The 55,434-nt window shown below is 67.1% G+C and carries 54 protein-coding genes and 1 tRNA gene (1 of these 55 only partly in view); 32 read left to right on the top strand and 23 right to left on the bottom strand.

Annotated features, from left to right (window positions below; translation table 11 throughout):
• Positions 1-733, top strand: the 3' portion of a protein-coding gene (locus tag RT97_RS11495) for a hemolysin family protein (RefSeq protein WP_042578908.1). The gene continues 551 nt to the left of window position 1, outside the view; the window shows 733 of its 1,284 coding nt (coding positions 552-1,284); its start codon lies beyond the left edge, outside the window; its stop codon occupies positions 731-733.
• Between the two features lie 107 nt (positions 734-840).
• Here the strand turns inward: RT97_RS11495 and RT97_RS11490 are convergent, their stop codons facing one another.
• Together RT97_RS11490 and RT97_RS11485 are read right to left on the bottom strand one after the other, a co-directional pair.
• Complete coding sequence (locus RT97_RS11490; protein WP_042578929.1) at positions 841-1,521, bottom strand: lytic transglycosylase domain-containing protein; 681 nt, start codon at positions 1,519-1,521, stop codon at positions 841-843.
• A gap of 53 nt (positions 1,522-1,574) precedes the next feature.
• Entirely contained in the window at positions 1,575-3,320 is a 1,746-nt protein-coding gene (locus tag RT97_RS11485) for a proline--tRNA ligase (RefSeq protein WP_042578907.1), read from the bottom strand.
• A gap of 145 nt (positions 3,321-3,465) precedes the next feature.
• Here RT97_RS11485 and RT97_RS11480 point away from each other — a divergent pair, with 145 nt between their 5' ends.
• A complete protein-coding gene (locus RT97_RS11480) occupies positions 3,466-4,134 on the top strand; it encodes an RNA pyrophosphohydrolase (RefSeq protein ID WP_042578906.1) in 669 nt (222 codons plus the stop codon).
• Positions 4,082-4,675: a CNP1-like family protein gene (locus RT97_RS11475; protein WP_172672191.1), complete on the top strand. Its 594-nt coding sequence runs from the start codon at positions 4,082-4,084 to the stop codon at positions 4,673-4,675. The genes RT97_RS11480 and RT97_RS11475 overlap by 53 nt, the downstream gene beginning before the upstream one ends.
• Before the next feature lie 65 nt (positions 4,676-4,740).
• On the opposite strand, the gene proB is transcribed toward RT97_RS11475, so the two are convergent.
• The 4 genes from proB to rplU all read right to left on the bottom strand — a co-directional run bounded on the left by proB (position 4,741) and on the right by rplU (position 7,691).
• Positions 4,741-5,880 carry a glutamate 5-kinase gene (proB, locus tag RT97_RS11470; RefSeq protein ID WP_042578905.1) on the bottom strand — a complete coding sequence of 380 codons (1,140 nt, stop codon included), beginning with the start codon at positions 5,878-5,880 and terminating at the stop codon, positions 4,741-4,743.
• Positions 5,881-5,958: 78 nt separating this feature from the next.
• Positions 5,959-7,035, bottom strand: a complete 1,077-nt coding sequence (gene cgtA, locus RT97_RS11465; protein ID WP_042578904.1) for an Obg family GTPase CgtA — start codon at positions 7,033-7,035, stop codon at positions 5,959-5,961.
• Between the two features lie 71 nt (positions 7,036-7,106).
• Positions 7,107-7,367, bottom strand: coding sequence for a 50S ribosomal protein L27 (gene rpmA, locus RT97_RS11460; protein WP_013543198.1), 261 nt, complete (start codon positions 7,365-7,367; stop codon positions 7,107-7,109).
• A gap of 12 nt (positions 7,368-7,379) precedes the next feature.
• Positions 7,380-7,691, bottom strand: a complete 312-nt coding sequence (gene rplU, locus RT97_RS11455) for a 50S ribosomal protein L21 (RefSeq protein ID WP_042578903.1) — start codon at positions 7,689-7,691, stop codon at positions 7,380-7,382.
• A 183-nt stretch (positions 7,692-7,874) separates the two neighbouring features.
• Between rplU and RT97_RS11450 the strand changes: the two genes are divergently transcribed.
• From RT97_RS11450 to RT97_RS11405, 10 genes are all read left to right on the top strand, one after another.
• Positions 7,875-8,867: a polyprenyl synthetase family protein gene (locus RT97_RS11450; RefSeq protein WP_042578902.1), complete on the top strand. Its 993-nt coding sequence runs from the start codon at positions 7,875-7,877 to the stop codon at positions 8,865-8,867.
• A gap of 53 nt (positions 8,868-8,920) precedes the next feature.
• Positions 8,921-8,997 (top strand) — tRNA-Pro (locus tag RT97_RS11445).
• 112 nt (positions 8,998-9,109) lie between these two features.
• A complete protein-coding gene (gene pilB, locus RT97_RS11440) occupies positions 9,110-10,843 on the top strand; it encodes a type IV-A pilus assembly ATPase PilB (RefSeq protein WP_042578901.1) in 1,734 nt (577 codons plus the stop codon).
• A 24-nt stretch (positions 10,844-10,867) separates the two neighbouring features.
• The gene (locus RT97_RS11435; protein ID WP_042578900.1) at positions 10,868-12,100 is read left to right on the top strand and encodes a type II secretion system F family protein; all 1,233 of its coding nucleotides are present in this window, start codon (positions 10,868-10,870) and stop codon (positions 12,098-12,100) included.
• Positions 12,100-13,065, top strand: coding sequence for a prepilin peptidase (locus tag RT97_RS11430; RefSeq protein WP_042578899.1), 966 nt, complete (start codon positions 12,100-12,102; stop codon positions 13,063-13,065). The genes RT97_RS11435 and RT97_RS11430 overlap by 1 nt, the downstream gene beginning before the upstream one ends.
• Positions 13,066-13,075: 10 nt before the next feature.
• Positions 13,076-13,684 carry a dephospho-CoA kinase gene (gene coaE, locus RT97_RS11425; RefSeq protein WP_042578898.1) on the top strand — a complete coding sequence of 203 codons (609 nt, stop codon included), beginning with the start codon at positions 13,076-13,078 and terminating at the stop codon, positions 13,682-13,684.
• 73 nt (positions 13,685-13,757) lie between these two features.
• Complete coding sequence (locus RT97_RS11420) at positions 13,758-15,251, top strand: MBOAT family O-acyltransferase (protein ID WP_042578897.1); 1,494 nt, start codon at positions 13,758-13,760, stop codon at positions 15,249-15,251.
• A 12-nt stretch (positions 15,252-15,263) separates the two neighbouring features.
• A complete protein-coding gene (locus tag RT97_RS11415; RefSeq protein ID WP_253278210.1) occupies positions 15,264-16,277 on the top strand; it encodes a hypothetical protein in 1,014 nt (337 codons plus the stop codon).
• A gap of 36 nt (positions 16,278-16,313) precedes the next feature.
• Positions 16,314-17,069 (top strand): cell division protein ZapD, encoded by a 756-nt coding sequence (gene zapD, locus RT97_RS11410; protein ID WP_042578895.1) that lies wholly within the window; start codon positions 16,314-16,316, stop codon positions 17,067-17,069.
• Entirely contained in the window at positions 17,066-17,278 is a 213-nt protein-coding gene (locus RT97_RS11405) for a DNA gyrase inhibitor YacG (RefSeq protein WP_042578894.1), read from the top strand. The genes zapD and RT97_RS11405 overlap by 4 nt, the downstream gene beginning before the upstream one ends.
• A gap of 13 nt (positions 17,279-17,291) precedes the next feature.
• Here the strand turns inward: RT97_RS11405 and RT97_RS11400 are convergent, their stop codons facing one another.
• The 5 genes from RT97_RS11400 to secA form a co-directional block, all read right to left on the bottom strand.
• A complete protein-coding gene (locus tag RT97_RS11400; RefSeq protein ID WP_042578893.1) occupies positions 17,292-19,238 on the bottom strand; it encodes an acyltransferase family protein in 1,947 nt (648 codons plus the stop codon).
• 55 nt (positions 19,239-19,293) lie between these two features.
• Entirely contained in the window at positions 19,294-19,752 is a 459-nt protein-coding gene (locus RT97_RS11395; protein WP_042578892.1) for a (deoxy)nucleoside triphosphate pyrophosphohydrolase, read from the bottom strand.
• The gene (locus tag RT97_RS11390) at positions 19,749-20,624 is read right to left on the bottom strand and encodes an ATP-binding protein (protein ID WP_042578891.1); all 876 of its coding nucleotides are present in this window, start codon (positions 20,622-20,624) and stop codon (positions 19,749-19,751) included. Before RT97_RS11390 ends, RT97_RS11395 begins: the two co-directional genes overlap by 4 nt.
• 82 nt (positions 20,625-20,706) lie before the next feature.
• The gene (argJ, locus tag RT97_RS11385; RefSeq protein ID WP_042578890.1) at positions 20,707-21,936 is read right to left on the bottom strand and encodes a bifunctional glutamate N-acetyltransferase/amino-acid acetyltransferase ArgJ; all 1,230 of its coding nucleotides are present in this window, start codon (positions 21,934-21,936) and stop codon (positions 20,707-20,709) included.
• A 29-nt stretch (positions 21,937-21,965) separates the two neighbouring features.
• Entirely contained in the window at positions 21,966-24,752 is a 2,787-nt protein-coding gene (secA, locus tag RT97_RS11380; protein ID WP_042578889.1) for a preprotein translocase subunit SecA, read from the bottom strand.
• A gap of 182 nt (positions 24,753-24,934) precedes the next feature.
• Between secA and RT97_RS11375 the strand changes: the two genes are divergently transcribed.
• Together RT97_RS11375 and RT97_RS11370 are read left to right on the top strand one after the other, a co-directional pair.
• Positions 24,935-25,243 carry a hypothetical protein gene (locus tag RT97_RS11375; RefSeq protein ID WP_013543214.1) on the top strand — a complete coding sequence of 103 codons (309 nt, stop codon included), beginning with the start codon at positions 24,935-24,937 and terminating at the stop codon, positions 25,241-25,243.
• 57 nt (positions 25,244-25,300) lie between these two features.
• Positions 25,301-26,287 carry an ornithine cyclodeaminase family protein gene (locus tag RT97_RS11370; RefSeq protein ID WP_042578888.1) on the top strand — a complete coding sequence of 329 codons (987 nt, stop codon included), beginning with the start codon at positions 25,301-25,303 and terminating at the stop codon, positions 26,285-26,287.
• Between the two features lie 9 nt (positions 26,288-26,296).
• On the opposite strand, the gene RT97_RS11365 is transcribed toward RT97_RS11370, so the two are convergent.
• Positions 26,297-27,445: a threonine synthase gene (locus tag RT97_RS11365; RefSeq protein ID WP_042578887.1), complete on the bottom strand. Its 1,149-nt coding sequence runs from the start codon at positions 27,443-27,445 to the stop codon at positions 26,297-26,299.
• A gap of 104 nt (positions 27,446-27,549) precedes the next feature.
• On the opposite strand from RT97_RS11365, the gene RT97_RS11360 reads away from it, so the two are divergent.
• Entirely contained in the window at positions 27,550-28,176 is a 627-nt protein-coding gene (locus RT97_RS11360; protein WP_042578886.1) for a helix-turn-helix transcriptional regulator, read from the top strand.
• Between the two features lie 13 nt (positions 28,177-28,189).
• On the opposite strand, the gene RT97_RS11355 is transcribed toward RT97_RS11360, so the two are convergent.
• Positions 28,190-29,170, bottom strand: a complete 981-nt coding sequence (locus RT97_RS11355; protein WP_042578885.1) for a Bug family tripartite tricarboxylate transporter substrate binding protein — start codon at positions 29,168-29,170, stop codon at positions 28,190-28,192.
• 18 nt (positions 29,171-29,188) lie between these two features.
• On the bottom strand, positions 29,189-30,427 hold the full coding sequence (locus tag RT97_RS11350; protein WP_253278209.1) for a threonine synthase: 1,239 nt from the start codon (positions 30,425-30,427) through the stop codon (positions 29,189-29,191).
• A gap of 102 nt (positions 30,428-30,529) precedes the next feature.
• On the opposite strand from RT97_RS11350, the gene RT97_RS11345 reads away from it, so the two are divergent.
• Positions 30,530-31,450, top strand: coding sequence for a LysR substrate-binding domain-containing protein (locus RT97_RS11345; protein WP_042578884.1), 921 nt, complete (start codon positions 30,530-30,532; stop codon positions 31,448-31,450).
• 12 nt (positions 31,451-31,462) lie between these two features.
• Here RT97_RS11345 and RT97_RS11340 read toward each other — a convergent pair whose 3' ends face one another.
• From RT97_RS11340 to RT97_RS11330, 3 genes are all read right to left on the bottom strand, one after another.
• Positions 31,463-32,122: a hypothetical protein gene (locus tag RT97_RS11340; protein WP_172672190.1), complete on the bottom strand. Its 660-nt coding sequence runs from the start codon at positions 32,120-32,122 to the stop codon at positions 31,463-31,465.
• A 138-nt stretch (positions 32,123-32,260) separates the two neighbouring features.
• Entirely contained in the window at positions 32,261-33,265 is a 1,005-nt protein-coding gene (locus RT97_RS11335; RefSeq protein WP_042578883.1) for a response regulator transcription factor, read from the bottom strand.
• Between the two features lie 29 nt (positions 33,266-33,294).
• Positions 33,295-36,888 carry a hybrid sensor histidine kinase/response regulator gene (locus RT97_RS11330; protein ID WP_042578882.1) on the bottom strand — a complete coding sequence of 1,198 codons (3,594 nt, stop codon included), beginning with the start codon at positions 36,886-36,888 and terminating at the stop codon, positions 33,295-33,297.
• A gap of 196 nt (positions 36,889-37,084) precedes the next feature.
• Between RT97_RS11330 and RT97_RS11325 the strand changes: the two genes are divergently transcribed.
• The 7 genes from RT97_RS11325 (at position 37,085) to ureG (ending at position 42,212) form a co-directional block, all read left to right on the top strand.
• A complete protein-coding gene (locus tag RT97_RS11325; protein ID WP_042578881.1) occupies positions 37,085-37,387 on the top strand; it encodes an urease subunit gamma in 303 nt (100 codons plus the stop codon).
• A gap of 23 nt (positions 37,388-37,410) precedes the next feature.
• Positions 37,411-38,010: a HupE/UreJ family protein gene (locus RT97_RS11320; protein WP_042578880.1), complete on the top strand. Its 600-nt coding sequence runs from the start codon at positions 37,411-37,413 to the stop codon at positions 38,008-38,010.
• 5 nt (positions 38,011-38,015) lie between these two features.
• Positions 38,016-38,324, top strand: coding sequence for an urease subunit beta (locus RT97_RS33615; RefSeq protein ID WP_042578879.1), 309 nt, complete (start codon positions 38,016-38,018; stop codon positions 38,322-38,324).
• A 111-nt stretch (positions 38,325-38,435) separates the two neighbouring features.
• Positions 38,436-40,154 carry an urease subunit alpha gene (gene ureC / locus RT97_RS11310; RefSeq protein ID WP_042578878.1) on the top strand — a complete coding sequence of 573 codons (1,719 nt, stop codon included), beginning with the start codon at positions 38,436-38,438 and terminating at the stop codon, positions 40,152-40,154.
• 91 nt (positions 40,155-40,245) lie between these two features.
• Entirely contained in the window at positions 40,246-40,836 is a 591-nt protein-coding gene (gene ureE / locus RT97_RS11305; RefSeq protein WP_042578877.1) for an urease accessory protein UreE, read from the top strand.
• Between the two features lie 26 nt (positions 40,837-40,862).
• Positions 40,863-41,543 carry an urease accessory protein UreF gene (locus RT97_RS11300; RefSeq protein WP_042578876.1) on the top strand — a complete coding sequence of 227 codons (681 nt, stop codon included), beginning with the start codon at positions 40,863-40,865 and terminating at the stop codon, positions 41,541-41,543.
• Positions 41,544-41,561: 18 nt separating this feature from the next.
• A complete protein-coding gene (ureG, locus tag RT97_RS11295) occupies positions 41,562-42,212 on the top strand; it encodes an urease accessory protein UreG (RefSeq protein WP_042578875.1) in 651 nt (216 codons plus the stop codon).
• 13 nt (positions 42,213-42,225) lie between these two features.
• Here the strand turns inward: ureG and RT97_RS11290 are convergent, their stop codons facing one another.
• The 4 genes from RT97_RS11290 to RT97_RS11275 all read right to left on the bottom strand — a co-directional run bounded on the left by RT97_RS11290 (position 42,226) and on the right by RT97_RS11275 (position 44,981).
• Positions 42,226-42,753 (bottom strand): hypothetical protein, encoded by a 528-nt coding sequence (locus RT97_RS11290; protein WP_042578925.1) that lies wholly within the window; start codon positions 42,751-42,753, stop codon positions 42,226-42,228.
• A gap of 73 nt (positions 42,754-42,826) precedes the next feature.
• The gene (locus RT97_RS11285; RefSeq protein WP_042578874.1) at positions 42,827-43,420 is read right to left on the bottom strand and encodes a hypothetical protein; all 594 of its coding nucleotides are present in this window, start codon (positions 43,418-43,420) and stop codon (positions 42,827-42,829) included.
• A 16-nt stretch (positions 43,421-43,436) separates the two neighbouring features.
• The gene (locus RT97_RS11280) at positions 43,437-43,730 is read right to left on the bottom strand and encodes a hypothetical protein (protein WP_042578873.1); all 294 of its coding nucleotides are present in this window, start codon (positions 43,728-43,730) and stop codon (positions 43,437-43,439) included.
• A 93-nt stretch (positions 43,731-43,823) separates the two neighbouring features.
• Positions 43,824-44,981 (bottom strand): porin, encoded by a 1,158-nt coding sequence (locus RT97_RS11275; protein ID WP_042578872.1) that lies wholly within the window; start codon positions 44,979-44,981, stop codon positions 43,824-43,826.
• 425 nt (positions 44,982-45,406) lie between these two features.
• Here RT97_RS11275 and RT97_RS11270 point away from each other — a divergent pair, with 425 nt between their 5' ends.
• The 3 genes from RT97_RS11270 to RT97_RS11260 all read left to right on the top strand — a co-directional run bounded on the left by RT97_RS11270 (position 45,407) and on the right by RT97_RS11260 (position 49,231).
• Positions 45,407-46,063, top strand: a complete 657-nt coding sequence (locus RT97_RS11270) for a nuclease-related domain-containing protein (RefSeq protein ID WP_042578871.1) — start codon at positions 45,407-45,409, stop codon at positions 46,061-46,063.
• A 65-nt stretch (positions 46,064-46,128) separates the two neighbouring features.
• A complete protein-coding gene (gene bamA, locus RT97_RS11265; protein WP_042578870.1) occupies positions 46,129-48,531 on the top strand; it encodes an outer membrane protein assembly factor BamA in 2,403 nt (800 codons plus the stop codon).
• A 16-nt stretch (positions 48,532-48,547) separates the two neighbouring features.
• A complete protein-coding gene (locus tag RT97_RS11260) occupies positions 48,548-49,231 on the top strand; it encodes a response regulator (RefSeq protein WP_042578869.1) in 684 nt (227 codons plus the stop codon).
• On the opposite strand, the gene RT97_RS11255 is transcribed toward RT97_RS11260, so the two are convergent.
• Together RT97_RS11255 and RT97_RS11250 are read right to left on the bottom strand one after the other, a co-directional pair.
• Complete coding sequence (locus RT97_RS11255) at positions 49,192-49,467, bottom strand: hypothetical protein (protein WP_052810623.1); 276 nt, start codon at positions 49,465-49,467, stop codon at positions 49,192-49,194. The two genes, RT97_RS11260 and RT97_RS11255, sit on opposite strands and share 40 nt — an antisense overlap.
• A gap of 44 nt (positions 49,468-49,511) precedes the next feature.
• A complete protein-coding gene (locus RT97_RS11250) occupies positions 49,512-49,787 on the bottom strand; it encodes a hypothetical protein (RefSeq protein ID WP_042578868.1) in 276 nt (91 codons plus the stop codon).
• Between the two features lie 164 nt (positions 49,788-49,951).
• Between RT97_RS11250 and RT97_RS11245 the strand changes: the two genes are divergently transcribed.
• The 5 genes from RT97_RS11245 to RT97_RS11225 all read left to right on the top strand — a co-directional run.
• Entirely contained in the window at positions 49,952-51,547 is a 1,596-nt protein-coding gene (locus tag RT97_RS11245) for an ATP-binding protein (protein ID WP_042578923.1), read from the top strand.
• Complete coding sequence (locus tag RT97_RS11240) at positions 51,544-52,248, top strand: response regulator (protein ID WP_080898260.1); 705 nt, start codon at positions 51,544-51,546, stop codon at positions 52,246-52,248. Before RT97_RS11245 ends, RT97_RS11240 begins: the two co-directional genes overlap by 4 nt.
• A gap of 42 nt (positions 52,249-52,290) precedes the next feature.
• Positions 52,291-54,507: a YccS family putative transporter gene (gene yccS, locus RT97_RS11235; protein WP_042578867.1), complete on the top strand. Its 2,217-nt coding sequence runs from the start codon at positions 52,291-52,293 to the stop codon at positions 54,505-54,507.
• 86 nt (positions 54,508-54,593) lie between these two features.
• On the top strand, positions 54,594-54,959 hold the full coding sequence (locus tag RT97_RS11230) for a hypothetical protein (protein WP_052810622.1): 366 nt from the start codon (positions 54,594-54,596) through the stop codon (positions 54,957-54,959).
• A gap of 154 nt (positions 54,960-55,113) precedes the next feature.
• Positions 55,114-55,434: Bax inhibitor-1 family protein (locus tag RT97_RS11225; RefSeq protein WP_042578866.1), on the top strand; the 321-nt coding region annotated here is incomplete at its 3' end.

Here is a 55,434-nt window from a genome sequence, read left to right as displayed (position 1 = left end):
CATGACCGAGGCCGGCGCGCGGGCCGGCGTGCTCGCCGTGCGCGAGCAGCAGGTGATCGCCAACGTGTTCGAGCTCGACACGCGGCTCGTGAGCAGCGTGATGACGGCGCGCGACAGCATCGCCTGGTTCCTGCACGACGACCCCGAGTCGGTGCTGCGCGCGCGCATCGTGGCCGAGCCCTTCTCGGCCTACCCGGTGTGCGATGGCGACATCGACCACGTGCTCGGCTATGTCGATGCCAAGGAGATGTTCCAGCGCGTGCTCAGCGGGCAGCCGCTGGCCTTCGACCAGGGCCTCACGCTGCACAAGGCGCTGGTGATTCCCGACAGGCTCTCGCTGACCGAGGTGCTCGAGCAGTTCCAGCAGGCGCACGAGGACTTCGCGATCATCGTCAACGAGTACAGCCTGGTGGTGGGCGTGATCACGCTCAACGACGTGATGAGCACGGTGATGGGCGACCTGGTGACGATGCCCGACGAGGAGCAGATCGTGAAGCGGGACGAGAACTCATGGCTGATCGATGGCGTGACGCCGATCCAGGACGTGCAGCGCGCGCTGCAGATCGACGAGCTGCCGCATTCGGACGAGTACGAAACGCTGGCGGGTTTCCTGATGGTGATGCTGCGCCGTGTGCCCAAGCGAACCGACAGCGTGACCTGGGGCGGCTACACCTTCGAGGTGATGGACGTGGACAGCTACCGCATCGACCAGGTGATGGTCACAAAAACCTAGTCTCGCCCCCAAGGCTGCGCGCACGTCGTGTCGCTCGGCCGTCCCCTGCCACGGGTAATACCTGCGGCCCGGGGGAGCCGGCCCCACGGTATTCCTGAAAGCGAGATTCAGGCTGCCGAGCGGTCCTTTTCGTGTTCGCGATCCCTGTCGCGTTCGCGCGCCTTGTCGTCGTAGGCCCAGAGCCGCTGGTTCGCGAACACGGCGTTCGGGTATGGCGACTTGCCGCGGCTGCCGTTGTAGCGGCCGAGGGTCATGTACAGGTCGCCGTTCTCGCGGTCCAGGTAGTGACGCAGGATCACGCAGCCGAAGCGCAGGTTGGTCTGCATGTGAAAGAGCTTGGCCGAATCGCTGTCGCCGATCACGCGGGTCCAGAACGGCATGACCTGCATGTAGCCCCGGGCGCCGGCGCTGGACACCGCGAACTTGCGGAAGTTGCTCTCGACCTGGACCAGCCCGAGCACCAGGCTCACGTCGAGCCCCGAGCGCTTGGCTTCGTACCAGACGGTCTGCAGGAATTCCTTGCGCGTCGGCCAGTCGGCGATCTTCTTCTTGAGCCGCTCGCTCATTTCGCCGAGCCAGCGCAGGTAGACCAGGCGCGCCTCGGTGGTCGAGAACTCCGGCACCGGCGGCGCCTTGTTGTGGATGGCCGAACTCAGCGCGGTGCGCACCGAGTCGATCAGCGGCTCTTCGATCTGTGCACCGGCAAACGCGGACTGCGGCAACGCAGCCAGCGACAGCGCGCCCGAAGCCGCGGCGAACCCGATGCACTTGCGCCGCGAGATGGCCATGCCATCCGCCGCGGCGGTTGCCCCTGGGTCGTCGGTGCAACGGCCGGTGAAGCTCATGCGGCGAGCTTGCCGGCGATGAAGTCGGCGATGCCGGCCGACGGCACCTTCGTGGCGGCCGTGTCGCGGCGGTGCTGGTACTCGAGCTGGCCTTCCTTCAGGCCGCGGTCGGAGATGACCACGCGGTGCGGCACGCCGATCAGCTCCCAGTCGGCGAACATCGCGCCGGGGCGCTCGCCGCGGTCGTCCAGCAGCACATCGACGCCCTTGGCGAGCAGCGATTCATAGAGCGCCTCGGCGGCCGCCTTGACCTCGGGGCTGCGGTCCATGCCGATGGGACAGACCACCACGGTGAACGGTGCCAGCGCGTCGGGCCAGATGATCCCGCGCTCGTCGTGGTTCTGCTCGATGGCGGCGGCCGGCAGGCGGGTGATGCCGATGCCGTAGCAGCCCATCTCGAGGAACTGCGGCTTGCCGCCTTCGTCCAGGTAGGTGGCGTTCATGTCCTTGCTGTACTTGGTGCCCAGCACGAAGACGTGGCCGACTTCGATGCCCCGTTCGATGGCCAGCACGCCCTTGCCGTCGGGCGAGGCATCGCCCGCCACCACGTTGCGCAGGTCGGCCACGATTTCAGGCTCGGGCAGGTCGCGGCCCCAGTTGACGCCGGTCATGTGGAAATCGACCTCGTTGGCGCCGGTGATCCAGTCGGCCAGCACGGCGGCCTCGCGGTCGGCGATGAGCTTGACGGGCTTCTTCAGGTTCAGCGGGCCGAGGTAGCCGGGCTTGCAGCCGAAGTGATCGTCGATTTCGGCGAGCGTGGCGAAGCGGAAGCCCTGGTCCAGGCCCGACACCTTGCTGACCTTGATCTCGTTCATGTCGTGGTCGCCGCGCAGGAGCAGCAGCCAGACCTGCGAACCCTTCGGGTTGCCGGCCTCATCGAGGATGTCGGTGGCCAGCACCAGCGACTTGATGGTGGTTGCAAGCGGCACGCCGAGCAGCTCGGCCACGTCGGCGCATGTGCTCTTGCCGGGGGTCGGCGTTTTCTCGAGCGCCTTGGCGGCTGCGGGGCGCGGGCCGGCCGGGGCCAGCGCCTCGGCCTTTTCCATGTTGGCGGCGTAATTGCTGTCGGGGCAGTAGACGATGGCGTCCTCGCCGGTGGCGGCGATCACCTGGAACTCTTCGCTCAGGTCGCCACCGATGGCACCGCTGTCGGCCGCCACGGCGCGGTAGCGCAGGCCGAAGCGGTCGAAGATGTTGCGGTACGCCTGCGCCATCACTTGGTAGCTGGCCTTGGCCGCATCGAGGTCGCGGTCGAAGCTGTAGGCGTCCTTCATGATGAATTCGCGCCCGCGCATCAGGCCGAAGCGGGGACGCCGCTCGTCGCGGAACTTGGTCTGGATCTGGTAGAAATTCTTCGGCAGCTGCTTGTAGCTGCGGATTTCCTGGCGGGCGATGTCGGTCACCACCTCCTCGCTGGTCGGCTGGATCACGAAGTCGCGGTCATGCCGGTCCTTGATGCGAAGGAGCTCCGGGCCCATCTTCTCGAAGCGCCCGGTCTCCTGCCAGAACTCGGCCGGCTGGACCACCGGCATCGTGAGCTCGATGGCCCCAGCGCGGTTCATCTCTTCCCGCACGATCGCCTCGACCTTGCGGATCACGCGCAGCCCCATCGGCATGTAGGTGTAGATGCCCGTGCCGAGCTTCTTGATCATGCCGGCCCGCATCATCAGACGGTGGCTCGCGACCTCTGCATCGGCGGGCGCTTCCTTGAGGGTGGAGACAAAAAATCGGGAAGCTTTCATCGGGATCGTGGTGATGGAATCGCTGGATTCGACGTACGGAAGTGGGGAACTGCTCCCCCGGAGAGACCCTGAGAGACTGGCATCGCGCTTGCCGAGGGCAACCCGGCATGCATAATCGACTCAGTTCAAAAATTGGGGTTTGATTATGCTCGACCGGGACGGCTTCAGGCCCAACGTCGGCATCATCCTGCTCAACCAGAGAAACCAGGTTTTCTGGGGCAAACGCATACGCACGCATTCCTGGCAGTTTCCGCAAGGCGGCATAGACCGCGGCGAAAGTCCCGAGCAAGCCATGTTCCGGGAACTGCACGAGGAAGTGGGGCTCCACCCGGAGCATGTGCGCATCGTGGCCCGTACCCGCGACTGGTTGCGCTACGAGGTGCCGGATCGGTTCATCCGCCGTGACGCACGGGGCCACTACAAGGGCCAGAAACAAATCTGGTATTTGCTGCAACTCGTCGGCCACGACTGGGATCTGAACCTGCGTGCAACCGACCATCCCGAATTCGACGCCTGGCGCTGGCATGACTACTGGGTGCCGCTCGACGTCGTCGTCGAGTTCAAGCGCGGCGTCTACGAGATGGCGCTCACCGAGCTTGCTCGCTACCTGCCCCGGCAGGATTTCCGCAACCGCTTCCTGCGCAGCAATGTGCGCGCCCGAGAATTCGAGCGCCATCCGCTGGACGCCGGAGCGCCCGCGGGTCTGGACCTGCCGCCCGGCGGCAGCTTCGATCCGCATCCCGACATTCCTTCTGCGAGCGATGAACCTCCTCTTCCCAACAACAACGCGCCCTTCTTTCCGACGCAACGCTGAGCGCGTTCTTCTCCTGGCCTGCTTCGGCATCCTCGCCGGATGCGCATCGGGCAAGTACGACACCGACAACCCCGACTGGGCGCAAGCGGGCTCGCCGCCGCCGCCCAAGCGGTCCGAGACGGACAAGGAATGGGAAGAAACGGCAGCACCGCCGCCGCCGGCCTTCAGCGAAAGCCGCCTGCTGCCGATCGAAATGCCTCCGTACATGAGCCTGAAGTTCGGCATCGATCCGGGAACGATCACGATCACGCCCGACGGCATCGTGCGCTACGTGGTGGTGGCCAGCAACCGCAGCGGCGGGGCCGTCAATGCCTTCTACGAAGGCGTGCGTTGCTCGACCGCCGAGATGAAGAGCTATGCGCGCTACAACAGCGGCGCATGGCAGGAAGTGACGAAGCAAGAATGGAAGCGCATCACCGACCTGAATTCGCGCTACACGCGGGCACTGTCGAGCCAGGGCATCTGCCGCGGCAACGCGCCGCGCAGTTCGGTCGGGGAGATGGTGCAGAACATCCGCAATCCGGTGCGCGAAGTGCAATAGGCGAAGCGACGCCGAGATGAAGAAACGGGGCCTTGGGCCCCGTTTTTCTTTCGCCGATCTGCCGATCAGCTGGGCATCAGCACCATGTTGTCGCGGTGGACCATCTCCGGCTCCGCGACATAGCCCAGCAGGCGCTCGAACTCGCCGGAGGGCTTCCGGCACAGCAGGCGCGCCTCCACGCTCGAATAGTTGGCCAGGCCCCGCGCCAGCTCGACGCCCTCGGCGTCGCGTACCGCGATCACGTCGCCGCGCGAGAACTCACCCGACACGCCCGTCATGCCGATCGGCAGCAGGCTCTTGCCTTCGGCGCGCACCTTGGCCGCGGCCCCCGCATCGACGATGACGGCGCCGCGCAGCTGCAGGTGGTCGGCCATCCAGCGCTTGCGCGCCTGGTGCTTGGCCGTCTGCGCCACCAGCAGCGTGCCGATGGATTCGCCGCGCGTGAGACGCAGCAGGGCATCGGCCTCGCGGCCCCAGGCGATCACGGTCGATGCGCCCGAGCCGGCGGCGCGCTTGGCGGCCAGGATCTTGGTGATCATCCCGCCGCGGCCGAGGCTGGAGCCCGCCCCGCCAGCCATGGCCTCGAGCGCCGGGTCGCCGGCCGCTGCTTCGTGCACGAACTTGGCGTCCGGGTCCTTGCGCGGATCGGCCGTGTAGAGGCCCTTCTGGTCCGTCAGGATGATCAGCGCATCGGCTTCGACCAGGTTGGCCACGAGCGCGCCGAGCGTATCGTTGTCGCCGAACTTGATCTCGTCGTTGACGACGGTGTCGTTCTCGTTGATGACCGGCACCACGCCCAGGCGCAGCAGCGTGACGAGGGTCGAGCGAGCGTTGAGATAGCGCTCGCGGTCGGCCAGGTCGGCGTGGGTCAGGAGCACCTGCGCGCTGCCGATCTCGTTCTCGCGCAGCTTGGTCTCGTACATCTGGGCCAGGCCCATCTGGCCGACAGCCGCAGCCGCCTGGAGCTCGTGGATTTCATGAGGCCGGGTGCGCCAGCCGAGGCGCTTCATGCCTTCGGCGATGGCGCCGCTGGACACCATCACGACCTCGCGCCCTTCGCGCACCAGTGCCGCAAGCTGCCGGCACCACTCGCCGATGGCGGCTTCATCGAGACCACGCCCCTCGTTGGTCACGAGGCTCGAGCCCACCTTGACGACGATACGGCGGGCATCCCGCAAGGCAGTGGATCCGGAATTCGATGTCATGGGGGGGCGTGTCGCGGTCGTGAAGGCTGCTGATTTTGCTATCTGTCGAGTCGCATCGATTTCGATGCCATGCCGCACTCAGGCCGGATCGGGCGGCAGCTGGACAAAGCGCGGATCGACCTCGACCGGCTCGTGTTCAGCCACCTGCTGGGCCTTGACCTGCTGGTAGACGGCCTGCACCAGATGCTCGCAACCCTCGCGCGTGAGCGCCGAGATCTCGAACACCGGCCCCTTGAAGCGCAGCCGCTTGACGAAGTCCTTGACCAGCGCCGCGCGCTCGTCGGCGGGCACCATGTCGAGCTTGTTCAGCACCAGCCAGCGCGGCTTGTCGTAGAGCGCCGCATCGTATTTCTTCAGCTCGCCCACGATGGCCTTGGCTTGCGCCACCGGGTCGACAGCGTCGTCGAACGGGGCCATGTCGATCACATGCAGCAGCAGCCGCGTGCGCTGCAGGTGGCGCAGGAAGAGATGGCCGAGGCCGGCGCCTTCCGATGCGCCTTCGATCAGGCCGGGCAGGTCGGCCACGACGAAGCTCTGCTCCGGACCGACGCGCACGACACCCAGATTCGGATGCAAGGTAGTGAAGGGATAGTCCGCAATGCGCGGACGTGCGTTCGAGATGGCGCTGATCAGCGTCGACTTGCCCGCATTCGGCATGCCCAGCAAGCCGACGTCGGCGAGCACCTTCAATTCGAGCTTCAGGCTCTTCTTTTCACCGGGCCAGCCCGGCGTCTTCTGCCGCGGAGCGCGGTTGATGGCGCTCTTGAAGCGCATGTTGCCGAAGCCGCCGTCGCCGCCCTTGGCGATGGTGATGACCTCGCCTTCGGTCAGCAGCTCGTACAGCACTTCACCCGTTTCGGCGTCGCTGATGATCGTACCGACCGGCACCTTGAGCGTGATGTCGTCGCCTGCGGCGCCGAACATGTCAGAGCCCATGCCGTGCTCACCACGCTTGGCTTCGTGCCGGCGCGAATAGCGGAAATCGACCAGTGTGTTGAGGTTCGAGTCGGCCACCGCGAACACATGGCCGCCGCGGCCGCCGTCGCCGCCGTTGGGGCCGCCGAATTCCTTGTACTTCTCATGACGGAACGACACGCAGCCGTTGCCGCCATCGCCGGCGGCGATGTCGATGAAGGCTTCGTCTACGAACTTCATGGGATGTCCAGTCTACAAATGAAGAAGCCCCGGCAAAGCGGGGCCTCGGGCTGATCGAAGTGACGCGAGGCTTACGCCGCGGGGGTCACGTTGACCATGTGCTTGTTGAGCGCACCCTTGTGACCGAACGACACGTGGCCGTCGACCAGGGCGAAGAGCGTGTGGTCCTTGCCCACGCCGACATTCACGCCGGGGTGGAACTGGGTGCCGCGCTGACGCACGATGATCGAGCCTGCGCTGATCAGTTCGCCGCCGAACGCCTTCACGCCGAGCATCTTGGGCTTGGAATCGCGCCCGTTTCGCGTTGAGCCGCCGCCTTTTTTCTGTGCCATGGAATGTGCTCCTTAGCCGGCGATCGCGCCGATTTGCAGTTCGGTGAACTGCTGGCGATGGCCTTGACGTTTCTGATAATGCTTGCGACGGCGCATCTTGAAGATGCCGACCTTGTCGTGCTTGCCGTGCGACAGTACCGTGACTGTCACCGTTGCGCCGGACACCAGGGGCGTGCCAACCTTGATTTCAGCGCCGTTTCCGACTGCCAGAACCTGGTCGATCACGATTTCCTGGCCTACGTCCGCAGCAATCTGTTCTACTTTAATTTTTTCGCCGGAAGCAACGCGATACTGCTTGCCGCCGGTTTTTATGACCGCGTACATGTAAGACCTCTTAGAAATGAGTCTCCGCAGCGAATTCCGCAGAGCCCAAGATTATAGCGCGGTTCGTACCCGCTAACCCCCTTCGCCTCGTCCGACCCCTGGCAGGCAGGCGGCCCTCCCTATAATTTGCGCCTTCCGGCCCCTGGGCCGCCCTCATCTTCAGCAGCGCCCCGCGCCTCCGCTTTGCCAGTCCCCGCCGCCGACACCTCCCCTACCGCCACCGTGCTGGACCTGATTGCCGGCGACATGGTCGAAGTCGACCGCGTGATCGCACGCCGCCTCGACACAGGCGTGCCGTTGGTCAGCCAAGTCTCCAAGTACATCATCTCCGCGGGCGGCAAGCGCCTGCGGCCCGCGCTCCTGCTGCTGATGTCGGGCGCATTGGGATACACGAGCGAACAGCGCTTCAACTTGGCGGCCGTGGTGGAGTTCATCCACACCGCCACACTGCTGCACGACGACGTTGTCGACGAGTCGACACTGCGACGTGGTCGCGCAACCGCCAACGAATCGTTCGGCAACCCGGCCAGCGTGTTGGTCGGGGACTTCCTGTACTCGCGAGCATTCCAGATGATGTTGGATGCAAACAACACTCGCGTGATGGAAATCCTGGCCGAAGCGACCAACGTGATCGCGGAAGGCGAAGTGCTTCAGTTGATGAACATGCATGACGCTTCGCTGGACGAAGCTGCGTACCTGCGCGTCATCCGTTCGAAGACCGCCAAGCTTTTCGAGGCCAGCACACGCCTTGCCGCCGTGCTCGCTGGGGTCGCGCCGGAAGTGGAGGAAGCCTGCGCCACCTACGGGCAGGCGCTTGGCACCGCATTCCAAGTGATCGACGACGTGCTGGACTACGCTGGCGACGCCCAAGAGACAGGAAAGAACGTCGGCGACGACCTGCGCGAAGGTAAAACCACCCTCCCCCTGATTTTTGCCATGCAGCGCGGCACGCCAGTCCAGAGCGGATTAGTGCGCGCGGCCATCGAAGCAGGTGACACGGCTCAGCTGAGCAAGGTCGTGGAGATCGTGCGCGAAACCGGCGCACTGGATGCATCCCGCGCTGCGGCCGCCGCCGAGGCAAAACGCGCAATCGATGCTTTGCGCGACTTTCCATCGAATTCGCACGCCGCCGGTTTGCTACAATTGGCGGCTCAGTTGCTTGAGCGACGTGCCTGAAACACCTCACCAGAGTTGGCATTTAGGACGACTTCTTTTTTCTTGCAACCAATCGGGGTGTAGCTTAGCCTGGTAGAGCGCTACGTTCGGGACGTAGAGGCCGGAGGTTCGAATCCTCTCACCCCGACCAGCCTTTGGCTGGCATAAATAATGGCCATGCCTGTTGCTGTGTAGCGATTTACAGCACAGGGGCGATGAGCGATGATCGTGAAGCACTTTCTCACATCTTTTTCATTCGCTGAATGGCCGCTGCCGAACTTCCAGTTAAAGAACTCTCGCAAATAGCCCTCCCGGGCTTGGCGCGGGCTCTCGTTTCGGCTGGCAAGTTGCCCGCAAAAATCGCAGAAGACATCTACCAGAAGTCCCTGAGCGGCCGCACCAGCTTCATCGCAGAGTTGACTGGGACAGGTGCGGTCTCTGCAGCCGATCTCGCCCACACACTTTCCACCGCTTTCGGCGCACCGCTGCTCGATCTCGACGCCATCGACCACCAGCGTCTACCCAAGGATTTGCTCGATCCGAAGCTGTGCCACGCATATCGCATCGTTGTCCTCAGCAAGCGGAACAACCGTCTCATTGTTGCAACGGCGGACCCGTCTGACCAGCAAGCCGCGGAGAAGATCAAGTTCGCCTCGCAAATGGGCGTTGACTGGGTCATCGCGGAATACGACAAGCTTTCGCGAATGATCGATGCTGCCGCAGCGAGCGCGGCAGAGACCATCAATAACATCGTCGGCTCCGAATTCGAGTTCGATGATGTAAGCGCCGAAACCGCGGGCGACGTCAGCGAACAGGCGATCGCCGAAGTCGAAGACGCGCCTGTCGTGCGCTTTCTTCACAAGATGCTGCTCGACGCAGTCAGCATGCGCGCCTCCGACATTCACTTCGAGCCTTACGAGCATCACTACCGCGTGCGCTTCCGGGTCGACGGCGAACTGCGCGAAATTGCCAGTCCGCCCACCGTCATCAAGGACAAGTTGGCGTCCCGCATCAAGGTCATCTCGCGGCTCGACATTTCCGAAAAGCGCGTGCCGCAGGACGGCCGCATGAAGCTCAAGATCGGGCCGGACCGCGTGATCGACTTTCGCGTGAGCACGCTGCCCACGCTGTTCGGCGAAAAGATCGTGGTACGTATCCTGGACCCAAGCAGTGCACGGCTGGGTATCGACGCGCTCGGCTACGACGCTGTAGAAAAAGAGCGCCTCCTTTACGCCATCGGCCGCCCCTACGGCATGGTGCTTGTCACCGGTCCCACGGGCTCGGGCAAGACGGTGTCGCTCTACACCTGCCTGAATCTTTTGAACCAGCCAGGCGTCAACATCGCGACGGCGGAAGATCCGTCCGAAATTAACCTGCCAGGCGTCAACCAGGTCAACGTCAACGAGCGGGCCGGCCTAACCTTCGCCACCGCATTGCGCGCGTTCCTGCGCCAAGATCCGGACATCATCATGGTCGGCGAAATTCGCGACCTCGAAACCGCCGACATCTCGATCAAGGCCGCGCAGACTGGCCATCTGGTGCTCTCGACGCTGCACACCAACGACGCTCCCACCACGCTCACGCGCATGCGCAACATGGGCATTGCGCCGTTCAACATCGCATCGAGCGTGATCCTGATCACCGCGCAGCGCCTCGCGCGACGGCTTTGCACGGTATGTCGCGTGCCGGCGGACATCCCACGGGAAGCATTGCTTGAAGCGGGCTTCAAGGAAGCGGACCTGGACGGCACGTGGAAGCCCTACCGCCCGGTCGGTTGCTCCGCATGCAGCGGAGGCTACAAAGGCCGCGTCGGCATCTACCAGGTGATGCCGATCACCGAAGCCATCCAGGAAATCATCCTGCGCGATGGCAGCGCACTCGACATCGCGCAGCAATCCGAAGCCGAGGGCGTGCGTTCGCTGCGCCAATCGGGCCTCGGAAAAGTCAGGCAGGGTCTCACTTCGCTCGAAGAAGTGGTGGCTTGCACCAACGAATAACGAACACTGAATACCGGAGATCGAATGGCAACAGTGGCATCCCCCCGCTCCTCCCAGATCACGCACAAGGAATTTGTCTTCGAGTGGGAAGGCAAGGACCGTAACGGCAAGCTGGTGCGCGGCGAACTTCGAGCCGCCGGTGAGAACCAGGTACAGGCTGCGCTGCGACGTCAAGGCGTGCTCGCCAGCAAGATCAAGAAGCGCCGCATGCGCTCGGGCAAGGCCATCAAGCCCAAGGACATCGCGATCTTCACGCGCCAACTCGCCACCATGATGAAGGCCGGCGTGCCGCTCATGCAGTCCTTCGACATCGTCGGCCGCGGCAACGCGAATGCAAGCGTTGCGAAGCTGCTCAACGACATCCGCAGCGACGTGGAAACCGGCACTTCGCTGTCAGCCGCCTTCCGCAAGTTCCCGAAGTACTTCGACAACCTTTACTGCAATCTGGTGGAGGCTGGTGAAGCGGCGGGTATTCTCGAAGAGTTGCTCGATCGTCTTGCCACCTACATGGAAAAGACCGAGGCGATCAAGTCGAAGATCAAGTCGGCGTTGATGTATCCGACCTCTGTGGTGGTCGTCGCATTCGTCGTGGTGGCGATCATCATGATCTTTGTGATTCCGGCCTTCAAGCAGGTCTTCACTTCGTTCGGCGCCGACTTGCCGGCTCCGACACTGTTTGTGATGGCCATGAGCGAGTTCTTTGTGTCTTACTGGTGGCTGATCTTTGGGGGCATCGGGGGCGGGTTTTACTTTTTCATGCAGGCATGGAAACGCAACGAGCGCATGCAAAAGTTCATGGACCGCCTGGTTCTGCGCATTCCGATTTTTGGCACGCTGATTGAAAAATCCTGCATTGCACGCTGGACGCGAACGCTTGCCACGATGTTTGCCGCTGGCGTGCCGCTGGTCGAAGCGCTGGATTCGGTGGGAGGTGCTTCCGGCAATTCCGTCTACGGCGATGCCACCGCCAAGATTCAGCAAGAAGTGTCGACCGGCACCAGCCTCACGGCTGCAATGACCAACGTCAATCTCTTCCCCTCGATGGTGATCCAGATGACCGCCATTGGCGAAGAATCCGGCTCCATCGACCACATGCTGGGCAAGGCTGCCGACTTCTACGAATCCGAGGTCGACGACATGGTCGCTGGTCTCTCCAGCCTGATGGAACCCATCATCATCGTGTTCCTCGGCACCATCATCGGTGGCATCGTGGTGTCGATGTATCTGCCCATCTTCAAGCTCGGCCAAGTCGTCTGATGCCGGTTTCGCAAGGGTTCGACGCCGTCCTGGCCGGCGTGCTGGGGCTATTGATCGGCAGCTTCCTGAATGTCGTGATCTACCGGACCCCGGTCATGATGTACCGGGAGTGGCTCTCCGACGCCGTCGCCAACCTGATGACGTCGAAGGACGTGCCCTCGCTGTGGTCGCTGGTCTTCGGCCCCAAGGCTGTGCCGCCTGCCGGACTCGAAGCCGCGGCGGACAAGGCGGCAGTGGCGATCGAGAGCCTCCCGCCCTTCGACCTCACGCGCCCCGCATCACGCTGCGGCGCCTGCGGCCACAAGATCCGCTGGTACCAGAACATCCCTGTTTTGAGCTACCTGTTCCTGCGCGGCCGCTGTGGGTCGTGCAAGACCCCGATCAGCCCGCGCTATCCGTTGGTCGAGCTGGTCACGGGCGCTTTCTTCGCCCTCTGCGGCTGGCGTTTCGGCCTCACCCCCGCGGGTGCGTTGTGGGCGGCCTTCGCCGCGCTCCTGATCTGCCAGTTCCTGATTGATTTCGACACCCAGTTCCTGCCCGATTCGCTGAACTACGCCCTCCTCTGGCTCGGCCTCGTCGGTGCGGCCATGGGCTGGACCGGCGTGCCCCTGAGTTCGGCGGTGTGGGGTGCGGTGTTCGGCTACCTGAGCCTCTGGCTTGTGTACCATGCCTACCGCCTGGTCACAGGCAAGGAAGGCATGGGCTATGGAGACTTCAAACTGCTCGCCGCACTGGGCGTCTGGCTCGGCGCCGACTACCTCATCGCCATCATCCTCGTCTCTTCGCTGGTGGGCGCGGTGATCGGCATCACCCTTCGCGTGGTCGGCAAGCTGGCGCACAAGGACATCCCGATCGCGTTCGGTCCCTTCCTGGCCGGCGCGGGCCTCGTCTGCCTGGTGATCGGTCCCGAAGTCGTGCGGCAATGGGTGCCCTTCGCGTTCCCGCTCGGCGCGCTGATCCATTGAGAATCCGGGCATGGTTCGGCGCATCGGCCTGACGGGCGGCATCGGCAGCGGCAAGAGCACCGTAGCCGGACTGCTGGTTGCCCAGGGCGCCGTGCTGGTCGACACCGACGCGATCGCACGCAGAATCGCGCAGGCCGGCGGCATCGCGATGCCGGCGCTCGAAGCTGCTTTCGGACGAGGCGTCATTGCCCCTGACGGCGGCCTCGACAGGGCTGCCATGCGCCAGATCGTGTTCACCGATGCGGGCGCCAAGGTGCGGCTCGAATCCATCCTGCATCCGCTGATCGGCACGGAAACCCAGCGCCAGGCCGCAGCCGCGGGCGAAGTCGCCGTCGTGGTGTTCGACGTACCGCTGCTCGTCGAATCCGGTCGCTGGCGAGCCATCGTGGACCGGGTGCTGGTGGTCGACGCCACCGAAACCACGCAGCTCCAGCGCGTTGTCGCCCGCTCGGGCTGGACGCCCGAAGCCGTCAACGCGGTGATCGCCCAGCAGGCCTCGCGCCGGGCGCGCCGGGCAGCCGCCGACGCAGTCATTTTCAACGAGTCATTGACGCTCGCGGAACTCGAAACCGAAGTGCAGGGTCTCTGGAAGCAGTGGGCTGCGGCCACCACGCGATAATCCGAGACCTGCCGCTATCGCGGCTGCATAACGATTACGACAAAAAGGCGCTCGCCGCAGTGCCCTCCCCGAGATGCTTTTCAACTCGTATCCATTCATTTTTGTCTTTTTCCCGTTGGTCCTGATCGGGTTTTTCCTGATTGGCAAGCGCAACGCCCGCGCTGCCGCCGGCTTCCTCGCGCTGGCTTCGCTCTTTTTCTACGGCTGGTGGAGCGTGCAGGCCCTGCCGCTGCTGCTGGGTTCCATCTGCGTCAACTACTGGTTCGGCCTGCACCTGTCGCCCGCGCCGGGCCGCGACGACCGCAAGCGCAAGACGCTGCTGATCTGTGCATTGGTGGTCAACCTGGGTGTGCTCGCCGTCTTCAAGTACGCCAACTTCTTTCTGGAAAACGTCGACGCGGGCCTGGTCGCCGCAGGCCTCACGCCGATCGAGCTGGTGCACATCGTGCTGCCGATCGGCATCTCGTTCTACACCTTCACGCAGATCGCCTTCCTGGTCGACTGCTGGCAGGGCAAGGTGCACGAGCGCAGCTTCGTCCATTACCTGCTTTTCGTGACCTACTTCCCGCACCTGATCGCGGGCCCCGTGCTGCATCACGCGCAGATGATGCCGCAGTTCGCGAACCCTTCCACCTACCGGCTCGACCCGAACAAGGTGGCCATCGGCATCGCCATCTTCGTCTTCGGCCTTGCCAAGAAACTGCTGATCGCCGACCCCCTGGGCCAGTACGCCGACATGATGTTCAACGGCGTGCACAAGGGCATCGAGCCCACGCTCTACACCGCGTGGTTCGGAGCGCTCGCCTACACGCTGCAGATCTATTTCGACTTCTCGGGCTACTCGGACATGGCGGTGGGCCTCTCGCTGTGCCTGGGCGTGCAACTGCCGCTCAATTTCCGCTCGCCCTACAAGTCGACCAACATCATCGAGTTCTGGCGCCGCTGGCACATCTCGCTGTCGAACTTCCTGCGCGACTACCTCTACGTGCCGCTGGGCGGCAACCGCAAGGGCCCGGCCCGGCGCTACCTGAACCTGTTCCTCACGATGCTGCTGGGCGGCCTCTGGCACGGCGCCGCCTGGACCTTCGTGATCTGGGGCGCGCTGCACGGCATCTTCCTGATGATCAACCACCTCTGGAACGCCAAGGTGCGCCGCAACGCCACGCCCGGGCGCATCGCCCGCCTGCTCGGCTGGTTCCTGACCTTCCTCTGCGTGGTGGTGGCCTGGATCGTCTTCCGCGCCGACGGCATGCACACGGCCATGGCGATCTACAAGGGCATGCTCGGCCTGCACGGCGCGCCGCCCTCGGCGTTCAGCGAGCTGGGCCCGGTTCCGTTCCGCAAGCCCGAGTTCTTCCAGACCATGCTGGTCGGCATCATCATCTGCCTGGCGCTGCCGCCCACCATCACGCTGGAGCGCTGGATTCCGCATCCGAAGGCCGTTGCGGGCCGCCCGGTCATGGCGTGGCTCTCGACCGCGGTGCTCGCCATCGGCACGTTCGCGCTGTTCGCGTGGTGCGTCTCGAAGCTGGGCAACTACAGCCCGTTCCTCTACTTCCAATTCTGATTCGACATGACGATGCCCGCGAAAGTCTGGCTGCGGTTCTTCTTCATCGGCTACATCGTGCTGATGGGGCTATGGATCGTTTCGCTGACCAGCCCCATTCCCTATGGCGACCTCACGCGGATCGGGCGCCTGTCCGAGCGCGAGTTCGGCTGGACCGCGCCCCCGCCGAAAGTCGACCCCGCATTGCTCAAGGGCACGCCGGTCGATCAGGCGGACATCATGGTCATCGGCGACAGCTTCTCCATGACCTTCCGCTGGCAGTCCAAGCTCGTGGCGGCCGGCTACCGCGTCTCGACCAGCTACTGGGGCCAGTACGAGAACGCGCTGTGCGGCGACTTCGACCAGTGGGTCCAGCGCTCGGGCTTCAAGGGCAAGCTGATCATCATCGAGAGCGTCGAGCGCCTGCTGGGCGACCGCACCAAGGACAGCGCGAAGTGCGAGAAGATGCGCATGCCCTACGACGCCATGCCGCATCCCCTGGTCAAGCCGGACGAGACCGTGCCCGAACCCGCGCCCAACTGGAACGTCCAGTTCATGACCGGCGTGACCACGTACTACAACACGTGGAAAGCGAAAAAGTCTGCAACCGACACCTACTTCGACTGGAACACCTGGGTGCGCCCGGTGCCCAACGGCTGCAAGTACTTCTCGCACCACGCATGCGACAAGATGCCTTTCTTCGCCGAAGACGAGGACAACGGCCCGCTGACCCTCGCGCACCTGGATTGGATGAAGAACTTCACAGCCGCGCACAGCGCCGTCCCGATCATGTGGATGGTGATCCCCAACAAGACCACGGTGTACCTGAAGCCCGACTACTCGAAGGATTTCGAAACGGGCTTCCGCGAATCTAAGCTGACGGGCCCCGACCTCTTCGCTTTTACACGTGAGAAACACTCTCAGGTTCGCGACTTCTATTTCTCGAACGACACTCACATGTCGATGCACGGACAGCTCCTGCTCGGCGACCGCATGCTGGCCGCCGTGCGCGAGGTGCTTCCGACGCCCCCTTCCAAATCACCCTGAAGTTATGATCCCGCGACAGGAAACCGATAAAAACGCGTGATCCTTTACGAGTACCCCTTCAACGAGCGCATCCGCACCTACCTGAGGCTGGAACACCTGTTCCGTCGCCTCGGAGAACTGGTGCCCTCGGAATCGCCGCTTTCCCATCACTACGCCCTGATCACGATCTTCGAGATCATGGACGTGGCGGCGCGCGCAGACCTCAAGGCCGATGTGCTGCGAGATCTCGACAAGCACAAGAACGTCTTCAACAGCTACCGGGGCAATCCGGCCATCGCTGAAGCAGTGCTCGACCAGGTCGTCGGCCAACTCGAAGGCAACTTCGCCGCCCTCAACAGCGTCGCCGGCAAGGCCGGCCAGGCGCTGACGGAGAACGAGTGGCTCATGAGCATTCGCAGCCGCGCCGGCATTCCGGGCGGCACCTGCGAGTTCGACCTGCCCGCCTACTACGCCTGGCAGCACCGCACGCCGGCCAGCCGCCGCGCGGACCTGGAGCGCTGGTCGAACACGCTCTCGCCGCTGGCTTCTTCCATCTACCTCCTGCTCAAGCTGCTGCGCGATGCCGATGTGCCCTACAAGGTCATCGCCACGAACGGGCAGTTCCAGCAGAACCTCCCGCAGGGGCGCAGCTTCCAGCTGCTGCGGCTGCGCATCGATCCCCGGCTGGGGCTGATCCCCGAAATCAGCGGCAACCGCCTCATGGTTTCGGTCCGGCTCATGCGGCACGAGGCCGACGACCGTTTGCACCAGAGCACGGAAGACGCGCCTTTTGAATTGACACTCTGCGCATGACGGGGAAGGTGAACGACAAAGGCGAGCGGATCGTCCGTTGCCCCAGTTGTGGCGGCGAGAGCATCTACGCGCCCTCCAACCCCTACCGGCCCTTCTGCAGCGCGCGCTGCAAGGGCGTCGATCTCGGCGCCTGGGCCAGCGAAGAATTCCGGATGCCGGCCGAGGCGCCACCCGACGACGATCCGTTCGGCGACCCCAAGCTCCAGTAGACCGGCACCGCGCCTACCGGCCGCCGTCCCCGAGGAACACTGGGTCCAGATAGCCCGCGTGCTCCCGCACGTAGAAGGGCCGCAAGTGCTCGCGGTCCTTGTAGACCGGCGTGCCATCGGGCATGGACCGCACGCACTCGCCCGACCTGCAAAGCTGCGCGAGCACGTCGATGGCCTCCGCCCCGCTCGATGCGGCAATGCGCTTCAACCGCTCGTTGAGCTCTGCCTGTTCGGGCGGCAACGGGCCGGTGGTGGTGCTGGTCAGCGCGGTCATCCGCCCCATGCGGCTGCCCTCGATCAGGCGGCGCGGCTCGAACTCCACGCTGCGCGCGTTGTCCAGCAGCAGGTACACCTTTTTCTTGCTCTGGACGAGCGTCGTCAACAGTTTCTCGAGTGCGTCGAGCGAACGCCCGAGGCCCGGGCCGCCGTTGTTGATCGGGTAGGCCGATCCACCCTCCTGGAAGTAGAAGGCCAGCGGGAAATTCCCGGTGAAGTAGCAGTTCCAGCACGCGCCGACGACGACCGTGTCGATCCGCGGGTCCAGTGCCAGTTCGAGCATGCCGGTGCGCGCCTTGTCGCAGCCTTCGTTGCCATCGGACAGCACGCCCGGCACCGGCGGGCAGGCCCCGTAAGTCGCGAAGTACGCCGTGGCCATCTGCGCCGGCGCGCTGCGCGCGAGTTCCAGCGCGCGCGGTGCGTACTGCTGCACATGGCTGTCGCCGATCAGCAGCACCTTGCGCGCGCCGCTGCCGGTGCGCTCGACCTTGTGCGCTCCGAGCTTTTCCTGTTTGAAGCCGTCGTAGTAGTTGTCGTCCACCGTGGCGTCGGTCACCTTGCGCAGCAGGTCGCTGCCGTTGCGCGGCGGCATGCCGCCCAGCGCCAGCACGCCGACCAGCGCGACCGCCACGCCGGAGGTGGCCAGCGCGCGCAGCATGCCGACGCCCGTGCGCGCCCGGGTGAACCGCTCGAGAAAGCGGTAAGTGGCCCACGCCAGCAAGACGCTCGCGACAACCGCGCCCGCACGCACCCAGGCCGACGGATTGCCCTCTTCCACGATCCGCGCATACACCAGGAGCGGCCAGTGCCACAGGTAAAGCGGATAGCTGATGAGGCCGATCCACACCATCACCCGGTTCGAGAGCACGTACTTGTTCAGCACGCCGCCCGGCCCGGCCGCGATGCAGCTGACCGCCCCCAGCGTCGGCAGCAGCGCCCACCAGCCCGGAAAGGCCTTGTCGCTGCGCGTCATCACGAGCCCCAGCACGAGCAGGCCCACGCCCAGCACCGACTGGAGATGGCTGCGCCACACGCTCGGCGCGACGGGCTTGAGCCGCATACACGCCAGGATGCCGCCGACCATCAGCTCCCAGAAACGCGAGGCCGGCGAGTAGAACGCCGCCTCGCGGAACGGATGCACCGTCGTCACGTTGACCAGGAACGACGCCACTGCGATCACCCACAGCAGCCGCACGATCGGCCAGCGCCGACGCCATGCCACGCCCAGCAGCAGCGGCCAGAAAATATAGAACTGCTCCTCGATGCCGAGGGACCACAGGTGCAGCAGCGGCTTGGTCTCGGCCGCGGTATCGAAGTACCCCGACTCGCCCCAGAAGATGAAGTTGGCCACGAAGGCCGCACCGCCCGCCGCCTGCTTGCCGAGCTCGGCAAACTCTCGCGGCAGCAGCGCATACCAGCCGAAGGCCAGCGTCGCCGCCAGCACCAGCATCAGCGCCGGAAAGATCCGCCGGATGCGGCGTGCATAGAAGTCGCGGTAGCTGAAATCGCTCGCCGCGTGGCTCTGCATGATGATCGTCGTGATCAGGAAGCCCGAGATCACGAAGAAGATGTCGACCCCGATGAAGCCGCCCGGCAGCGCGTCGGGAAACGCATGGAACGCCAGCACCGACGCGACCGCAACGGCGCGCAGGCCGTCGATGTCGGGGCGGTACTTGGGATGCATCTTCGGGCTCAGGCCTCGGGCGACGTCCGGCCGTTGTGCCGGCCGGTCGCCCGCATCAGGCCAAGGTCGAGACGGCCAGCGCCGCCGACGCGGGCAGGCCGCGCTCCTGTACCAGCCATTCGAGCACCGGCAGCGCGCCCGGCAGCACCGGTGCCACGTCCAGCGGCAGTTGCTGCCACGCCATCGCCTGGCCTTCGCGCATCTCGAACTCGCCGGTCCAGGCGGTCACCTTGCACCAGTGCAGGCGCACCAGCGCATGCGGGTAGTCGTGCTCCGTGACCTTCCAGACCGAAGCACCTTTGATGGTGATGCCGAGTTCTTCCTGCAGTTCGCGGCGCAGGGCCTCTTCGACGGTTTCACCGGCTTCGATCTTGCCGCCCGGAAACTCCCAGTAGCCCGCGTAGGCCTTGCCTTCGGGACGCGTCGAGAGCAGCAGCGCATCGTCCGAGAGGCGGATCAACACGCCGACCGCGACCTCGGTGTGCTTGCGCGCACCCTTCTCTTCTGCGCTCACGCGGTGCCCCGGCCCGCGTAGTCGCGGGCGAACTGGTAGGCCACGCGGCCGCTGCGGGAACCGCGCTCCAGCGCCCAGACCAGCGCCTCGGGCCGCGCCGCCGCAATGGCGGCGGCGTCGACCCCGAACGACGAGAGCCACTGGCCGACGATCGTCAGGTACTCGTTCTGGCTGAAGGGGTAGAAGCTCACCCAGAGCCCGAAGCGCTCGGACAGCGAAATCTTCTCCTCGATCACCTCGCCCGGATGCACTTCGCCGTCTTCGGTGTGGGTGTAGCTGAGGTTGTCCTTCATGTACTCGGGCAAGAGGTGGCGCCGGTTGCTGGTCGCGTAGATCAGCACATTGGGCGTCGATGCCGCGATCGATCCGTCGAGGATCGACTTGAGCGCCTTGTAGCCCGGCTCGCCCTCGTCGAAGCTCAGGTCGTCGCTGAAGACGATGAATTTCTCCGGACGCTGCGAGACCACCTCGACGATGTCGGGCAGGTCGACCAGCTCGGCCTTGTCCACCTCGATGAGGCGCAGCCCCTGCGGCGCATAGGCCTGCAGGCAGGCGCGGATCAGCGACGACTTGCCCGTGCCGCGCGCCCCGGTCAGGAGCACGTTGTTGGCCGGCTTGCCTTCGACGAACTGGCGCGTGTTGCGCTCGATCTTTTCCTTCTGGACGTCGATTTCCTTGAGCGAATCGAGCGCCATCGAAGCCACATGCTTCACCGGCTCCAGTACGCCGTGGCCGGAGTTGCGGCGGCGGTAGCGCCAGGCGATGGAGGCGTTCCAGTCGACCGGCGCCGACAGCGGCTGCGGCAGGATCGATTCGATGCGGGTAATGAGCTGTTCGGCGCGCTCGATCAGCTTTTGGAACTGCTCGTTCATCGACGCCCGCCCGGCCGCCCGAAGGGCGTTGAGCCCCCCCTCGGGGGGCAGCGACGACACGAAGTGCGGAGCGTGGGGGTCATCATGATCTGTAATCGGCGTTGATCGTCACGTATTCGTGGCTGAAGTCGCAGGTCCAGACGGTTTCGCTGGCCGTGCCGCGGCCCAAGCCCACGCGCACCGTGATCTCGCTCTGCTTCATCACGCGTTGGCCGTCTTCCTCGCGGTACGACGGGTTGCGCCCGCCCTTCACGGCCACGTGCACGTCGTCCAGGAACAGGTCGATGCCGGTCTGGTCGAGGTCGGCAATGCCTGCATAGCCGACGGCCGCCAGGATGCGGCCGAGGTTCGGGTCGCTGGCGTAGAACGCGGTCTTCACCAGCGGCGAATGCGCGATCGCGTACGCGACCTGCTTGCATTCGGCAGCATCCCGGCCGCCTTCGACCTGGATGGTGATGAACTTGGTCGCGCCTTCGCCGTCGCGCACGATGGCCTGCGCCAGGAGGCGCGCCACGTTCTGCATGGCGGCCACGAGGGCCTGGCCTTCGACAGATTCGAGCGAGGTGATGGTCGCGTGCGCCGCCTTCTGCGTGGCGATGACGACGAACGAATCGTTGGTCGAGGTGTCGCCATCGATGGTCACGCGGTTGAACGAGCCGTCGGCCAGGAGCTTGGCCAGCGGCTGGATCAGCGAAGCGTCGATCTTCGCGTCGGTCGCCATGAAGCCGAGCATGGTCGCCATGTTCGGGCGGATCATGCCGGCGCCCTTGCTGATGCCGGTGATGGTGACGGTGGCGCCGCCGATCTGCACCTTCTGGCTGAACGCCTTCGGGATCGTGTCGGTGGTCATGATGCCTTCGGCGGCACGGGCCCAGTGGTTTTCGGAAGCGTCGGCGAGCGCCGCGGGCAGTCCCGCCTCGATGCGGTCCACCGGCAGCGGCTCCATGATCACGCCCGTCGAGAACGGCAGGATCTGCTCGGGTGCGATCTCCAGCTTGCGCGCGAGCGCGATGCAGGTGGAGCGCGTGCGCATCAGCCCGTCTTCACCCGTGCCGGCATTGGCGTTGCCGGTATTGATCACCATCGCGCGAATGCCGTAGTTGGCGGCCAAGTGATCGCGGCAGACCTGCACCGGCGCGGCGCAGAAACGGTTCTGGGTGAACACCCCGCCGACCGCCGAGCCTTCGTCGATCAGCACGACGGTCAGGTCCTTGCGGTTGGCCTTTCGCACGCCCGCTTCGGCCACGCCGATACGGACGCCGGGCACCGCGAACAAGGCGGCAGGATCAGGGGCGGACAGGTTCACGGGCATGGGGTTCTCTCAATGAAAGGTTCGGGACGTCAGCTCAGCTTGCCGTGGCACTGCTTGTATTTTTTTCCGCTGCCGCAAGGGCACGGATCGTTGCGGCCGACGCGGGCAAACGCAGCGGCCTCGGCGCTCAGGGCGCCGGCACCGACGGCCGCGAGGCGACGCTGGCTTTCCTCGTCGACACGCACCTCGACCTCGCCGGTCTCGGTCGGCGCGCTGTAGGTGATGTTGGCCACGTTCTCGCCGCGGCTTTCCATGGCTTCGGCGGCTTCCTCGAGCTGTTCGCCCGACTGCACGCGCACCGTCATGAGCTGGCGCGTGACTTCGTTCTTCACCGAATCGAGCAGCTGGCCGAAGAGCTCGAAGGCTTCGCGCTTGTATTCCTGCTTGGGCTGCTTCTGCGCATAGCCGCGCAGGTGGATGCCCTGGCGCAGGTAGTCCAGCGAGGCCAGGTGTTCGCGCCAGTGGGTGTCGATGCTCTGCAGCAGCACCATGCGTTCGAACTGGGTGAAATTGTCTTGGCCAATCAGCGCCAGCTTGGCGTCGAAGGTCTCGTTGGCGGCCTTGACCACCTTCTCGAGCACGTCCTCGTCGGAGATCGCGTCGGAGGCCTCGACCTCCTTCTTGAGCGGCATGTCCAGGCCCCACTCGGTGAAGAGCGTCTTCTCCAGGCCTTCCAGGTCCCACTGCTCCTCGACCGATTCGGCCGGCACGTACTGGCGCACCAGGTCCATGAAGCAGCCTTCGCGCAGCGCTGCGATCTGCGCCGTGAGGTCGCCTGCGTCCAGGATGTCGTTGCGCTGCTGGTAGATCACCTTGCGCTGGTCGTTCGAGACGTCGTCGTATTCGAGCAGCTGCTTGCGGATGTCGAAGTTGCGCGCCTCGACCTTGCGCTGCGCGCTCTCGATGCTGCGCGTGACGATGCCCGCCTCGATGGCTTCGCCATCGGGCATCTTCAGGCGGTCCATGATCGCCTTCACGCGGTCGCCCGCGAAGATGCGCATCAGCGGATCGTCCAGGCTCAGGTAGAAGCGCGAGGAGCCCGGGTCGCCCTGGCGGCCCGAACGGCCGCGCAGCTGGTTGTCGATGCGGCGCGATTCGTGGCGCTCGGTGGCGATGATGCGCAGGCCGCCGAGCGACTTGACGAATTCGTGGTCCTTGGTCCACTCCTCGCGCACATGCGCGATGTCGGCCTGCTTGGTCGCTTCGTCGCGGCCTTCGTCGGTCTCGATCGCCTCGATCATCTTCTCGATGTTGCCGCCCAGCACGATGTCGGTGCCGCGACCGGCCATGTTGGTCGCGATGGTGATCATCTTCGTGCGGCCGGCCTGCGCCACGATGTCGGCTTCGCGCGCATGCTGCTTGGCGTTGAGCACCTGGTGCGGCAGGCCCGCCTGCGTGAGCAAGCCGTCGATGATTTCCGAGTTCTCGATGGACGAGGTGCCCACCAGCACCGGCTGGCCGCGCTCGTAGCACTCGCGGATGTCCTGGATGGCGGCCTCGTACTTCTCGCGCGTCGTCTTGTAGACGCGGTCCAGCTGGTCTTCGCGCTTGCTGATGCGGTTGGGCGGGATGATGACCGTCTCGAGGCCGTAGATTTCCTGGAACTCGTAGGCCTCGGTGTCCGCCGTGCCGGTCATGCCGGCCAGCTTGCCGTACAGGCGGAAGTAGTTCTGGAAGGTGATCGAGGCCATCGTCTGGTTCTCGGCCTGGATCTCGACGCCTTCCTTGGCTTCGACGGCCTGGTGCAGGCCGTCGCTCCAGCGGCGCCCCGTCATGAGGCGGCCGGTGAATTCGTCGACGATGGTCACTTCGCCCTGCTGCACCACGTAATGCTGGTCGCGGTGGTACAGGTGACGGGCGCGCAGCGCTGCATTCAGGTGATGCATCAGCGTGATGTTGGCCGGGTCGTAGAGCGAAGCGCCCTCGGGAATCAGCTTGAGCTCGCCCAGGATGCGCTCGGCGTTCTCGTGGCCGTCTTCGGTCAGGAACACCTGGTGCGTCTTCTCGTCGACCGTGAAGTCGCCGGGCACCGTGACGCCTTCGCCCGTGCGGGGGTCGGCTTCGCCTTCCTGCTTCTTGAGCAGCGGCACCACCTTGTTGATGGCGAGATAGAGGTCGGTGTGGTCTTCGGCCTGGCCGCTGATGATCAGCGGGGTGCGGGCTTCGTCGATCAGGATCGAGTCGACCTCGTCGACGATCGCGTAGTTCAGCACGCGCTGGACCCGGTCGCCCGGCTCGTACACCATGTTGTCGCGCAGGTAGTCGAAGCCGTATTCGTTGTTGGTGCCGTAGGTGATGTCGCTGCCGTAGGCTTCCTGCTTTTCCTCGCGCGGCATCTGCGGAAGGTTGATGCCCACCGTGAGGCCCAGGAAGTTATAGAGCCGGCCCATCCACTTGGCGTCGCGGCTTGCCAGGTAGTCGTTCACCGTGACCACGTGCACGCCCTTGCCGGACAGCGCATTCAGGTACACCGGGAGCGTGGCGGTCAGCGTCTTGCCTTCGCCGGTGCGCATTTCGGAGATCTTGCCGTTATGCAGCGCCATGCCGCCGAGCAGCTGGACGTCGAAGTGGCGCATCTTCATGATGCGCTTGGAGCCTTCGCGCACCGTGGCGAAGGCTTCCGGCAGCAGCGCGTCGAGGGTTTCGCCCTTGGCCACGCGGTCCTTGAACTCCTGCGTCTTGGCGCGCAGCGCGTCGTCGCTGAGCTTCTCGAACTCGGGTTCGAGCGCATTGATGCGTTCCACCGTCTTGCGATACTGCTTGAGGAGCCGGTCGTTGCGACTGCCGAAGATCTGGGTCAGGAAGTTGGTTGCCATTGGGTGGAGATGGGCGGGCGCCTGACACGACAGGCACTGCGACCGGATTCCCTAAGATATGGTGAAAGCAGTTGGGCGCGCTCGTTTCGAAATCAAGTTCGACGTTGAGCAGCCTTTTTTCCGGCGCGAACGCCGGCAAACCGGGCATTTTAGCTGTCTTGTTACGACCTACCGGATTACCCATGTATCGCCGCCTCGCCCCCGCCATCAGCCTGCACCAGGCTGCAGAAGGCTCGCCCACGCTGGGCGGCCTGATGGCGCGCGCGCGCGACAGCGCCGAGCGCCTGAAAGCCGTCGAAGGGCTCATCCCCCCGGCCATGCGCGGAGCCGTGCAAGCGGGCCCTGCCGAGGGCGACGTGTGGTGCCTGCTGGTCAAGGGCAGCGCCGCGGCCGCCAAGCTGCGCCAGCTGGCGCCGATGCTCGTCACGCGGCTCAAGAACCGGGGCTGGGACGTGGCGACGATCCGGATCAAGGTCCACACAGGCCGCTGATCCGACTCGACAGCCCTTCCAATTGATTTTTTGTCTGGAAGTAGATAATATTTCCAGATGACACCTTCGACGTCGCCCGCCGACGCGCTGCTCCTGCTGCTCGACAAACACCAGGTCAACGCCCTCCTCTCCCCCGACGACGTGCTCCAGGCCGTGCGCGAGGCCTTCGTTCTCCACAGCGACCGCGAGGGCCGCGTCTTCCCGGTCGTGCGCGAGCCGCTCTCCACGGGCGGCGTGTTCGGCATCAAGTCGGGCGACGTGCAGGCACAGGGCCTGCTCGGCTTCAAGGCCGCCGGCTTCTGGCCCGCCAACCGGCAGCGCGGCGGCGAGCCGCACCAGGCGACGATCCTCCTGATTGACCCCGCCACGGGCCGGCCGCTGTGCGTGATCGACGGCAATGCGATCACGACCGTGCGCACCGGCGCCGCGGGCGGGCTCGGCCTGCAGCAACTCGCGCGACCCGACAGCACGCGGCTTTGCATCTTCGGCACCGGCGTGCAGGCGCGCATCCAGCTCGACTTCGCATTGCGCCTCGTGCCCTCGCTGCGCGAGGTGCGCTACGTGAGCGCCAATGGACAGCGCAATGCCGCGTTCGAAGAAACCTTCGCGCCCCGTTGCCACATCGCACCCGCCGCCGACCGCAACGCCGCGGTCGCGCAAAGCGACATCGTGATCACCGCCACGCCAGGCGGCGGCGCGTTGTTCGATCTGGACGCCGTGCAACCCGGCACCCACCTGAACTGCGTCGGCGCCGACACCCGAGGCAAACGCGAACTTCCCGAAGGCCTGCTGGTTCGCACTCGCCTTTTCGTCGACGACCGCACGCAGGCACAGCAGATCGGCGAAACCCAGTGGGCGCCCGACACCGCGAACGTCGAACTGGGCGACCTGCTGAGCGGCAAGACGTCTTTCGAGCGCGCTCCAGGCGACATCACCGTGTTCGACATGACCGGCCTCGCGCTCCAGGACCTGACCGTCGCGCGCCTTCTTCACGAACGCGCGGCGGCCACGGGCACAGGCACGCGCCTGGCCTGGCCCTGGTAGATCGGCAGCTCAGGCGGCGGCGCCGCCGAAGAGCTCGGTCATGAACTGCGTCGACTTCAGGCCGGTGCCTGTCAGCAGCACCACCGTGGTTTCGCTGGCCTTGATGTCACCACGCTGGGCCAGCACGTCGATGGCCGCGGCCGCCGTTGCGGAAGTCGGCTCGGCATAGAGACCCGCCGAAGCCAGCCGGCATACCGCCGCAGCGATCTCTTCTTCGGTCAGCGCCACCGTCTTGCCGTTGGTCTCGCGCAGCGCCTGAAGAATCTCCTGCAGCCTCACGGGCCGCTTGATGGCGGTGCCCTCGGCGATCGTCGGCTTCACGATGCGGTCGACCAGCGTGTCCACGCCCGCGACGAAGCTCGCGTCGATGGGCGAGCAGTTCAGCGGCTGCGCCACGAAGATCCGCGGCAGCTTCGCGATCTGCCCCGCGGCCAGCAGCTCCTTGAAGCCGATCCAGCATCCGAGCACATTGCTGCCGGCGCCGGCCGGAATCACCACGTTGTCGGGCGCGACGAATCCCAGGTCTTCCCACAATTCATAGGCCAGCGTCTTCGTGCCCTGCAGGAAGAACGGATGCCAGTTGTGGCTCGCGTAGAAGATCGACTCGGACTGGCGCACCGCCTCGTATTCCGACTCCTCGCGCGGCCCCGGCACCAGTTGCACCTCGGCGCCGAAGGCGCGGATCTGCGCCACCTTGGGCGCCGGCGTGTAGCTGGGCGCGAGCACCTTCACCTTGATGCCCGCCGCGGCACCGGCGGCGGCAATGGCCGCGCCGCCGTTGCCCGAGCTGTCTTCCAGCACCGCGTCGATGCCCAGCTGGCGCAGGAACGAAATCATCACGGCCGCGCCGCGGTCCTTGAAGCTGCAGGTCGGGTTGAACCATTCGAGCTTGAAGTGCGGCTCGAACCCGCCCCAGCGCTTTTGCAGCAGCGGCGTACAGCCTTCGCCCAGGCTCACCGGCTTGTCGATCGCCACCGGCAGCGCCGCGCGGTAGCGCCACACCGAGCGCTCGCGCGAATCGATGTCGCCCCGCGTGATGCCGGGGAGCGGCGTCACCATCATCGGATGACCGTCGTCGGAGCGCCAGCGGCGTTCGGTGAGGTCGTGATAGCGGCCGGTGCGGGGGTCGATGTAGCGTGCGGCTTCCTGGCGTGTCATGCGCGGGTTCTCCTGGAGGATCTTTCTAGGTTTGGATAATATATCCAAATATGGACTTTCCGTACAGTTTGGATTCTTCGTCCAGAACTGGATACATTCGCGCCATGAAGAAGAAGTCCAACAAGCAGCTCCTGGAGATGCTGCGCAACATGGCCGAGGGCCTCGGCGAGACCTTTGCGCCCTTCTGCGAGGTCGTGGTGCACGACCTGAGCAATCCGAAGAACGCGATCTACGCGATCGAGAACAACCTGAGCGGCCGGCAGGTGGGACAGTCGGTCACCGAGCTGGGCCTGGCACGCATCCGCGATCCCGAATACCCCGCGGTGATCACGAACTACGCCAACACTTTTTCCGACGGCCGCAAGGTCAAGAGCACGTCCATCGGCGTGAAGGACGAGAGCGGTGAATACGTGGCCGCGCTGTGCCTGAACGTGGACCTCACGCTGTTCCAGAGCTTCCAGGGCGCGATCTCGCAGTTCACGCGCATCGACGACCGCGAAGTGCACGAGAGCCTCGATACGGGGGCGGGCCACTCGGAGCGCATCCATGCGCGCATCGACGAGTTCGCCGCGTCGCGAGCGACCACCTCGCGGTCGCTCAAGCCCGCGGATCGCAGGCAGCTCGTGCAGGAACTGAAGAAGGCGGGCTTTCTCGAAATCCGCCGCGGCGCCGAGATCGCCGCGGCGCACATGGGCGTCTCGCGCGCCACGGTTTACAGCGACGCGAAGTAGCAGCGAGCGGGCGCTACTGCGGCTGCAGGCCGACCTCGTGCGCCACCTTCTGCCAGCGCTCGGCCTCCGAACGCAGGAACGCGCGCAGTTCGCCCGGCGTCGAACCCTTCATCTGCACACCGAGCACCGACATCCGCTCCTTCACCGAGGGATGCTCGAGCGCCGCAATGGCTTCCCGGCGCAGCTTCTCGATCACCTCCAGCGGCGTGGTGGCCGGCGCGACCATCGCCCACCACTGGTCGATCTCCATGCCCTTGAGGTTGTTCTCAGCCAGCGCGGGCACGTTCTGCAATCCGGCGATGGCCACGCGCTGCGTGCTCGTGACGAGCAGCGGCCGGATCCTGTTGCCGCCCGCAAGGCTGGAGCCGCTGGCCAGCGTCGCGAAATGGCCGGCCACCGTGCCGGCCGCCACGTCGGTCAGCGCCGGCGCCGAGCCCTTGTACGGGACCATGTTGAAACGGATCTTCGTGCGGCTCGCGAGCATCTCGGCCGCGAGATGGCTCACCGTGCCCGCGCCGCTGTGCGCAATGGCAGGTGGCGACGCCTTCGCGGCGGCCGTCTTCAGGAAGGTCCTGAAGTCCTTGCTGTCCTCGTCCATGCCCGCGAAGAACACCAGCGGCGAGGTGCCGATCATGGTCACGGGCGTGAAGTCGCGCAGCAGGTCGTACGGCAACCTGGCCGTCACTGCCGGCGCGATCGCATGCGGCAGCTCGACGATGGCGATGGTGTAGCCGTCGGGCGCGGCCTTGGCGGCCGCGTCGGTGCCGATCATCCCGGCCGCGCCGGGCCGGTTGTCCACGATCACCGGGCTGCCGATGGTCTGGCTCATGCGCTGTGCCATGGCGCGCGCGATGGCATCGGTGCTGCCGCCCGCGGCCCACGGCACGACGAGCTTGATAGGCCGCTCGGGGTAGGCAGCCCACGCAGGTTGGGTTGCAGCGAGCAGGGCTGTAGAGCCGGCGGCCAGAAAGGCCCGGCGATGCATCGTCGGCATGGTGGCTCCTTTGAGGGGTCAGACGGCCGGGTCGGGCCAGCTCGGGTCGCTCGACGCGTTCGCGGTGAGCATCAGCACGACGTGCGCATCGGCTGCGATGGCATTCGTCTCGCGCAATTGGTGCAGCGCGGCCAGGCCGCCGGCCGCGCAAAGTTCGGCGCTCACGCCGGCCGCCGTAAGCAGACGCCGCGCCGCGCGGGCTTCTTCGTCGCTCACCACCACCGCGCCGCCGCCTGTGGCCGAGGCGGCCTGCCACTGCAGATAGGTGACGGTGGCGCCCGCCGTCGAGAACTGCGCGGTGTGGCCGGGGTAGCTGCCGTTGATCGCGCCGCCCGCGAACACGCGCGAAAGGCGCGGGAACGGCTCCACCAGCCACAGCCGCGGCAGGCGCGGAATGCGCCCCGCGGCCATGAGGTCGCGAAAGCCCGCGTAGATGCCCCAGGCGAGATCGCCGCGCGCGGTCGGGATCACGATGTGGTCCGGCAGGCCGGCGTCAGCCACGCACTCGGTTGCGATGGCCTTGTAGCCCTCGATGGCCAGCGGCGCGCTGCCGAGCGCGGGCAGCCGGTAGTTGGTCAGCGCGAAGTAGCCGGGGTACTGCGAGCGCTCGCGCACGAACGCCCAGCGGCCCGCGTTGTCGGCAAACATGTAGCGCCGCGCGCCTAGCGCATCGAGCTGCCGCGTGTAGGTGGCCGGCATGCCTTCATAAGTGGCCACCTCGCAGCGCAGGCCCGCCGCCCATGCGTAGTGCGCCGCCGACACCGCGGCGTTGCCCGACGAGGCGAGCACCAGCGTGTGGGCGCCGAAGTCCAGCGCCTGCGCCACGCCGACCGCCGTCATGCGGTCCTTGTGGGAGCCGGTGGGGTTGCTCGATTCGTCCTTGAGGCCGAGCCGCGCGACATCGAAGTGCCGGGCCAGCTCCGGCATCTCCTGCATCGGCGTGTGGCCTTCGCCGAGGGTGAAGCCCGGCGCGTAGGGCATCGGGATCGCATCGGGGCCCTCCGTCAATTCGGGCAGGTAGCTTGCGCGCAGCGCGACGTGGAAGCCCGCGCGCTTGCAGGCCGGACAGCCGTCGTGCGTCAGCGTGACCGGGTAGAGCGCATCGCAGCGCAGGCACTGCAAGCCCCGCAAACGCGGGTTGCGCACCGGCTTGAGCGTCCGCGCCAGGGCGCCGGCCGCGGCGTTCCCCGGAGGAAGGGCCGAGGAGTCCGCGGGCAAGGCCGCGAACTTGAAATCCAGAACTGGCGAGGGCGTCACGGGGAGGAGGTTTGGAAGTGGTGACCAAATCTTATGCATTCGGAAATAAAATTACGCAACTCCAGATACTCAATCGATAAATAAACTTATCGGTGGCCATCGATGCGATTCGCCGAAATCGAGACCTTCCGGGCCCTGATGCGCGGCAGTTCGACCCGCAAGGCCGCCGCCTTGCTGCACGTGACGCAGCCCGCCATCAGCCAGTCGCTCAAGCGGCTGGAGGCGCAGGCCGGCATGCTGCTGTTCCAGCGCGCGGGCGGGCGGCTGGTGCCCACACCCGAGGCGCGCGCGCTGTGGATCGAGGTGGAACGTGTCTTCATCGGCATGGACGCCATCGAGCACCGCGTGCGGAGCCTGCGCGATTTCGGCGTTACGCAACTGGAACTCAGCTGCTTTCCGGCCTACGGCCTGGGCTTCATGCCGCGCGCCCTCGCCCGCCTGAAGGCGCACCGCGGCGCGAGCCCCTGGCCGCAGGTGTCGCTGCAGGTGCTCAGCTCCAAGGACGTGCGCGACCGGGTGGCGATGGGCATCTCCGACTTCGGGCTCATGGCTGACGAACTCTCGCTCGAAGGCATCGACCACTCGACCTTCTCGCGCCTTCCCGGCGTGGTCGTGATGCCGGAGGGCCACGCGCTCGCACGCTTCAAGACCGTCGAGCCGGAGCAGCTGGCGGAGGCGCCCTTTCTGGCGCTCAACCCCGAAGACCCCTCGCACCAGCGGCTGGAGGCCGCGCTCGCGCCGTACGGCGTGGCGCCGCGCGTGCTGGTGCAGACGCCCTATGCGGCCAGCGTGTGCGAGATGGCGCTGCGCGGCCTGGGCGTGGGGCTGGTCAATCCGATCACCGCGCTCGACTACGTGGAGCGCGGGCTGGTGGTGCGCCGGCTGTCGATCGACGTGCACTTCACCTGCATCCTCGCCCTGCCGGCAGGCAAGGTGCTCTCGGCGACGGCGCGCGATTTTCTCTCGCTCATGCGGCTGCAGCTGGCGGAGGACGAGAAGCGCATGCAGCGCCATCTGCGCTAGGCGTCAGGCAGTTCACTTCCAGGTGAACTCGTGGTTCAGGCCGACCACGAAACCGGTCACGCTGCGCCCGCCAGCCGGCCGGGTGCGCGAGGCGCTGATGTCCACGCTGATGAGCGGCGTGAGGCTGAAGCGGCCGCCGATGCGCGACGTCCAGACGCCCGATGCGCGATTGCGCTCCGCGATCAGCGAGACGGCATCGTCAAGGGCCCACTCGACCGCCAGGCCGCCGCGCGGCGTGCGCGCGCCGGTGCCCTGCGCCCAATCGGCGCCGAGATTGGCATGAAGCTGCAGGCTTGCGGCCGGGCGCCAGGTGACGGGCACGACGAACTGCCCGCCGATGCGCCCGCCGTGCTTGAGGTCTGACACGGTGCCCATCGACACGGCTGCGCTGAGCGGCGCGTCGCCGGCCTGTCCGAGGAAGGTCCATTTGAGCTGCGGTCCGCCGGTGACCGAGCGAACGCCCTGCACAGAGAGCCGGTCGAAGTTCAGCCCCAGCTCGACAGGGCCGACCCGGCAGGCGGGCCCGAAGTGAAAGCCGGTGACCGGCTCCACGCCAGTGCGGCCCCACCAGGTCTCGTACTGGCACTGGCCGGGATCGAGCATGCCGGCATCGTCCACGTCGAAATGGCCCGCGGCCTGCGCGCCCATGCTCGCCAGCGCGCAGGAAGCCATCAGCAGCCAGCCGCGGCTCGATCGTCGGATTGTTGTTCTCTGCCTGTTCTTCATCGCGCATCCCAGGGCCCTCGGACCATTCTAGGGAGACGGAAAGTCGGCGCGGTGACGCGCCGCAGCGAGACGCCAGGGGCTGGTTCAGATCTCGAACTGGGGCTGCAGCTCGCGGATGCGCTTGATGGCCACGCCGGCCGCGGCGGTTCGCGTCTCCACGCCCAGCTTCACGTACACCCGCTCCAGGTGCTTCTTGGCCGTGGCCGGGCTGCTGCCCAGGATCTCGCCGATGTCCTTGTTGGTCTTGCCCTTGACCACCCAGTACAGCACCTCGGCCTCGCGCGCGGTGAGCTTCAGGCTCAGGCTCATCGCCTCGATCACGCCGGTGTCGGACACCTCGCGCATGATGATCATCCACTCGTCGCCGTCGTCGTCCTGCCCGGTCTGCTGGTGCAGGCGCAGCGTGAGGCTGCTCGCGCCATGCACGATGGAAAGCGCCGGCGGCTCGATGCCACGCTGGCGCGCATCGGGCGTGTGACGCAGCAGCCATTCGAGCACCGCCGGCGGCGTCTCGGGGGCGCGCGTTTCGCAGTAGCGATGCAGCAGGTCGCGCGCCAAGGCCGTCTGCCAGATCAGCCGGCCCTCGGGCAACCGCACGGTGATGCTCGCGTAGCCGAAGGCATCGAGCGCATTGCGCGCCTGCCCGGCCTGCCGCGCGTCCTGACGCGCGCGGCGCGCGCCCTGCAGGTGCACGTTCATGCGCGCGAGCACTTCCTTGGGCTTGATGGGCTTGGTGACGTAGTCGACGCCGCCCGCCTCCAGCGCGGCCACGAGGTGCTCGGTTTCGGTGAGGCCCGTCATGAACACGATGGGAATGTGCGCGGTGGCCGCATCGGCCTTGAGCCGCCGCGCCACCTCGAAGCCGTCGATGCCCGGCATCATCGCGTCGAGCAGCACGATGTCGGGCCGCGCCTGCGCGGCGCGCTGCAGCGCCTGCTCGCCGCTGGTGGCAATGAGCACGGTGTAGCCCGATTCGTCGAGCGCGTCGTGCAGCACGGCGAGGTTGTCGGGCACGTCGTCCACGATCAGCACGAGGTCGCTGTTGACGCCTTCGTCGCGCAGCGCCCGGGCCAGGGGAGACGGTTCCATCGGGGTTGGTGGGGTCGAAGGGGTCGAGGTCATGGCGCACTCACTGCTTCGGCCAGCGCACGGCTCATGGCCTCGAACTGGAACTGGCGCGCGAGCACGCGCTGCGCCTCGGTCCAGGCCATGCACTCTGGCTGTTCGGTGTCGATGTCGTCCAGCTGGTTCATGATGCCGCGAAAGTAGCCCAGGCTCACCGCTTCGTCGAGTGCGCGCAGCCGCTCGCGCGAGGGCGGCTGCATCGCCTTCGGCGCGGCCGCCGGCGGCAACGCGGCGGCGGTGTCGGTCCATTTCAGGCCGAGCCGGCGCTCGAGCCAGTCGAGCAGCTCGGTGTGGCGCACCGGCTTCACGAAGAAGTCCTCGGGCGCGATGCCCACGTCGTTGTCCAGGCCCTTGTCGAATGCGTTGGCCGAGACGATGGCCACGCACGCATCGGCCAGGCCGAGCTTGCGCGCGCGGCGGATGGTTTCCCAGCCGTCGATGCCGGGCATCGCAAGGTCCACGAACATCGCGTCGGGCCGGTAGCCCGCGGCGACGAGGTCGAGCGCATCGTGGCCGCTGGCCGCGGTGCGCAGCTCGAAGCCGAGCGGCGCGAGCACGTGGTCGAGCAGGTCGCGGTCGGCCTCTTCGTTGTCGACCACCAGGAGGCGCCGGCGCGCGCCTTCATAGCCGCGGCGCGGCCGTGCCACCGGCACCGGCCTCGTCGCGCCCGCCGCCGTGTCGTGCACGCGCGGCAGGAAGAGCCGCACGCAGAACAGCGACCCCACGCCCGGCGTGCTCTGCACCTTCATCTCGCCGCCCATCAGGTCGGTGAGCATCTTGGCGATGGTGAGGCCCAGGCCCGCCCCTGGGGCCGACGAGGCGACCGCATTGCCGCGCGTGAAGGGCTCGAAGATGCGCTCGATGTCCGCGGCCGTCATGCCCGGGCCCGTGTCCTCGATCTCGATGGCGGCGAACTCGCGCGCATAGGCCAGCCGCAGCGTGACCTGCCCCGCCGCGGTGAACTTGATCGCGTTGCCCAGCAGGTTGATGAGGATCTGGCCCACGCGCTTCTCGTCGGCGCGCACCACCTCGGGCAAGGCGCCTGCGGCCTCGAAGCGGAATTGCAGCCCTTTCTCGGCCGCCTGCAGCTCGAACATGTCGGCGAGCTCGCGCATGGTGTCGGCAAAGCGCATCGGCCGCGCATGCAGCGTGAGCTTGCCGGCCTCGATGTGCGCGATGGCCAGCGTGCCCTCGATGAGCGAGAGCAGATGCTCGCCGCCGCGCTTGATGACCGCCACGGCCTGCTGGCGGTGCGGCGGCACGGAATGGTCTTCGCCCATCAGCTGCGCGTAGCCCAGGATGCTGTTGAGCGGCGTGCGCAGCTCGTGGCTGATGGCGCTGATGTAGCGGCTCTTGGCCTGGTTGGCCTGGTCGGCGGCGTGCTGGGCCTGTTCGGCGACGGCGCGTGCCTCTTCCGCCGTTTGCTTGGCGGCCTGCAGGGCGCGGTCGGTTTCGCGGTGCAGTTCGATCTCTCGCACCAGCAGGTGGGTCTGGCGGTTCGATTCTTCCTGCGCGACCTTGCGGCTCTGGTGCGCAAGCACCAGCCACCACGCCACGATGCCCGCGATGACCAGGAGCGCCATGTAGGCCTTGAGAAACCCCGAGCGCAGCGCCGACTGCTGCACGCCCGCCCATGCCTCGGACACCCCGGCCTGCGTGGCAAGCTCCACGGCGCTTTCTGCAAGCGCCCGCAGTTCCTGCTGGTAGAGCACCCCGAACACCACGGCCAGCAGCGGCACGATGATCAGCATCAGCAGCAGGAAGTGCCCGAGACCCGTGTCCAGGTAGCGCCAGCTGCGGCGCGGCAGCAGCCAGCGCAGCACGGCCGACCATTGCGACGACAGGCTCGCGTGCGGCTTGCACAGGTCGCCGCAGCGCGCATCGAGCGTGCAGCAGAGCGAACAGATCGCGCCCTGGTACGCGGGGCAATGCGCCATGTCGGGCCCCTCGTACTCGCGCTCGCAGATCACGCAGTGCTGCACCTTCAGGCGCTGGTAGCTGCCGCTCTCGTCCGACTCGACGCGCGCCCAGCGCACCGCGCGCCCGCCTGCGGCCGGCGAGAAGGGCACCGCGCCGGTCGCATCCGATGCTCGCGCCAGGTAGTACTTGCCGCCGGTCGCCCACGCCAGCACCGGTGAGGCGACGAGCGCGGTGCCCAGCGCGATCAGCGCCGAGAACGCCTGTGCCAGCGGCCCGAACACGCCCAGGTGCGCGGTGATCGACAGCACCGAAGCCAGCGCCATCGCACCCACGCCCACCGGGTTGATGTCCCACAGGTGCGCGCGCTTGAACTCGATGCCCGGGGGCGAGAGCCCCAGCGGCTTGTTGATGACCAGGTCGGCCACCACCGACATCATCCAGGCGATGGCGATGTTGGCGAAGAGGCCGAGCACGTCGCCCAGCGCCTCGAACACGTTCATCTCCATCAGCATGAAGGCGATGAGCGCGTTGAACACCACCCACACCACCCGCCCCGGGTGGCTGTGCGCCACGCGCGAGAAGAAATTGCTCCAGGCCAGCGACCCCGCATAGGCGTTGGTCACGTTGATCTTGAGCTGCGAGATCACCACGAAGAGCGCCGTGGCGGCCACCGCCCAGCCGTAGTTCGGAAACACGTACTCGTAGGCCGCGAGATACATCTGGTTCGGATCGACCGCGCGCTCCACCGGCACCATGTGCGTAATCGCGAGGTAGGCCAGGAGCGCCCCGCCCAGCATCTTGAGCACGCCCAGCACCACCCAGCCCGGCCCGCCGGCCAGCACGCCGGCCCACCAGCGCCCGCGGGTGGTGGCGGTGCGCGCGGGCATGAAGCGCAGGTAGTCGGCCTGCTCCCCCATCTGGGTGATCAGCGCGATGCCGACGGTCAGGGCAGCGCCAAACAGGTGCAGATCGAAGCCCTTGGTGGCCGCCTTGACCCCGTTGTAGTGCACGATGCCCGCAAACGCACCAGGATCGCGCACAAGCACGAACACGAAAGGCACCACCAGCATCACCAGCCAGAGCGGCTGGGTCCACAGCTGCAGCCGGCTGATGGCCGAGACGCCATGCGTGACCAGCGGAATGACCACCAGCGCGCACACCAGGTACCCCCAGACCGGCGGAATGCCCAGCGCGAGCTCCAGCGCGTAGGCCATCACCGCCGCCTCGAGCGCGAAGAAGATGAAGGTGAAGCTCGCGTAGATCAGTGAGGTGAGCGTCGAGCCGATGTAGCCGAAGCCGGCGCCGCGCGTGAGCAGGTCCATGTCGATGCCGTAGCGCGCTGCGTACACGCTGATCGGCAGGCCCGCCAGGAAGATGATGAGCCCCGTGACCAGGATCGCCCAGAAGGCGTTGGCGAAGCCGTATTGCACCAGCAGCGTGGCGCCGACCGCCTCGAGGATCAGGAACGACGCCGCGCCGAAGGCCGTGTTGGCCACCCGCCATTCGGACCACTTGCGAAAGCGCTGCGGCGTGTAGCGCAGCGCGTAGTCCTCGAGCGTTTCGCTCGCGACCCAGCTGTTGTAGTCGCGCCGGACCTTGACGATGCGCTGGGGAGCGTCGTCGGGGGTGGGGGTCGTGGCGTCTGGATTCACACCGTTTCGGTGCATCTTTCGTGCCTGCATGGTTGCTCGCCCCCAGGCTGCGCGCACTTCGCGTCGCTTCTCCTTCCCCCGACCGGGGGCGGGCCGGCCGCTTCGGGCGGCCGTGCGCGGCGGCCCCTGGAGCTTCACCGGCACGACTGTTGCAAAGAAGAAGGCTTGCCCATAATGGCCGACTCTTCTCCAGCCACCCGATGCCGCTCCCATGGAACTGACCCCGCGCGAAAAAGACAAGCTGCTGATCTTCACCGCGGCGCTGCTGGCCGAACGGCGCAAGGCCCGCGGCCTGAAGCTCAACTACCCCGAAGCCGTTGCCCTGATCTCCGCCGCCGTGATGGAAGGCGCCCGCGACGGCAAGAGCGTCGCCGAGCTCATGAGCGAGGGCCGCAGCGTCCTCACCCGCGCCGACGTGATGGACGGCATCGCCGAAATGATCCCGGACATCCAGGTCGAAGCCACCTTCCCCGACGGCACCAAGCTGGTCACCGTGCACCAGCCCATCGTCTGATCCGATCCAGAAAAAGAACTGTCATGCGCACAACCACTTCCAAGACTCTTGCCCTGCTCGCCCTCCTGCTGCCGCTGGCGGCCAGCGCCCACACCGGCGTCGACGGCGGCCTGCACCACGGCTTCACCACCGGCTTCCTGCATCCGCTGACCGGTGCAGACCACCTCGCCGCCATGGTCGCGGTCGGCCTCTGGAGCGCACTGGCCGCGCGTCGCGCCTGGCCCGATCTGCTGTGGGCGCCGCTCGCTTTCGCCGGGATGCTGCTCGTGGGCGCGCTGATGGGCCTGGCTGGCGTGCAGTTGCCGGCGGTCGAGCCGATGATCGCGGCCTCGCTGCTGGTGCTGGGCCTGCTGGTTGCCACGCGCGTTCGCCTGCCGGCGGCCATGGCGATGGCGCTGGTCGGCGTGTTCGCCGTCTTCCACGGCGTGGCCCACGGCCACGAGCTCGCAAGTGCGCAAGGTGCCGCCCTCACGCTGGCCGGCATGGTCGGCGCGACCGTGTTGCTGCACCTCGCGGGCATCGCCCTCGGCTGGGCGCTGCGCCATGCCAACGCCTGGCTGCCGCGCGTGGCCGGTGCCGCCGTCGTGGTGCTCGGCGCAACGCTGCTGGCCCAGGCCGTCTGATCGCCATGACACCCGGCGAACTCCTCACCGACGACGGCGAGCACACGCTCAACCCCGGTCGCCGCACGCTCACGCTGGTGGTGCAGAACACCGCCGACCGGCCGATCCAGGTCGGCTCGCACTATCACTTCGCCGAAACCAACGGCGCGCTCGGCTTCGACCGCGAGGCCGCGCGCGGCATGCGGCTGAACATCGCCTCGGGTGCCGCGGTGCGCTTCGAGCCGGGGCAGCAGCGCACGGTCGAGCTGGTCGACTACTCGGGCGATCGCATCGTCTACGGCTTTCGCGGCCTGGTTCAAGGGAAATTGGCATGACCCCCAGTCTTCGCGCACTTCGTGTCGCTTCGCCAACCCCCTTCCAGGGGGCGACGCCAGCGGGCCGGCAAAGCCGGTTCCGCGGCATCCCACGAAAAAAGGAACGCTGAAATGGCGACCATTGGAAGGCGTGCCTACGCAGAAATCTTCGGCCCCACCGTGGGTGACCGGGTCCGTCTTGCAGACACCGAACTCTTGATCGAAGTGGAGGCCGACTACACGCTGCGTGCCGGCGGCTACGGCGAAGAGGTGAAGTTCGGCGGCGGCAAGACGATTCGCGACGGCATGGCGCAATCGCAGCGCACCCGCGCGCAAGGCGCCGTGGATACGGTGCTCACCAACGCACTCATCCTCGACCACTGGGGCATCGTGAAAGCCGACATCGGCCTGAAGGACGGCCGCATCGCCGCCATCGGCAAGGCCGGCAATCCGGACGTGCAGCCGGGCGTGGACATCGTCATCGGCCCCGGCACCGAGATCATCAGCTGCGAGGGAAACATCGTCACCGCGGGCGGCATCGACAGCCACATCCACTTCATCTGCCCTCAGCAGATCGAGGAGGCGCTGTCCTCGGGCGTGACCACCATGCTCGGCGGCGGCACCGGTCCCGCCACGGGCACCTTCGCGACCACCGCCACGCCCGGCCCCTGGCACATCGAGCGCATGCTGCAGGCGGCCGATGCGTTCCCGATGAACCTGGGCTTTCTCGGCAAGGGCAACGCGAGCCTGCCGCACGCGCTGCACGAGCAGATCGATGCCGGCGTCATCGGCCTCAAGCTGCACGAAGACTGGGGCACCACGCCCGCGGCGATCAGCAACTGCCTGGACGTGGCCGACGCCACCGACACGCAGGTGGCGATCCACAGCGACACGCTCAACGAATCGGGCTTCGTCGAGAACACCATCGCGGCCGTGGGCGGCCGCGCCATCTGCGCCTTCCACACAGAAGGCGCGGGCGGTGGCCATGCGCCGGACATCCTGCGCGTGGTGGGCGAGGCCAACTTCCTGCCGTCGTCGACCAACCCCACGATGCCCTACACCGTGAACACGCTCGACGAACACGTCGACATGCTCATGGTGTGCCACCACCTGGATGCCGGCATCGCCGAAGACCTGGCCTTCGCCGAGTCGCGCATCCGCAAGGAAACCATCGCCGCCGAGGACGTGCTGCACGACCTGGGCGCGATCAGCATGTTCAGTTCCGACAGCCAGGCCATGGGGCGCGTGGGCGAGGTGATCATCCGCACCTGGCAGACCGCGCACAAGATGAAGGTGCAGCGCGGCACGCTGCCCGAAGACAGCGAGCGCAACGACAACTTCCGCGCGAAGCGCTACGTCGCCAAGTACACGATCAACCCGGCCATTGCACACGGCATCGCGCACGAGGTCGGCTCGCTCGAGGTCGGCAAGTGGGCCGACATCGTGATCTGGAAGCCGGCCTTCTTCGGCGTGAAGCCCTTCACCATCCTGAAGGGCGGCACCATCGCGATGGCTGCGATGGGCGACCCGAGCGCATCGATCCCGACGCCGCAGCCGGTGCACTTCCGCCCGATGTTCGGTGCGTACGGCGGCTCGCTCGCGAAGAGCTCCCTGACCTTCGTCTCGCAGGCCGGCCTCGCCTCGGGCATCAAGGAGCGCTACGGCCTGGCCAAGAACCTGAGCGCGGTGAAGAACATCCGCAATGTGCGAAAGAAGGACCTGATCCACAACGGCTACGCGCCGAAGATGGAAATCGACGCGCAGACCTATGCGGTGCGAGCCGATGGGCACCTGCTGACCTGCGAACCGGCGAAGCTGCTGCCGATGGCGCAGCGCTATTTCCTCTTCTGAAGCCTGGGCATGCGCCTGCTTGACAGGCTGCGTATCCTCGAAGGTATTCATCCAGCCAGCGGGCGCTTCCGGGCGCTCCTTTTTTCGCAACATGCTCACCGCCAACAAACTCATGCCGCAGGGCCGGGGCCTCGCGCCCGTGCTGCTCAAGCGCGCCGCCACCATCGAACTGGACTGGGACGTCCGCCAGAAAAGCCGCTTCGACGCCACCGATTCGCAAGGCCGGCAGATTGGGATCTTCCTCGCGCGCGGCACCGCGGTGCGCGGCGGCGACGTGCTGGTGGCCGAGGACGGATCGCTCATCCGCGTCATCGCGGCGCCGCAGCCGGTGCTGCGGATCACGCATTGCACGGCCCACGGCACGCCCTTCGACCTGACGCGCGCGGCCTATCACCTGGGCAACCGGCATGTGCCGATCGAGCTCAAGCCCGACCACCTGAAGATCGAACCCGACCACGTGCTGGCCGACATGCTGCGCTCGATGCACCTGATCGTGGTTGCCGTGGAAGAGGCCTTCGAGCCCGAGGGCGGCGCCTATGGCTCGCACGAGCACGGTCACGGTCACGGCAGCCACGACCATCACAACCACGACCACAGCCATGACCACGGTCATTCGCACGCGAAGGGCCCCAAGCCGCTCGTGCTCGCACCCGAACTGCTCGACGACCATGGCCATGCCTGACGCAGCCTGCGCGGCGGAAAGCTGACATGCCCGACCCGGCCAGCGCCCACAGCCTGCTGCAGCTCATCTGGCTCGCCTCCCCGGCCCTGCCCGTGGGCGGCTTCTCGTACTCCGAGGGTGTCGAGGCGGCGGTCGAATGGGCCGGCATCGACTCCGAGGCCCGGGCAGCCGAGTGGCTCGCCGACCAGCTCCACCTGAGCTTTGCGCGCGGCGATCTCGCGCTGGTCGCGCAGGCCATCCCCGCCTGGCGCGCGAACGATGCCGCGCGTATCCGCGAGCTCAACGCATGGGTCCTCGCCACCCGCGAGTCGGCCGAGTTCTTCCTGCAGACCGAGCAGATGGGCCGCTCCTTCGTCGAGTGGCTCAAGCTGCACCATACGGACGCGGCCGAGGTCTTCGCGGACCTGCCCGCGAGCTACCCCGTGGCCTTTGCCTTCGCGCTCGCCCGCACCGGCGCCACGGTGCACGACGGGTGCCTGGCCTTCGCCTTCGGCTGGGCCGAGAACATGGTGGCGGCCGCCGTCAAGGCCGTGCCGCTCGGGCAGAGCGCGGGCCAGCGCATCCTCGCGCGGCTCGCGAACGAGATCCCCGCGGCCGTCGACCGTGCGATGGCCCTGGGCGACGACGAGCGCCAGGCCTTCGCGCCTCTCCTGGCCGTGCTCTCGGCCCGCCATGAAACACAATATTCCCGCCTCTTTCGAAGCTGACCGAACCGGACAACGCCCATGACCTCCGCCCTGCACCACATCCCCCATCGCACCAAGAGACTGCCCCCGCTGCGCGTGGGCATCGGCGGCCCGGTCGGCTCGGGCAAGACCACGCTGCTGGAGATGCTCTGCAAGGCGATGCGCGACAAGTACGACCTCGTCGCCATCACGAACGACATCTACACCAAGGAAGACCAGCGCCTCCTGACCGTGGCCGGGGCGTTGCCCGCCGAACGCATCATGGGCGTGGAGACCGGTGGCTGCCCGCACACCGCGATCCGCGAAGACGCCTCGATCAACCTCGAAGCCATCGACCGCATGCTGGAGGACTTTCCGGATGCCGACGTGGTGTTCGTCGAGTCGGGCGGCGACAACCTCGCGGCCACCTTCAGCCCCGAACTCTCGGACCTCACGATCTACGTGATCGACGTGGCCGCCGGCGAGAAGATCCCGCGCAAGGGCGGGCCCGGCATCACCAAGAGCGACCTCTTCGTGATCAACAAGATCGACCTTGCACCCTACGTGGGTGCGAGCCTGGAAGTGATGGAGCAGGACACGCAGCGCATGCGCCGCCAGCGGCCCTACGTGATGACGAACCTCAAGACCCACACGGGCGTGGCCGAGGTGGTGGCGTTCATCGAGCAGCGCGGCATGCTCACCGCGGCCTGAACGGGCTCCTCGCTCAAAGCTCGCTGCCGTCCCGCAGCTGCCGCGCCTTGTAGACCAGGCGCACGCTCGCGCGGCGCGGGTCGCTCACCTGCTGCACGTAGACGTCGGTATCGCCGCTCGTCCACGCGGCATAGGCGCTGCCCGGATCGCGCGACGCGAGTTCGTTGCCGAACACGCCGCGTCCCCATTGCACCAGCTGCCCGAACGCCGACGCGCCGCTGTCGGCCACAGCCTGCGCAGTGGCCACGTATTCGACACGCCGCAATTCCGAAGCCGCAAAAAAGAAGGTCGGCTCGAACATCAGGCCCGCCATCTCGACCGGCGCTGCGCGCCAGCTTCCGAGCAGGCCGCCGGTCAACCGCTGCGGGCGCTGCACGCGCTCTGCGCCGGGCAGGACAGACCGCAGTTCATCGGCCGTCATGCCCAGGCGCACGCCCGGCGGCAAGGCCTGCGCGTGCAATGCGCCGGCGGCCATGAAGATCGCGCTCGCGGCGAGCGCACGGAGAAAAGACGAAGAGGCTGTGAATCGCACGTTCGGCATCGGAAGGAAAAGCGGCGGCACCGTGGGAGCGCGAGTATGACGCGGAGTTCCTCGGGGCCGCAGCCCGCGCCCTTCAAGCCCCGGCCGCGGGCTCGTGCAATGGCAGCCGCAGCGTCAGGCCCAGCGCACCGTCGGCATGCGGCGCCGAATAGATGCGCCCGCCATGGCGGCTGGCAATGCGCTCGCAGATGCGCGCACTGGCTTGCGAGGCGGCGTCGAGCGCATCGAAGAATCGCGCGAGCGGCGGACGCACGTCTTCCGCATCGAGATCGCGCCAGTGGACGACCGCATGCCCGCCTTCCACGCGCGCCAAGACCTGCAACGTCGCGCCCACGGACATCACGCTCGCCGCATGCGCCGCGACCTTGGAGAGCAGATCGCGCAGCTCCGCCTCGACGGCGAAGACGGGCACAGGTTCAGGCGGGAGAAGGACATCGAAGCGAATGCCCGATGCATCGGGCGTCGTACCGAGCAGCGGCCGCAGGTCCTGCACGCTGCTCGCACGCAGTGTCTGCTGTGCATCGTTGCGCGCCTGCGCCGCCGTGCCGCGCGCCTGTGCGCCGGCCCGCAGGTTCGCGACCAGCAGGGAACCCATCATCGCGACCACGCCGGCGAGTCCGAGCAGGATGGCGGCCGCAATGACGAGCCCGAGGTTGCCGGAGTACATACACGCGACCCTCTCTTCAGCGGGGAGCGGGCCCGCGGTATTCCAGCGCGCCCGACGCACTGCGCTCGCAGGTACCCGACAGCGCATCCGCGCGCGGACCCGGCAACGCGGGCCGTGCGCCTTCGGGCTGGCCCTCGCACACATCCCACTGCGCCATCGGCGGGCCGCAAAGCGCGAAGGACCTCGAAGAAGGCGGCCCGCTGTGAAACACAGGTGAAGCGTCCGGGTGCATGGGTGGCGGCAGCACGATGCAGCCCGACAGGCCGGCCGCCGCCAGCACGCCCGCCAGGTGAAGGATTTTTTGCGTCATCTTTTGAAAGCAGGTCAAGAATTTCCTGGCGTGGGCAACGGCCGCCCGCGCGCGACAAAGCCGGCGCCTTGCCGCACCGGGCCGGATGCGTTGTCAGAACGCGTGGCGGATGCCGAAGTCGTAGCCCGTCGATGAACGCGGCAGGCCCGTGAAGCCCACGCCGCTGCTGCCGTAGCCCGTTGTGGCCGCGGCCGCCAGGCTGCCGGTGTAGGCCGCGTCGTTGCGGTTGTTCACGCGCGCGACGGTGGCATACAGCGCGGTGCGCTTGGAGAGGTTGTGCACATAGCCGATCGCGAACTTGTTCACGCGCGGGTCTTCGCCGGTAATGCCTAGGGCGCCTTCGTTGTAGCGCACCGTCGAGTACGACGCGCGGATCAGGCCCGCACCCACCGGCATGCTCGCTCCGACCAGGTAGCCGTTGTAGCTGTCGTGGCTGTTGCCCGCCGCGAGGTCGAACTTGTTCTTGACGTTCGAGAGCTCGCCGAAGAGCTTGACCGGGCCGAAGTCGTACGACGCACCGAGGTTGACGGTCTGCACCTTGCGCGTGAGCGTGGTGGTGTCGACCGCGACGTTCTGGCCCACCGCCAATGCGATGTCGAGCGGCCCGTTCGCGTAGCCGAAACGGCCGCCGACATAGCGGCCCGCGCTGCTGCTGATCTCGGCGGTCGTGTCCGTGGCGCTGGTCTTGGTGTTCTCGTTCAGGCTGTACTGGACCTGGCCGTAGAAGCCGCCCAGGTTGGGCGGCAGGAAGTAGCCGATCATGTTGCTCGCGCGCACGTAGTTCGAGTTGGCAAGGCCCGCGCTGCTGCTCACCGAGTAGATCGCGCTGGAGCCCGAGCCGTTGGTGCCGAACGGGTCGAACACGGTGTCGTTCCAGAAGGTGGCCGTATAGTCGCGGCCCAGCCGCACTTCGCCGAAGCCACCGGAGAGGCTGACGGTGGAGCGGCGGTTGAAGTTGGCGATGCCGGTGGCGCCGTCGTCGTTGCTGATCGGCGCTTCGAGCCAGAAGCTCGCCGCCAGGCCGCCGCCCAGGTCTTCGGTGCCGCGAAAGCCGATGCGGCTGGAGTTGTAGCCGGAGTTGGCAAGACTCCATTGGCTCTGCTTGCTGCTCGCACCGGTGACCGGGTCGCGCGACGTGGCGCTCTGGTAGGTCACGCCGGCATCGATGACGCCGAACAACGTGACGGACGATTGGGCAGAGGCCAGGCCGGTGACGGCCAGCGCGGCGAGTGCCGTGAGGGATTTCTTCATTCAGGTTTCTCCGGGTTTTCAGCTGCTCTTCATCGAGCGGCTGAACGGATGGTCTCGTTCAAATTCGGAGGAATCTGGTGGACGCCGCGTGCTTTGCACACGGTGTTGTTTTGAGCGCACTCGCCGCAACGCGAGCGGCCGACGGCATCGAAGCCACGACTGGCGCGCGGTCTGCGCTGCGGCGCTGCGTGCCCCTCTGTGCCGCCGGGGAGCGCAGCGTTTCGCGGATCAGGGCTCGCAGCTGTTTGAGCCGAAGGCGAGTTCTGCGAGACCCCGCGAAACGCGAGCACCGCAGGGGAGCCGCGAAGCGGCCGGCACAGCGGGGCGCGCAGCGCCGCAGCGCAGACCGCGCATCCCCTTCAAAGCGCGCGTACTAAAAATCTCCCAAAAGCAAGGCAATGCTTCGCCATCCCGAAGGAGTCCACATGACTATTGTTTTGCAAAGCACCGTCGCCGCATCGCTGGGCATCCAGCAGTTGGCGAATGCATTCACGCCTGCCTTCTCTCACCTGCGCATTCTTCGCAACCTCATCATTCCGATGCCCTCGGGATGCGCGGTTCCCACGGCACGCATCGACGCCGTCGTCGTGTGCGAGACCGGTGTCTACCTGTTCGAGATCAAGGCATGGCGCAACGCCTTCGTCTACCGCAAGAAGTCCGATGCGTCACCGCCGCGCTGGTTTCTGCGGCTCAACGGATGCACGCGCGTACGCGAAGTGAAAGACCCCGCATGGCAGGGCGGGCGCAAGACGACGCAGTTGCGCAGCCTGCTGCCCGAAGACCTGCGCCTGCAGTACTTCGTGCTGCTGCCGTGCGAAGGCGTCGAGCTCGAAGGCGTCATGCCGGCCGCCGTGATCACGCAGCAAGACCTGCCCTACATCGCGCGGCTCGTGCGCAACAACGGACGCACCGCGCGCACCTATCCGCTGCTCGACGCCCACGCCGTCGAACGCACCGTGCAGCGGCTGCTCGACATCCAGGGCGACCTGTCCATGGAGACGCATCTGCAGAACTGCCGCGACAGAAGCGAGCAGCCGATCTCCATGCGATGGCCGGCCATGAGCGCCATGGGGTTGCAGTAACCAGCTTTACCGAACGGCCAGGGAGCGTCCCATATTTCTCCGACATTGGCGAAGACCATGCGGCGATGAATGTTCCCAAGTCCCTCGCGGCCATCGCTGCGCTGTGCATCTCGATGGCCGCAGCGCCCGCATGGGCGGCCACACCGTTCACCGTCCGCGACATCCGGCTCGAAGGCCTGCAACGCGTCGAACCTGGCACCGTCTTCTCGACCCTCGGCATCAAGGCCGGCGACGACTACAGCGACGAGCGCGGCAGCGCCGCCATCCGCGCGCTGTTCGAGCTGGGCCTATTCAAGGACGTGCGCATCGACGTCGACGGCAACGTGCTCGTCGTCATCGTGGAAGAGCGCCCTACCGTGGCCGATGTGGACTTCGTCGGCACGAAGGAATTCGAGAAGGCCGCGCTGCAAAAGGCATTGCGCGAGGTCGGCCTTGCCGAGGGCCGCCCCTACGACAAGGCGCTGGCCGACCGCGCCGAGCAGGAGCTCAAGCGCCAGTACGTGAGCCGCAGCCTCTACAACGCCGAGGTCGTCACCACCGTCACGCCGCTGGAACGCAACCGCGTGAACCTCACGTTCACCGTGGTCGAAGGCGAGGCGGCGCGCATAAGAAGCGTGCGCATCGTCGGCAACAAGGCCTTTGGCGAGGGCACGCTGCTCGACCTGTTCGACCAGGACAGCGGCGGCTGGCTCGCCTGGTACACCAAGTCGAACCAGTACTCGCGCAACAAGCTCGCCGCCGACCAGGAAACGCTGCGCTCCTACTACCTCACGCGCGGCTACCTGGAGTTCCGCATCGACTCCACGCAGGTGGCCGTCTCGCCGGACCGGCAGTCGCTCGACCTCACGCTCAACATCACCGAGGGCGAGAAGTTCGCGGTGGCCGGCGTGCGGCTCGAGGGCAACTACCTCGGCCGCGAAGACGAGTTCAAGACCCTGGTGACGGTGCGCCCCGGCGCGCCCTACAACGGCGAGGACGTGGCCGCCACCACCAAGGCCTTCACCGATTACTTCGGCACCTTCGGCTACGCGTTCGCGCGCGTGAAGGCCGAGCCCGAGATCGATCGCGACAGCAACCGCGTGACGATGGTGCTGAAGGCCGAGCCCGCGCGGCGTGTGTACGTGCGGCGCCTGAACATCGGCGGCAATGCGCGAACGCGCGACGAGGTCATCCGTCGCGAGTTCCGCCAGTTCGAGGGCGCCTGGTACGACGGCAACAAGATCAAGCTCTCGCGCGACCGCGTGGACCGCCTGGGCTACTTCACCGAAGTGAACGTCGAGACCGCCGAGGTGCCCGGCAGCAACGACCAGATCGACCTCACGGTCAATGTCGCCGAGAAGCCCACCGGCTCGCTGCAGCTGGGCGCGGGCTACTCGTCGACCGACAAGATTTCGCTGAGCTTCGGCATCACGCAGGAGAACGTGTTCGGCTCGGGCAACTACCTCGGGCTGCTGGTCAACACCAGTTCGTACAACCGCTCGATCTCGCTCACGGCCACCGACCCGTACTTCACGAAGGATGGCATCTCGCGCACGCTCAACGTCTTCCACACCACCACGCGGCCGTACTACCAGGCCGACGGCAACTACAAGCTCGCGAGCGACGGCGGCTCGGTGCGCTTCGGGCTGCCGGTGGGCGAGCTTGACACGGTGTTCCTGGGCATCGGCGTGGAGCGCTATTCGTTCACGCCCGGCACCAACGGCGCGTACACGCTGGTGGACGGCTCCTACGTCTACACGGGCACGCCGCAGGCCTACCTGGACTACTTCGAGTGCACGGGCACCGCGCCGAGCGTGGTGTGCACCGGCAGCAACGTGGTGGGCATTCCCGCGACGGTGGGCTGGTCCCGCGACGACCGCGACAGCGCGCTGGTGCCGACCACCGGCCGCCTGCAGCGCGCGAACCTCGAAGTGGGCGTGGGCAGCGCGCTGCGCTACCTGAAGACCGACTACCAGTACCAGCAGTACTTCGCACTCTCCAAGCAGTACACGCTCGCCGTGAACGGCCAGCTCGGCTACGCGAAGGCCTTGGGCGGCAGCACCTTCCCGATCTTCAAGAACTTCTATGCGGGCGGGCTCGGCTCGATCCGCGGCTTCGAGCAGAACTCGCTCGGGCCGGTCGATGCGGTCACGGGCGGCTCGCTCGGCGGCACGCGCAAGGCGATCTTCAACATGGAGTTCAGCACGCCCTTCCCCGGCGCGGGCAACGACCGGTCGCTCAGGCTCTACACCTTCCTGGATGCGGGCAACGTGTTCGCCGACCGCACCGCCAGCATGACCGACGCGCAGTGGAAAGCGCAGAACCGCATCCGCGCCTCGGCGGGCCTGGGCATCAGCTGGATCTCGCCGCTGGGCCCGCTGCGCCTGGCGTACGCGGTGCCGCTCGCCTACCAGAAGGCAGACACCGCCAACGGCATCGCGGCGGACCGCACGCAGCGCTTCCAGTTCCAGATCGGGACCTCCTTTTGAGGAAGGGGACCACGCCATGAGCCGCATCCTGATGGTCGAAGACGGGCGCGACAGCGCCTCGGCGCTGCTGGACCACCTCTGCAACGCGGGCCACGAGGTCGAGCACATCGGGGACGGCGCGACGGCGCTGGACCGCATCCTGAGTTCGCCGCCCGCGCTCACGCTGCTGGACGTGGTGCTGCCGCAGATCGACGGCCTGCAGGTGCTGCAGAAGGTGCGCTCGCACAGCGACCATCCGATCATCATGCTGACGGCGCGCACTCGCGAGGTCGACCGCCTGCGCGGGCTCGACCTGGGCGCCGACGACTATGTGTGCAAGCCGTTCTCGCCGCGCGAGGTGGTGGCGCGCGTGCACACGGTGCTGCGCCGCCATGCGCAGCGCGAAGGCGCTTGCGCGGCCCCGTCGAAGTCGGTGTCCTTCCGGGACGCGCACGGCGGCGCGCAGCTGGAGGGGCAAGCGCTCGACCTCACGCGCCGCGAGCTCCTGCTGCTGCGCACGCTGTCGCGCGATCCGGGCCGGGTGTTCACGCGCTCCAGGCTGCTGGAGGCGGCGTTTCCGGAAGCGCTCGACGTGAGCGAGCGCGCAGTCGATGGGCACATCAAGAACCTTCGCAGGAAGCTCTCGGCCGTGGCCCCCTCGCACGGCTGGATCCGCTCGATCTACGGCGTGGGCTTCAGCTTCGCGGAACGGCCCGCCTGAGCGCGGCACGCGGCGTCGAATGTCGTGGTGGATTCGGTGCGCATGATCGGCGCGAGGGTCGCGTTGCGCCCCTCGGCCGGATGGCGCTCGCCGCATCCCGCGCGCGCGGCGATGAGAACGCCCAGCGCGAGGCCACTGAATGCCAGCAGGCCCAAGAGGCGCTGCACCGGTGGCAGCCCGCTGGCCGACCGAGCCGCGACGGGAAGCACCCAGGCGGTTTCGCTGTGAGACGGCATCGCGGTCCGCAGCGCTCAGCCTTGGGTGGATCGCGGGCAGCGGCTCATGCGCTTTCCTCCTCGGGCTTGACGTCCGGCGCCACGGCACGCGTGGCGCGCGCCTCCGCCCAGACCACCAGCAAAGTCCACGCGTGCGTGACCACCCAGAAGATCGCCGTCAGCCACAGCAGCACGAGGTCCATGCCGGGGTCGGACCAGACATCGGCCCACGACCAGGCGGAGCGCGCCGGTGCGCAATGCCCGGGACCGGCCCAGGCCAGCACGGCTGCAGCGAAGGCGGGGAGGAACTTTTTCGGGGAGCGAAGCGTGGCCGGGTTCATGGGCACGCATCGTGCGTTCCGAATCGGGAGAAATGTGGGAGCGGGTTCTCCCAGATTCCTCCCCATTTGGTCGCCATGATCCGCCGCTCGCCTGTGACGCCCGCTGCCCGAAACGCATGTCGCAGAATGCCGCCATGCCTCGAGAAGGCGTGAACGAATCCACCATGCCGCGTCTGACCCTCTCCCGCAAGATCTTCCTGGCGCTGGCCGCATTGCTGATCGTGCTGCTGCTCAGCTTCGCGGGCTTCTCCATCGTCGCGCTGCAGCGGGGCCTGGGCGCCTACGTCGCCGAGATCGAGATCCGGCGCATGGACTGGCTCTCGCAGCTCCTGCTCAAGCACTACGTGGCCAACGGCGACTGGAAGAAGCTGCGCGACAACGACGAGGCCTGGCACCGCCTGCGCATGGGCCAGCTGGCGATCGTGCTCGATGGCGCGGCCAGCCCCGACGACCGGCGGCTGCCGCCCTGGTACGAGCGCCGCACGCAGGGCGCCACCCGGCTCGAGGGCGATCCGGACAACGGGGCGCCGCCGCTCCTGCCGTCCGCCCCCTCGTCTTCTTCGCCGTCGCAGCAGCTCAACCTGGTGGCCCCGCGCTTCGCGATGCCGCCCCCGCCCTGGTTTTTTCCCGACCCCCGCGGTGCGGCGGACTCCATCTACCAGCGGCTGGCCCTGCTCGATGCACAGGGCGCGCCCGTGGTCGGCGCCACCATCGACCTGGAGAACGCCGCGCGCCTGCCGATCCGGCGGGGGCGCTCGGTCGTCGGCTACCTGGCTCTCGCGCCCATGGAGGGCCTGGAAAGCGAAGCCGACCGCGCCTTCCTTGCGCGACAGTCGGGCGTGATCGCGCTCACCGGCCTGTGCGGCCTGGCCTTTGCGTTGGTGCTGTCGTGGCTGCTGGCGCGCCGCTGGTTCAAGCCCATCGACGAGCTCACGCAGGCCGCACAGGACGTGGCGCGCGGGCGGCTTTCCACGCGCGTGGCCGTGCACGGCTCGGACGAACTCGCGCTCCTGGGCAAGACCTTCAACGACATGGCGCAGCGCCTGGACAAGGTCGAAGCCTCGCGGCGCGCCTGGCTCGCCGATGCGGCACACGAGCTGCGCACGCCGCTCGCGGCGATGCGCGCGGAAATCGAGGCGCTGCAGGACGGCGTGCGCACCTTCGACGAACGCACCGCGCTGCGCATGCACCGGCAGGTGATCCGCCTCGGCCAACTGGTCGACGACCTGCGCAGCAGCATGCGGGAACCCCAGAACGACCTGCTCACCACCGCGGTGTTTCCGCTCGCGCTGCTGAAGGAGGCGCTCGACCACACGCGCGACCGCTTCGCGCAGCGCGGCATCGCGGTCGAGCGGGACGCGATCGACCGCATCGCCGCATCGGCGCAGCCCGTGATCGACGGCGACGCGCACCGGCTGCACCAGGTCTTCATGAACCTGCTGGAGAACACGCTGGCCTACACCGATGCCGGCGGGCGCCTGCGCATCGACGTGACGATCGAGGGCGCATGGACCGGCAACTGCCTCACGCTGCTGTTCGACGACAGCGCGCCGGGCGTGTCCGACGAAGAAATTCCGCGCCTGTTCGACCGCCTGTTCCGCGGCGAAACCTCGCGCAGCCGCGCGCTCGGCGGCTCGGGCCTGGGCCTGTCGATCTGCCGCGCGACCATCGAGGCGCACGGCGGCAGCATCGAGGCGCAGGCCTCGCCGCTGGGCGGCCTGCGCATGACCATCACCCTTCCGCTGGCGGCATCCGCATGACACGCATCGTCATCGTCGAGGACGAGATCGACATCGCCTCGGTGGTGCAGGACTACCTGCGCCACAGCGGCTTCGAAACCGCGCACTTCTCCGACGGGCAGAGCGCGCTCGACAGCATCGTTGCCTCGCCGCCCGACCTGACGCTGCTGGACATCATGCTGCCGCGGCTGGACGGCATCGAGGTGCTGCGCCGCGCGCGCGAGCACACGGCGCATCCGATCATCATGCTCACCGCGCGCATCGAGGAGGTCGACCGCCTGCTCGGCCTGGAACTGGGCGCGGACGACTATGTGTGCAAGCCTTTCTCGCCGCGCGAGCTGGTGGCGAGGGTGCGCGCGGTGCTGCGGCGCACGGCGCCGGGGAACGTACCGGGCGCGCCGGGACAAACCCCTCAAGGCGGTGCACCTGGCCTCGTGCTCGACGACGTGCACTGGCGCGCCTCGCTCGAAGGAACGCCGCTGAACCTCACGCGCCGCGAGTTCGGGCTGCTGCAGGTGCTGTCGCGGCACCCGGGTCGCATCTTCTCGCGCGCGCGGCTGCTGGAGCTCGCCTACGACGACACGGTGGACGTGACCGAGCGCGCCATCGACAGCCATGTGAAGAACCTGCGCCGCAAGCTCGGCGCGGTATCGCCTGCGCACGACTGGATCCGGTCCGTGTACGGCGTGGGCTTCGCCTGGGAGGCACCGCCACAGGCCTGACGGCCCGCCGCGCCGTGGCATGCATCGTGCAAGATTGCTGCCATGCTCCCCCTGTCTCCCGAATCGCTCGGCCAGCGCCTGCGTTCCTTTGCCTCCCGCGCGCAGCCGCTGCGCATTCTTCTGACCCTCGGCAGCCTCATGGCGGTGTGCGGCTACACCGGTCATCCCGATGCGGTGATTCCGCTGTTCCTGGGTGCCATCGCCAGCGCGCTCGCCGAAACCGACGACAGCTGGCGCGGCCGCTTTCGCGCGCAGCTCGTGACGCTCGCCTGCTTCGCGGTGCTGGCCTTCTCGGTCGAGGCGCTGTTCGGCCGGCCGGTGCTCTTCATCGCGGGGCTGGCGTTCGCCGCCTTCTGGCTCACGATGCTGGGCGCGGTGGAGGCGCGCTACAAGGCCATTGCCTACGCGACGCTGATCCTCGCGATGTACGCCACGCTCGGCATCGAGAACCAGGCCACGCACGGCCACGGACAAGGCGATGGCGGGCGCGAGCCGTTGCTCCTCCTGGCCGGCGCCGCGTGGTACGGCGTCTTCTCGGTGCTGTGGTGCGCGGCCTTTCCGGCGCAGCCGGTGCAGGCGCGGCTGGTCACGCTGTTCACGGTGCTGGGCAACTTCGTGCGCTTCAAGGCGTCGCTCTTCGAGCCGCTGCGGGGCATCGACATCGAGCAGAAGCGCCTGTCGCTCGCGCAGCTCAACGCGGAAGTGGTGACCGAGCTGAATGCCGCCAAGGAAAGCATCTTCCGCCGCATCGGCGCGCGGGCGCCGACCGGACGCATCTCGCGCTACCGCGGGCTCTACCTGATCGCGCAGGACGTTCACGAGCGCGCAAGCTCCTCGCACGACGACTACAACGCGCTGGCCGACGCCTTCTTCCACAGCGACCTCTTGTACCGCTGCCAGCGCGTGCTCGGCCTGCAGGGGACGGCGTGCCACCGGCTGGCCAGTTCGATCGCGCGGCGCGAGCCTTTCGAGGTGGGCGGGGAAACGGTGCAGGCGCTGGCCGACCTGCGCGGGGCCATCGAGCACGAGCGGGCGCGCGCCTCCACGCCCGACCGCCTCGCGCTGCTCGCTTCGGTGGAGGCGCTCGCGCGCAATCTCGCGCAGCTCGACGGCCAGCTGGCCGGGGCGAGCCAGCCATCGGCGCGCGCCGGCCGGACCGAGATGGGCCTCTTCAACCGCTCGCCGCGTTCGTGGCGCGATGCGGCCGAGCGCGTGCGGCGGCAGCTCACGCCGCGCTCGCCGCTGTTTCGCCATGCGCTGCGGCTGGCGATCGCGCTCGTCGCGGGCTACGGCGTGATGCAGCTGATCCACCCCGCACAGGGCTACTGGATCCTGCTGACCACGCTGTTCGTGTGCCAGCAGACCTTCGGCGACACCGTCTCGCGCATGGGCCAGCGCATTGCCGGCACCGCCCTCGGCGTGGTGGCCGGCTGGGCGCTGCTGCAGCTCTTTCCGCAGCCGCTGGTGCAGTCGGTGATCGCGGTAGTGGCCGGGGTGCTGTTCTTCGCGACGCGCGCCACGCGCTACCTGCTCGCAACGGCCGCGATGACGTTGCTGGTGCTGATGTGCTTCAACCAGGTGGGCGACAGCGGCCTCCTGCTCGTGCCGCGGCTGGTCGACACCGCCATCGGCAGCGCCATCGCCGGCCTGGCGGTGCTGATGGTGCTGCCGCATTGGCAGGCGCGGCGCCTCAACGAGCTGGCCGCCACGGCGATGCGCAGCCACGCGGGGTACCTGCGCCGGATCGTCGAGCAGTACGCCACGGGGCCGCGCGACCACCTCGACTACCGCCTGGCGCGCCGAAACGACCACAACGCCGATGCGGCGCTCTCCACGGCGGTGTCGGACATGTTCCGCGAGCCGGGCTACGTGCGGCCGCGCGCGGGCATCGCGCTGCGCTTCCTGATCCGCTCGCACACGCTGCTGAGCTACCTGTCGGCGCTCGGCGCGCACCGCGCCGCGCTGCCCGATTCGCCGCACATGGCGGTGCTGCGCGATGCGGCCGAAGGTGCGGCGGCGGCGCTCGATGCGCTGGCCGGGGGCCTGCAGGGCGGCGCGATCGCGGACGAGCCCGCCACCGAACCGGCCGTGCGCGCGGCCTTGGCGGGTGCCGTCGCGGCGGGCGATGCCGGAGCGGCCGAACGCACCATCCACACCGAACTGGCCCTGGTCTGGCTGCAGATCGACGCGTTGCGAACCCACGCGCGCGAATGGCTGCAGACCGGCGACGAGGCGGCGCCCGCCGCCCCGGAAACCTGAAACGTCCGACCCTCCGTGTAGGACAAACCAGCGCAAAACACCTGCAAAAGGCCCCGGCGGGGCGCGCCGGGTAAAATCGCGGCTTCATGTCACGCTGGTTCGCCGCTACTGTCCTCACCCTCATGTTGTCCTGCTACGGCCTTGCCGTGTTCGCGCAGGGCCTGATGGGCGCCGGGCATCCCGCGCATGCGGGCGCCGACGTGCAGACCTGCGCAACGGCCAGCATGTCGTTCTCCGATGCTTTCGTGAGCGACGCCATGGACCTGGCGGACGAACTCCCCTCCCATGACGAGGCGGGCTCCGAGCACGTCGAACTGGTCGATGCCCGCCACCCCGTGGCGGTCCCGCTTTTTCTTTCTGAACAGCCGCGCGGCCTCGCCCTGACGCCCGCGCTCTCACCGCTCCTCGATCGGCCCAAGCGGCCACCCCGCGGTACCGCCCTGGTCGCCTGAGGCTCCACTGCGACCGGAGCCTTTGCGGCTCCCCGCCCCTGTCGATCCGGCCGGATCGCCGCAATCCGGCATCCGCCCGCATCGCGGACACACCGCTCCCCTCGTGCCATACCGCGTTCCCGCCCTGCCGGGACGCCCGATCAAGGAAATCAGAATGAACAACGGTCAACCCACCTACCACCCCGGCTTCGACGCACCGATCGCGTCGACCCAGGAACGCAACCGCGTCCTTCGCAACACCTACTGGCTGCTCGCGCTGTCGATGGTGCCCACCGTGCTCGGCGCCTGGATCGGCGTCTCCACCGGCCTCGCGCGCGCCATGTCGCCGGGCATCGGCCTCATGGTGTTCCTCGGCGGCGCCTTCGGCTTCATGTACGCCATCGAGAAGACCAAGAACTCGGCCGCCGGCGTTCCGGTGCTGCTGGCCTTCACCTTCTTCATGGGGCTGATGCTCTCGCGCCTCGTGGGCTCGGTG

Source organism: Variovorax paradoxus (assembly GCF_000834655.1).
Lineage (GTDB): Bacteria > Pseudomonadota > Gammaproteobacteria > Burkholderiales > Burkholderiaceae_C > Variovorax > Variovorax paradoxus_F.
The sequence above is the reverse complement of the archived record's forward strand: the minus strand, read 5'-3'. Positions and strand labels throughout refer to the sequence as shown.

Coding starts and splice junctions, on each gene's coding strand:
- RT97_RS11490 (WP_042578929.1), bottom strand. CDS start 1,521: ATGGCCATCTCGCGGCGCAAGTGCATCGGGTTCGCCGCGGCTTCGGGC.
- RT97_RS11485 (WP_042578907.1), bottom strand. CDS start 3,320: ATGAAAGCTTCCCGATTTTTTGTCTCCACCCTCAAGGAAGCGCCCGCC.
- RT97_RS11480 (WP_042578906.1), top strand. CDS start 3,466: ATGCTCGACCGGGACGGCTTCAGGCCCAACGTCGGCATCATCCTGCTC.
- RT97_RS11475 (WP_172672191.1), top strand. CDS start 4,082: ATGAACCTCCTCTTCCCAACAACAACGCGCCCTTCTTTCCGACGCAAC.
- proB (WP_042578905.1), bottom strand. CDS start 5,880: ATGACATCGAATTCCGGATCCACTGCCTTGCGGGATGCCCGCCGTATC.
- cgtA (WP_042578904.1), bottom strand. CDS start 7,035: ATGAAGTTCGTAGACGAAGCCTTCATCGACATCGCCGCCGGCGATGGC.
- rpmA (WP_013543198.1), bottom strand. CDS start 7,367: ATGGCACAGAAAAAAGGCGGCGGCTCAACGCGAAACGGGCGCGATTCC.
- rplU (WP_042578903.1), bottom strand. CDS start 7,691: ATGTACGCGGTCATAAAAACCGGCGGCAAGCAGTATCGCGTTGCTTCC.
- pilB (WP_042578901.1), top strand. CDS start 9,110: ATGGCCGCTGCCGAACTTCCAGTTAAAGAACTCTCGCAAATAGCCCTC.
- RT97_RS11435 (WP_042578900.1), top strand. CDS start 10,868: ATGGCAACAGTGGCATCCCCCCGCTCCTCCCAGATCACGCACAAGGAA.
- RT97_RS11430 (WP_042578899.1), top strand. CDS start 12,100: ATGCCGGTTTCGCAAGGGTTCGACGCCGTCCTGGCCGGCGTGCTGGGG.
- coaE (WP_042578898.1), top strand. CDS start 13,076: ATGGTTCGGCGCATCGGCCTGACGGGCGGCATCGGCAGCGGCAAGAGC.
- RT97_RS11420 (WP_042578897.1), top strand. CDS start 13,758: ATGCTTTTCAACTCGTATCCATTCATTTTTGTCTTTTTCCCGTTGGTC.
- RT97_RS11415 (WP_253278210.1), top strand. CDS start 15,264: ATGCCCGCGAAAGTCTGGCTGCGGTTCTTCTTCATCGGCTACATCGTG.
- RT97_RS11405 (WP_042578894.1), top strand. CDS start 17,066: ATGACGGGGAAGGTGAACGACAAAGGCGAGCGGATCGTCCGTTGCCCC.
- RT97_RS11400 (WP_042578893.1), bottom strand. CDS start 19,238: ATGCATCCCAAGTACCGCCCCGACATCGACGGCCTGCGCGCCGTTGCG.
- RT97_RS11390 (WP_042578891.1), bottom strand. CDS start 20,624: ATGAACGAGCAGTTCCAAAAGCTGATCGAGCGCGCCGAACAGCTCATT.
- argJ (WP_042578890.1), bottom strand. CDS start 21,936: ATGCCCGTGAACCTGTCCGCCCCTGATCCTGCCGCCTTGTTCGCGGTG.
- secA (WP_042578889.1), bottom strand. CDS start 24,752: ATGGCAACCAACTTCCTGACCCAGATCTTCGGCAGTCGCAACGACCGG.
- RT97_RS11375 (WP_013543214.1), top strand. CDS start 24,935: ATGTATCGCCGCCTCGCCCCCGCCATCAGCCTGCACCAGGCTGCAGAA.
- RT97_RS11370 (WP_042578888.1), top strand. CDS start 25,301: ATGACACCTTCGACGTCGCCCGCCGACGCGCTGCTCCTGCTGCTCGAC.
- RT97_RS11365 (WP_042578887.1), bottom strand. CDS start 27,445: ATGACACGCCAGGAAGCCGCACGCTACATCGACCCCCGCACCGGCCGC.
- RT97_RS11360 (WP_042578886.1), top strand. CDS start 27,550: ATGAAGAAGAAGTCCAACAAGCAGCTCCTGGAGATGCTGCGCAACATG.
- RT97_RS11355 (WP_042578885.1), bottom strand. CDS start 29,170: ATGCCGACGATGCATCGCCGGGCCTTTCTGGCCGCCGGCTCTACAGCC.
- RT97_RS11345 (WP_042578884.1), top strand. CDS start 30,530: ATGCGATTCGCCGAAATCGAGACCTTCCGGGCCCTGATGCGCGGCAGT.
- RT97_RS11340 (WP_172672190.1), bottom strand. CDS start 32,122: ATGGCTTCCTGCGCGCTGGCGAGCATGGGCGCGCAGGCCGCGGGCCAT.
- RT97_RS11335 (WP_042578883.1), bottom strand. CDS start 33,265: ATGGAACCGTCTCCCCTGGCCCGGGCGCTGCGCGACGAAGGCGTCAAC.
- RT97_RS11330 (WP_042578882.1), bottom strand. CDS start 36,888: ATGCACCGAAACGGTGTGAATCCAGACGCCACGACCCCCACCCCCGAC.
- RT97_RS11325 (WP_042578881.1), top strand. CDS start 37,085: ATGGAACTGACCCCGCGCGAAAAAGACAAGCTGCTGATCTTCACCGCG.
- RT97_RS11320 (WP_042578880.1), top strand. CDS start 37,411: ATGCGCACAACCACTTCCAAGACTCTTGCCCTGCTCGCCCTCCTGCTG.
- RT97_RS33615 (WP_042578879.1), top strand. CDS start 38,016: ATGACACCCGGCGAACTCCTCACCGACGACGGCGAGCACACGCTCAAC.
- ureC (WP_042578878.1), top strand. CDS start 38,436: ATGGCGACCATTGGAAGGCGTGCCTACGCAGAAATCTTCGGCCCCACC.
- ureE (WP_042578877.1), top strand. CDS start 40,246: ATGCTCACCGCCAACAAACTCATGCCGCAGGGCCGGGGCCTCGCGCCC.
- RT97_RS11300 (WP_042578876.1), top strand. CDS start 40,863: ATGCCCGACCCGGCCAGCGCCCACAGCCTGCTGCAGCTCATCTGGCTC.
- ureG (WP_042578875.1), top strand. CDS start 41,562: ATGACCTCCGCCCTGCACCACATCCCCCATCGCACCAAGAGACTGCCC.
- RT97_RS11290 (WP_042578925.1), bottom strand. CDS start 42,753: ATGCCGAACGTGCGATTCACAGCCTCTTCGTCTTTTCTCCGTGCGCTC.
- RT97_RS11285 (WP_042578874.1), bottom strand. CDS start 43,420: ATGTACTCCGGCAACCTCGGGCTCGTCATTGCGGCCGCCATCCTGCTC.
- RT97_RS11280 (WP_042578873.1), bottom strand. CDS start 43,730: ATGACGCAAAAAATCCTTCACCTGGCGGGCGTGCTGGCGGCGGCCGGC.
- RT97_RS11275 (WP_042578872.1), bottom strand. CDS start 44,981: ATGAAGAAATCCCTCACGGCACTCGCCGCGCTGGCCGTCACCGGCCTG.
- RT97_RS11270 (WP_042578871.1), top strand. CDS start 45,407: ATGACTATTGTTTTGCAAAGCACCGTCGCCGCATCGCTGGGCATCCAG.
- bamA (WP_042578870.1), top strand. CDS start 46,129: ATGAATGTTCCCAAGTCCCTCGCGGCCATCGCTGCGCTGTGCATCTCG.
- RT97_RS11260 (WP_042578869.1), top strand. CDS start 48,548: ATGAGCCGCATCCTGATGGTCGAAGACGGGCGCGACAGCGCCTCGGCG.
- RT97_RS11255 (WP_052810623.1), bottom strand. CDS start 49,467: ATGCCGTCTCACAGCGAAACCGCCTGGGTGCTTCCCGTCGCGGCTCGG.
- RT97_RS11250 (WP_042578868.1), bottom strand. CDS start 49,787: ATGAACCCGGCCACGCTTCGCTCCCCGAAAAAGTTCCTCCCCGCCTTC.
- RT97_RS11245 (WP_042578923.1), top strand. CDS start 49,952: ATGCCGCGTCTGACCCTCTCCCGCAAGATCTTCCTGGCGCTGGCCGCA.
- RT97_RS11240 (WP_080898260.1), top strand. CDS start 51,544: ATGACACGCATCGTCATCGTCGAGGACGAGATCGACATCGCCTCGGTG.
- yccS (WP_042578867.1), top strand. CDS start 52,291: ATGCTCCCCCTGTCTCCCGAATCGCTCGGCCAGCGCCTGCGTTCCTTT.
- RT97_RS11230 (WP_052810622.1), top strand. CDS start 54,594: ATGTCACGCTGGTTCGCCGCTACTGTCCTCACCCTCATGTTGTCCTGC.